Source organism: Bacteroides sp. MSK.18.37, assembly GCF_019129155.2.
GTDB classification, from domain to species: domain Bacteria; phylum Bacteroidota; class Bacteroidia; order Bacteroidales; family Bacteroidaceae; genus Bacteroides; species Bacteroides ovatus.
The window spans coordinates 5478793-5536463 of sequence record NZ_JAHOIB020000001.1 but is presented as its reverse complement, the minus strand read 5'-3'; the positions used below and the strand labels follow the sequence as shown (position 1 = coordinate 5536463).

Genomic DNA, 57671 nt, shown 5'->3' with positions numbered 1-57671 from the left:
AATCATCACGATTCCCATAATAATCTGCAACGGCAATCCTACTTTTACATAATCCATAAAAGTATATTGACCGGCAGGCATCACCAGGGCGTTAGGCGGTGTAGAGAATGGAGAAGCGAAACACATACTTGCACCTACCGTCACAGCAAACAAGAAGGGAACCGGACTTACTCCGATCTGTATGGCACTTTGCAGAGCAATCGGTGCGAGTAAGACAGCCGTAGCTGTATTGCTGATAAACATCGTCATCAACGAAGTCGTAAAGTAAATACCTGCCATCAACGCAACAGGTCCGTATGATCCCAAGCCGTTAACCAGCGTATTGGAAATGTATTCCGAAGCTCCCGTTTTCTCCAATGCCAGAGACATAGGAAGCATAGCTGCAATCAATACAATACTCTCCCAGTTGATCGTTTTATAAGCTGCTTCTACATTACGGAAACATCCGGTTAATACCATCAATATACCCGCTATCATAACGGCTGTAACCGGAGCAACCGGAATAAAATCGAATACCATCATTACTACCATTAATACCATAATAGCAGCCGCTACCGGAGCTTTATAATCTAATGTAACTTTAGCCGCTTCCGCCAAAGGTTGTCCCAAAACAACCCAATCAGAATCTTCCTTGCTAAGACGAGCTATATTATTCCACGTTCCCTGAACCAGAAGCACATCACCACTATGAATCCGCTCATTTCCCAAATCCTGCAACAAGTATTCCTTTTTACGACGGATTCCTAATACGTTCACATTAAACTTATCACGAAAACCGGCTTCCTTAATTGTTTGGTTTATCAAATTAGAAGCTGGCATCAACACTATTTCAGCAATACCGATGTCATAAAAATCCAGAGAGTTAGTTGCGCTTTGAGTTTCTTCCGTTGCATGGTCACCTAAAATCTCTAGCAGGAAATCTTCTGCAAAAAGCTGTACCTTATCAAATTCTCCTGTCACATACAAAATATCCTCGGCTTGCAACATCGTGTCCGGTGCAGCAAACTTCTGGGTAATCGTTTTCAGAAAACGATGTTGCGATGCATCACCACGACGCACTTCCATGATATTCAAACCATATTTGCGACGAATATCCAAGTCAATAATCGTCTTGCCCAAAAGCCGGGAATCTTTTATTACCTGCAAACGAAACAGATTGCTAGAAAGCCCATATTCATTTACCAACTGTTTCAGTGACTTACCCGAACGTTTATTATCATCTTTCTGGCCTTTTTTAGAAAGAAACCATTTGCTAAGTGGCATCAATACCAGCGTACCGACAATCACACAGACAATGCCGACAGGCAGGAAAGAGAAGAAGGAAAGCGGTTCAAGTCCGGCAGAAGTCAACGTATTTTGTATCACAAGGTTCGGCGGAGTACCGATTAAAGTCATCATACCTCCCATACTACTTGCAAAAGCCAACGGCATCAACAGCCTACTCGGATTCATACCGGCACTCATTGCCAGACTGACAACAATAGGAAGCATCAGTGCCACCGTTCCTGTGTTACTGACAAACGCACCAATGGCCGAAGTCACCAACATCACCAACAGAAATAACCGGATCTCACTGGTTCCCGCAAGTTTAAGAATACGGGAACTAATCATCTTTGCCAATCCCGTTTGAAAGATAGCCCCTCCCACTACAAACAATCCGATCATCATAATGACTACCGAATTAGAAAAACCGGAAAGTGCTTCATCAGGAGTTAATATCTGAAAAATAAGTAAGGCTATCAGTGCACACAGTGCCACAATATCCGAACGAACCTTGCCGTTCACGAAAAAGACAGCCGAAAGAACGAGAATAATAATGGTTATTAGCATACGTAATTAAATGATTGTTTTATTTTGACTCTATCAAAACTTATTTAGGTGAACAAAAATAGAAAATACTCCAGCGTTATTAAAACAAACTAGAAATGATTTTAGTTCATGAGACATCATTTAATATTTTAATACATTTTCTTTCTGAAAAAAGACTCGAAATCAAGCAAAATATGATACCATACAAGAACTACAAGACACCATACCTCCACTATTTCTTCATCGCATATAATTACAGTCTCACAATATAATGTTGAAAGACAATATATTTATGTATTATTTTTTGAAAGTTAAAGAACAATTCATATCTTTACACCTCATTTATATCAAACATTTTATGGCAAACAATTATTTGTTAAATTATTGGATTAACGAAGTTCATTGGGGTTATAATTATTTACTAGTAGTTATTTTGCTCCTTGTCATCAGCATCTTACTATATAGAATCCGTAAATTACAAAAAACGATTAAAAAGACCAATCATTCCTACCGTTTCTCCTTTGATATTCTCGATAACCTTCCTTTCCCCATCTTTGTAAAAGATATAACAAACGATTTCCGATACTATTACTGGAATAAAGAATCAGCCGCTCAATCCGGCATTAGCAGTGAAGAAGCCATCGGACATACTGATTATGAAATTTATGGAGAAGAAAGAGGTGAAAAATACCGGCATATCGACAAAGAACTCATACAAGCAGGCAAAGTATATCGCAAAGAAGAGAAATACACCACTCCCGATGGAATCACCCATGATACTATTGCCGTTAAATCTATTATTTCATGGGAAGGAGAAAAGAAATGGCTGTTGGCAACCCGGTGGGATATCACACAACTCAAGAATTATGAAAGAGAATTAGTTGCCGCCAAGGAAGAACTGGAAAAAGCATTGAAGAAGCAAAAACTAGCTCTAAAAAGTATCGACTTCGGTCTTATCTATATTGATAAAAATTACCGCGTACAATGGGAGGAAACAAGACAAATAGCCAGCCTGGTAAAAGGCAGACGATACATACCGGGAAAAATTTGCTATCAGACCAGTGCACTTCGTAATGAACCGTGTGGACAATGTGCTTTCAAGAAAGCTATCGAACAGGGCAAAATTATCCGGCATACCATCAGAGTAGACGATGTAGATTTTGAAGTGACCGCAACACCTGTATTCGGCGATGAAAAGGAAACTGAAATTATTGGAGGATTACTTCGTTTTGAAAACATCACTGAAAAATTAAAGATGGACAAAATGCTGCAGGAAGCAAAGGAAAAAGCCGAAGAATCCAATCGGCTCAAATCTGCCTTTCTCGCTAATATGAGCCATGAAATACGAACCCCGTTAAATGCGATTGTAGGATTCTCCGAAATGGTTTGCCAAACGGAGGAAGAGGAAGAGAGAAAAGAATTTGTAAAAATCATCTCCAGCAACAATATCTTATTATTGCAACTGATAGACGACATCCTCGATCTTTCTAAAATTGAAGCCGGTACTATGGAATTTACATTTGCACAGACTGATATCAATGAATTGATGGAAGGTATTTGCAGACAAATGCAAGAAAAGAATTCTTCCCCAGACGTTCAAATCTTATTCACAGAGAAAGCAGATCAATGCATGATGTATACCGACCGCATACGTCTATCACAGGTTATCATCAACTTTACAAATAATGCTTTGAAATTCACCCCCAAAGGTTCTATCGAAATGGGATACCGGATTGAAGAAGCCAAAGATGAAATATACTTTTATGTAAAAGATACAGGTATCGGAATTCCTGCTGACAAGATAGATAAAGTGTTTGAACGCTTCGTCAAACTGAACTCCTTTATTAAAGGGACAGGACTCGGACTAGCCATCTGCCGTGTCATAGTAGAAAGACTGGGCGGGGTTATCGGAGTGGAATCTAAAGAAGGAGAAGGCTCTCGCTTCTGGTTCAGAATTCCAAGGTCAGAGAAAATTGAGAAATAATAAAAAGAAAAGAGGATATTGTGAAAAGTATGTTCCAATATCCTCTTTATCCTATATTTTTAATGTAAGAGTATGCTTAAAGTGCAGTCTCTAATATCCTGCGGGCAACAGCACCCGTTACATTTCCATTCTCTCCATATTTAGCACCACGTTCATTGAATCGGCGTTCGATTTCCAGAATAGTATCCTGTCCGATGTTCTCTTCATGCAAACGTGTAGTCAGCCCAAGCGAACGAAAGAACTCTTCGGTATGACAAATCGCTTCATCAATCCGTTCTTCTCGCGTACCGGAAGTAATTCCCCAGACTCTTTCACCATACTGCAAAAGTTTATCTCCTTTTTCTTCATGAAGCACCTGTAAAGTGGCAGGAAGAACAATGGCTAACGTATGACCATGTGTCAATCCGTGCAAAGCAGTAATTTCATGGCCAATCATGTGAGTTGCCCAGTCTTGCGACACTCCCATAGCAATAAATCCATTCAATGCCATTGTAGCCGAAAGCATAAAATCAGCCATCAGTTGATAATCATGCTGGTTTTCACGGATTTTCGGAGCTATTTCTACCAAAGTTTGTAAAATGCCTTCCGCCCAACGATCCATAATGCGGCTCTGCCCGGGAGTAGTCATATATTGCTCCATCACATGAACAAAGGTATCAGCCAAACCACAGGCCACCTGATGAGGAGGCAAGGTAAAAGTTACTTCCGGGTCAAGAATAGAGAAGATTGGATAGTTAGCATAAAAAGGATATTTCTCTTTTGTTTCACGACGGGAAATAACTGCCCCGTTATTCATCTCCGAACCGGTAGCGGGCAAAGTCAATACAGTGGCAAGAGGTACAGTATGAGTGACTGGACGTCCGGCAAGTACTAAATCCCAGGCATCACCATCATACAGGATTCCTGCGGAAATCAATTTCGTACCGTCAATAACGGAACCACCACCAACAGCCAGCAGATAATCTACTTTCTCTTCTTTTCCCAAAGCAATAGCTTTACGGAGAGTTTCAATGGCAGGATTGGGTTCGATTCCCCAGAATTCTACTGTAAAATGATTCTTCAATGCTTCCTTTACCTGATCGTACACTCCGTTTTTCTTCACGCTTCCACCGCCAAAAGTAATCATAATACGCTTGTCGGACGGTATTTCTTTAGCCAACCGAGCAATCATCCCTTTTCCCATTATCAGTTTCACGGGATTTTGAAAAATAAAATTTTCCATATCTTAGTCTATTGTTATTATTTTGGTTATTAGTCACTATCCTTGCAAAGATATATGATTTATCCGAACCCTGTCAGAATCAAGCGAAGAATTGTTGTGCCACGGAAGGAACCATAGCCGACAACCAGGGTTTCATATCCTCTGCTACCAATAACCAATACAATAATAATATAATGAAAATGGCAATAGCGATACCTACTAAAACTTTTCTCTGTTTCATAATTGTTTTTGTTTAAATATTCAATATTTATAAGAACAGTTCAGGTTGAAAATTGTTCTATATCAGAAAAATGAAGGCAAAAGAGAAAAAAAGTCATTTTTTGTTTGCTGTTTCAAACAAAGTGTCTATATTTGCCCCCATAAAATTACAAAAGACAATGAGAACAATGTTAGTAAATACATATTGGTGGTGGCACCCGTTACAACTCCGACAGTCGTAAGGGAGCAGTGCTCGTATGTATATACCTCATTAAAGATATAACAGATTTGAAAGAGCCCTGTCGCAACTTGCGGCAGGGCTCTTTTTATTTGCCCATTTTCGAACAGATTTAGATAATAACATAAAAAATAGATAGGATTATGAAAAGTTTTTTAGTTGACCAGGATGGCTATTACGGAGAATTCGGTGGTGCTTATGTACCGGAAATCCTCCACAAATGTGTTGAGGAACTGACAAACAAGTACCTCGAAGTGATTGAAAGCGAAGAGTTTAAAAAGGAATTTGAGCAATTATTACGCGACTACGTAGGACGCCCTTCCCCACTCTATCTGGCAAAACGCCTTTCCGAAAAGTATGGTTGCAAGTTGTATCTGAAACGGGAAGACCTGAATCATACCGGTGCACACAAAATCAACAACACCATCGGACAAATCTTGCTGGCACGCCGCATGGGAAAGAAACGCATCATCGCCGAAACCGGAGCCGGACAACATGGAGTAGCAACAGCTACCGTATGTGCGTTGATGGATATGGAATGTATCGTTTATATGGGAAAGACGGATGTAGAACGCCAACATATCAATGTGGAGAAAATGAAAATGCTGGGAGCTACCGTTATTCCCGTTACTTCCGGAAACATGACCTTGAAAGACGCAACCAACGAAGCGATCCGCGACTGGTGTTGCCATCCTGCCGACACTTATTATATTATCGGCTCTACCGTAGGCCCTCATCCTTATCCTGATATGGTGGCACGCCTGCAATCTGTTATCAGCGAAGAAATAAAAAAACAACTGCAAGAAAAAGAAGGACGTGACTATCCGGATTATCTGATAGCCTGCGTTGGAGGAGGAAGTAATGCTGCCGGAACGATTTATCATTATATCAATGATGAACGGGTAGGCATCATTCTGGCGGAAGCCGGAGGTAAAGGAATAGAAACCGGAATGACCGCCGCCACCATCCAACTCGGTAAAATGGGAATTATCCACGGAGCGCGTACTTACGTCATCCAAAACGAAGACGGACAGATTGAAGAGCCTTACTCGATTTCCGCCGGACTGGATTATCCGGGCATTGGTCCGATACACGCCAATCTTGCCGCACAAAGACGTGCCAACGTTTTGGCAATCAATGACGACGAAGCAATAGAAGCCGCTTACGAACTGACTAAACTCGAAGGTATTATCCCTGCACTGGAATCCGCCCATGCATTAGGAGCTTTGAGAAAATTGAAGTTCAAACCGGAAGATATCGTTGTATTGACTGTTTCAGGACGAGGAGACAAAGATATTGAAACCTATTTATCGTTTAATGAACAGCAATAAGTAATTAGTAAACCATCATTCGTAATCAATAATCAAGCAATTATAGAAATGAAAACATTTAATTATACAACTCATAGCAAACAAGTGCTCGGAGATATGCATACTCCTGTCAGCATTTACCTGAAAGTGCGCGACATGTATCCGCAATCTGCATTAATGGAAAGTTCCGACTATCATGCCGGAGAAAATTCCTTGTCATTTATAGCCCTCTGTCCCCTGGCAAGTATCGGTATAAACGGCGGCATTGTCACTGCCAACTATCCCGATAACAGCCGCACGGAAGACCCCCTGACAAAAACCTTCCATGTAGAAAAAGCCATGAACCGGTTTATCAATCAATTCCAGGTGACCGGGGATAATAAGAATGTATGTGGACTTTACGGATACACGACGTTCAACGCTGTGAAATACTTCGAGCACATCCCGGTGAAAGAAAGTCACGATGAGCAAAATGACGCTCCGGATTTGCTATACATATTATATAAGTACGTCATTGTTTTCAATCATTTCAAAAATGAATTGACACTCGTTGAAATGTTGTCCGAAGGAGAAGAAAGCGGCTTACCGGAACTGGAAGCAGCCATCGAAAACCGGAATTATGCTTCTTACAACTTCTCTGTAACAGGTCCCGTTACCAGCCCTATCACCGACGAGGAGCATAAAGCCAATGTCCGCAAAGGAATCGCGCACTGTATGCGTGGAGATGTTTTCCAAATCGTACTTTCCAGAAGATTTATCCAACCTTATGCCGGAGATGATTTCAAAGTGTACCGCGCACTCCGCAGCATCAATCCTTCTCCTTATCTTTTCTACTTCGATTTCGGAGGATACCGCATCTTCGGTTCTTCACCGGAAACACATTGCAAAATCGAAGATGGTCGTGCTTACATCGATCCGATTGCCGGAACTACCCGCCGTACCGGAGATGTAGTAAAAGACCGGGAACTGACAGAAGCTTTATTGGCTGACCCTAAAGAAAATGCAGAGCATGTCATGCTGGTTGATCTTGCCAGAAACGACCTTTCCCGTAATTGTCATGATGTACGCGTACTATTCTATAAGGAACCACAATATTATAGTCATGTCATTCACCTGGTAAGCCGTGTCAGCGGTATGTTGAATGAGGGTGCAGATAAAATAAAAACGTTTATTGATACGTTTCCTGCCGGCACATTAAGCGGTGCTCCCAAAGTACGCGCTATGCAGTTAATCAGCGAAATCGAACCACATAATCGTGGAGCCTATGGTGGCTGTATCGGTTTTATCGGATTGAACGGCGAATTAAATCAGGCTATCACTATCCGTACTTTTGTAAGCCGCAACAATGAACTCTGGTTCCAAGCCGGAGGAGGTATTGTAGCACGCAGTCAGGATGAATATGAACTGCAAGAGGTGAACAACAAACTGGGAGCACTGAAAAAGGCGATTGATTTAGCTGTCAAATTAAAAAATTGAAAGCAGAGATAGTATTTGAACAACCATTTTACAATGACAATAAAAATGAAAATATTACTTTTAGATAACTACGACTCTTTCACTTATAACCTACTGCACGCAGTGAAAGAATTAGGGGCTACAGATGTAGAAGTAGTTCGCAACGACCAGATAGAGCTTGATGAAGTAGACCGATTTGATAAAATCATCCTGTCTCCCGGACCGGGCATACCCGAAGAGGCCGGACTGCTATTACCTATTATTAAAAGATATGCTCCGACCAAAAGCATTCTGGGTGTCTGCCTCGGTCATCAAGCCATCGGCGAAGCTTTCGGAGCACGTCTGGAAAATCTCAAAGAAGTATATCATGGGGTACAGACTCCGATTACCATCCTTCACCAGGATTTGCTTTTTGAAGGGTTGGGAAAAGAAATCCCTGTTGGAAGATACCATTCCTGGGTAGTCAGCCGGGAAGGTTTTCCCGATTGCCTGGAAATAACGGCAGAAAGTCAGGAAGGACAAATCATGGCAATCCGCCATAAGACCTACAATGTACATGGTATTCAGTTCCATCCCGAATCAGTATTAACTCCGCAAGGAAAAGAAATTATTAAAAACTTCTTAAACGATTAAACTTATGAAACAGATTCTATACAAACTTTTCGAACATCAATATTTGGGACGCGATGAGGCTCGCACCATTTTACAGAACATCGCACAAGGAAAATATAATGATGTACAGGTAGCCTCTTTAATTACCGTCTTTCTGATGCGTAATATCTCTGTGGAAGAATTATGCGGTTTCCGCGATGCATTGCTTGAAATGCGTATTCCGGTTGATTTAAGTGAATTTGCTCCGATAGATATCGTAGGAACCGGAGGTGATGGAAAAAATACATTTAATATTTCTACAGCTTCCTGTTTTACTGTTGCCGGAGCCGGTTTCCCGGTTGTGAAACATGGTAATTACGGAGCAACATCAGTCAGCGGTGCCAGTAATGTAATGGAGCAACACGGTGTAAAGTTCACCAGTAACGTCGATCAACTGCGCCGTAGCATGGAGAAATGTAATCTTGCCTATCTGCATGCTCCTTTATTCAATCCGGCATTAAAGGCAGTTGCTCCGGTTCGTAAAGGATTGGCAGTGCGCACTTTCTTTAATATGCTCGGTCCGTTGGTTAATCCGGTATTACCGGCCTATCAGCTTTTAGGAGTTTACAACCTCCCGTTACTTCGCCTCTATACCTATACTTATCAGGAAAGCAAGACGAAATTTGCCGTTGTTCATAGTCTCGACGGATATGACGAAATCTCTCTGACAAATGAGTTTAAAGTGGCGACCAGCGATCATGAAAAGATTTACGCTCCCGAGAGTCTCGGATTCTCCCGCTATAAGGAAACTGACCTGGATGGTGGACAAACACCGGAAGATGCAGCTAAGATTTTCGACCAGATCATGAATAACACGGCTACAGAAGCTCAAAAAAATGTAGTGGTAGTCAATTCAGCTTTCGCCATCCATGTGATTTGTCCGGAGAAGACTATTGAAGAATGTATTGCTCTCTCCAAAGAGTCATTGGAAAGTGGACGCGCATTAGCTACCCTAAAAAAATTCATTGAATTGAACAGTTAATGTTTTATTTTTGCAAATCCATCATTTACAATTAATAATCCCACATCAATGAAAGATATATTATCAGAGATTATAGCAAACAAACGATTTGAAGTTGACCTGCAAAAGCAGGCTATCTCCATCGAGCAATTACAGGAAGGTATCAGCGAAGTTCCGACCTCTCGTTCTATGAAGCAGGCATTAGCCTCATCTGCATCGGGTATTATCGCTGAATTCAAGCGTCGGTCTCCATCCAAAGGATGGATAAAGGAAGAAGCATGCCCGGAAGAAATTGTTCCCTCCTATGCAGCAGCAGGAGCTTCTGCCCTTTCCATCCTCACCGACGAGAAATTTTTCGGAGGAAGCCTGAAGGACATCCGCACTGCACGCCCTTTGGTAGAGATCCCCATTCTTAGGAAGGACTTCATCATTGACGAATACCAGCTTTATCAAGCCAAAATTGTCGGTGCCGATGCCGTACTTCTTATCGCAGCCGCATTAGAACCGGAGAAATGTAATGAACTTGCAGAAAAAGCTCATGAACTAGGTCTGGAAGTTCTTCTGGAGATTCATAGCTCCGAGGAATTAATATACATCGACAAGAAAATAGATATGGTAGGAATCAACAATCGTAATCTGGGTACTTTCTTCACTGATGTAGAAAACTCTTTCCGCTTGGCCGGACAGCTTCCCCAAGATGCTGTATTGGTATCCGAAAGCGGCATCTCCGATCCGGAAATAGTAAACCGACTTCGGGCAGCCGGATTCCGTGGATTCCTGATCGGTGAAACATTTATGAAAACACAGCAACCGGGAGAAACTTTACAGAATTTCCTGCAAGCAATCCAATAAACTAATTATTCAAAACGGACAGCCCTATGATTAACGGAAAAATTATCAAAGTATGCGGTATGCGTGAAGCTGAAAACATACAGGACGTAGAGTCTATCGAAGGCATAGATATGCTGGGATTCATCTTCTATCCTAAATCTCCCCGATATGTCTACGAGCTTCCGGCTTACTTGCCCATTCATGCCCGACGTGTCGGAGTTTTCGTCAACGAAGACAAGCAGATAATCAGCATGTATGCTGATCGTTTCGGACTGAATTATGTACAGCTCCACGGAAATGAATCGCCCGAATACTGCCGGTCCTTACATTCCACTGGATTGAAAATCATCAAGGCTTTTTCAGTAGACCGTCCCAAAGATTTGAGAAAGGTATATGACTACGAAAAAGTCTGTGATCTTTTTCTGTTCGATACCAAATGCGAACAATATGGTGGTTCGGGAAATCAATTCGACTGGAGTATCCTGGATATGTACAATGGACATGTACCCTTCCTATTGAGCGGAGGCATTAACTCATACAGTGCCAATGCCCTGAAAGAGTTTAAACATCCCCGGCTTGCCGGATACGATCTCAACAGCCGTTTTGAATTGAAACCGGGAGAAAAGGATCCGGAGCGTATCCGGACATTTTTAAACGAATTAAAATCATAATCTAAAAATTCCAACGTCATGAATAGAATTAATCAACTTTTCAATAGCAACAAGAAAGACATACTTTCTATTTATTTTTGTGCCGGTACTCCTACTTTGGATGGTACCGCTGATGTAATCCGCACGCTCGAAAAGCACGGAGTGAGTATGATTGAAGTCGGCATTCCTTTCAGTGATCCGATGGCAGATGGCATTGTTATTCAGAATGCCGCTACGCAGGCATTGCGCAATGGTATGTCTCTAAAACTTCTTTTTGAACAATTACGGGATATTCGCAAGGACGTAAAAATCCCACTTGTGCTTATGGGATATTTAAACCCAATCATGCAATTCGGATTTGAGAATTTCTGCCGTAAATGTGTGGAATGTGGTATCGACGGCGTCATTATCCCTGATCTCCCTTTCCGTGATTACCAAGAACATTATCGTATCATTGCCGAACGCTATAACATCAGAGTGATTATGCTCATCACACCGGAAACCAGCGAAGAACGGGTACGCGAGATAGATACACATACCGACGGATTTATTTATATGGTTTCATCAGCAGCAACCACCGGAGCGCAACAAGATTTCAACGAACAAAAACGGGCTTACTTCAAAAAGATTGAAGGTATGCATCTGAACAATCCGTTGATGGTGGGATTTGGTATCTCCAATAAAGCAACATTCCAAGCAGCTTGCGAACACGCTTCCGGAGCTATCATCGGCAGTAAGTTCGTCACTCTGCTCGAAGAAGAAAAAGACCCGGAAAAGGCGATTACCAGACTGAAAGAAGCCCTGAAGTAAGAGCCTCGGATGAAAATTTCCGCAGGCCGCAGGGCTATTTCCGCAAACCGTGGGGCTATTTCTGCAAGCCGTGGGGAGGCCGTACTTCACCCGTGGGACGAGCAGAGACAAGCCGTGAGCTGAACAAAAACAAGACGTGGACTGAACAGGATCGAGGCGTGGGCTGACAATCTCGTTGCCCCTGTCATTCACCGAATCCGAAGTCCGAACAACAACAGCAGCAGTCTTCCTTTCCTCGCCAATATTGCTGCTGTTGTTTACAACAGTAGTAATATTTCTCTTCTACTCTACTCTCTTGAGTTTCATTCGGTTTTTGCCCTTTATCCATCGGCGTTTCAGAGTTTTTTTCCACTGCACTTTTTTCCACTGGTTTTTGCATACTATTAACCACTGATTTGCTGTAGTCATTCTTTGCACACAGATACAGCAACAACACATAAATCCCTACAAGTTGCACTCCCCCTATCTGATACATCATGACGCTCAAATTGTCGCCTGCCCAAAAACAGATTTCTAACGGAAAATACCGGTCATTTTTCATTTTCTCTTTCGTTTTTTATTTAAAGCCGGACACTTCGTCCAACCTGCCCCAAAGATGGGGACATTTTTTCATACTACATATCGCAAAAATGCAACATAGATATTTTTTATAGTCTTGTCCTTCCAACTTTATATAATTCGTCGTTTAGCACTCATTATTCGCATTTAATCCGTATCTTTGCCAATGTTTTAACAGTAATTCAACAATTATGAGAGCAGAAACTCCTTCCGTTTTGTTAATTTACACGGGTGGGACTATCGGAATGATAGAGAATCCGGAAACAGGTGCCTTAGAAAATTTCAACTTCGATCATTTGCTTAAGCACGTCCCCGAACTGAAAAGATTCAACTACCGCATTTCCTCCTACCAATTCGATCCCCCTCTCGACTCTTCGGACATGGAACCTGCTTACTGGGCAAAACTGGTAAAGATCATCAATTACAATTATGATTATTTCGATGGTTTCGTCATCCTTCACGGAACAGACACAATGGCTTACACTGCCTCTGCACTAAGTTTCATGCTCGAAAATCTAAGCAAACCTGTCATCCTCACAGGTTCCCAGCTCCCGATCGGGACTTTGCGCACAGACGGAAAGGAAAACCTCATCACAGCCATCGAAATTGCAGCAGCTAAAAATCCGGATGGTACAGCCATTGTTCCGGAGGTTTGTATTTTCTTTGAGAATCATTTGATGCGTGGCAACCGTACCACCAAAATCAATGCGGAGAATTTCAATGCTTTCCGCTCTTTCAATTATCCGCCATTGGCACGGGTAGGTATCCACATTAAATATGAGCCTAATCTCATTCGAAAACCAGACCCGACAAAACCGTTAAAGCCGCATTACCTGTTTGACACCAATGTAGTTATTCTAACGCTTTTTCCGGGCATTCAAGAGAGTATCGTGACTTCTCTGCTTCATGTTCCGGGATTGAAAGCGGTTGTCATGAAAACCTTCGGTTCGGGAAATGCTCCGCAAAAAGAATGGTTCATCCGCCAACTAAAGGAAGCTACCGATCGTGGAATTATCATTGTCAACATTACACAATGTGCCTCCGGAGCAGTAGAAATGGGACGTTACGAAACAGGAATGCATCTTCTGGAAGCAGGTGTAATCAGTGGATATGACAGTACCCCCGAATGTGCCATAACAAAGCTCATGTTTTTATTGGGACATGGATTACCCAACAAGGATATCCGATATAAAATGAACTCCTGCTTAATAGGAGAAATCACCAAGTCTTAAGTTAAATCCATCTATTGTAACCCCCTGATTTTCATTTTAAACAGTTGTATAAAAGTGAAAATCAGGGGATTTCTCTTCATCATCATCAAGACCGAATCAAACCTAAAAGAGCCAAAGAAGAACCAAAACGGAAGTATAGTTGTTTTCACTCCATAAAATAACAGAAAAAACATTTCCAATAAAAGATATGCAGTTATTTTTGTGATGGATTTGGTTACAAACAATCAAGCAATAATACATTATGATGAAGAAAACAATTCAATTTGTACCCATCATTGCAATAGCGATGGCAGGTACTATGTCTAGTTGTGTTGACTCTGGAAAGGATCTCTATGATCCGTCTTACGAAACACCTAACCCGATGGGAGATGGCTTTGCTGCTCCCGATGATATCGATTGGAACATGATAACCACTAAAAATGTCTCGGTCGAAGTGAAAGATGAAGAAGGAGGACTATTTGCTTATTTAGTTGAAATATATGCAGAAGATCCTTTGACTAATGAAAGCGCTTCCGTGCTCGCTGCAAGGACAGCTAATAAAGAAAACAACTTTAAATTTACAACCGCTGTCAGTCTGCTGCCAACTCAAAAGGGTATTTATGTGAAGCAAACCGACCCTAGAGGACGTGAACAGGTATATCAGTTCGATGTGCCGGAAAACAGCGATAATATTACCTGTAAACTCTATTATGCAGGATCTACTGCACAAAATAGAGCGTTGATGAGTCGTGCCGCTGCTACAAGAGGCCTTTCATTTGAAAAGCCGGATTACTATTCCATACCTGCTAATGCAAAAGAAGTGACTGAAATGTCAGGAACCACTTTGCTGCGTGATGCTTCTTACAAAATCACCTCTGACTATGCCGGCACATTCAAGTTTGACGGTTATGACGGTGAAATTGCAACCAAAGTTTATGTAGATGCTAAATGGACGATTCCCGCAACATTCCAATTCCAAAACGGTATTGAAATCATTGTGATGAATAATGCTAAAATTGAAGCATCAGGAACCATGACGTTCATTAGAAACTCCATGTTGACCATTATGGAAAAGGGAGAAGTGAATGCAGAGGATATATCATTCACCAATGGAGCGCCTGCTGCATTAAGAAACTGGGGTGCACTGACTGTAGCGAACACAATGACACTACATTCCGGTGCAACACTCTACAACAAAGGAACCATAACCAGCAAGAATATCTCAATCAATTCCAATACGAAAATTGTAAATGACAATAAAATCAGTTTGGAAGGAGAATTAAATCTGCCGTCTAATTTCTCTTTGGAAAATAACGGAGAGATTTATGGAGAGAAATTAATTGCAAATTCCGACGCTGTTGCTACCAACAACAACATCATGAAGTTTACAACCATCAGTCTCACCAATACGACTGTCAACAACGCTTGTAGCATGGAAGCAACGACTTCTTTCTATGCCAACGGAGCGACGTTTAACTTTACTCAAGGATATTTGAAAGCTCCTAAAATGGAGTTTGTTAATGGAACAGTAAATTTAAGTGATGGTTCTATGCTGGATGCTACGACAAGTATCAGCATACCTCCCGGTTATGCCAAGTTTTATGGAAAAGGCGAAAATACTTCTATGATAAAATCACCGGTTATCACCGGACAAGGTTTCACATATGATGGAAATTTGGTTATTGAATGTGATAGCCACGTTGAAAAGAACCAATGGTGGGAAAACTTCCATGTACTGAATGGCCCATACTTCACCAAAATGGGAGACTCTAAAGTCATCATCGATGTTTGTACAGGAATTAAAAATGGTGGAAATGAAGGAGGAGATCCTGAAGATCCTAAGTTCCCGATCATCATGGATGATAATCGCAATTATGCTTATCTGTTTGAAGACCAATGGCCTTTATATGGGGATTACGATATGAACGACCTTGTTCTGATTATCAAGGAAAGAAAGATCTCCATCAATAAGAGCAATAAGGCAGAAGAGTTCACGTTAAGTCTTGATTTATCGGCTGCCGGAGCTACCAAGAGTATTGGAGCTGCTATCATGCTGGACGGTGTTCCTGCCAGTGCCATTACGCAGCCGGTGGAATTCAGTGACAACTCTCTTTTTAAAGGTTTCAATGTGAATAGTAATCTGATTGAGAACGGACAGGACTATGCGGTTATTCCATTATTTGACGATGCTCACAAAGCATTGGGAAGAGACCGTTACGAACAGATCAATACGATTGCAGGTCACTCTGCCAATACGAGTCCTAAAAATATCAGTTTCACTATAAAGTTCAGCAATCCTATCTCTGTGGATGAGCTTAATATCAATAAACTGAATGTTTTCATTTTCGTAGAAGGAAACAGAAACCAGCGTAAGGAGATTCATATTGTCGGTTATCAACCAACTAAGTTGGCAAATACCGACTTGTTCGGAGGCAACAACGACGATAGTTCTACTTCCCGCAAGAGATATTACATCAGCAAAGATAACCTGGCATGGGGAATCATGGTTCCGACAGACTTCAAATGGCCTTTGGAATATGTGAATATCAAATCAGCTTACTCGTTATTCGAAAGTTGGGTGACCAGTGGCGGTACTAAGAATGAAGAATGGTGGAAAACTTTTGATTCATCAAGAGTATATAAATAAGCCTAACAATTAATCTTTAACACGGATTCCAGTTTTTATGGAATCCGTGTTTTTTCATTAAGATGCTGTAAGTTGCAATTAATAGAAAAAAAAGATATATCACGAATTTTACTCTCCTGATTGGGGATTATTCTAAAATAATATCTATATTTGCAGTGTATCACAAATATTATGTGACAACAATCTTAATCTATAAATCAAATAACAAAGCAAGCGATAGAAAGGTCTATTCGTATGAAGAAAAAAATATTACTAGTCGACGATAAATCGACAATCGGAAAAGTGGCCGGTGTGTATCTAGGAAAAGAGTATGATTTTACCTATTTGGAAGATCCCATCAAAGCAATAGAATGGCTTAATGAAGGCAATGTACCTGACCTCATTATTTCAGACATTCGTATGCCTCTCATGATGGGGGATGAATTCTTAAGATACATGAAGAACAATGAATTATTCAAGTCAATTCCTATCGTTATGTTATCCAGTGAGGAAAGTACAACGGAAAGAATCAGACTATTGGAAGAAGGAGCAGAAGACTATATCCTGAAACCATTCAACCCTTTGGAACTCAAAATCCGAATCAAAAAGATTATTGACTAATACCGGGTCTTCTACACATGCAATATTTTGTTTATATAGGCAGAGATAGCAAAACAATAGAACTACTCTCCCGACTAAGTATTGGGGTATTCTATGCTGCACCCAATTGTAGCAAAGCTGTCAAAGTATTGGAGAAAATACGCGAAAAATATGACGCAGCTCTATTTTTCGAACAAGTGAACATATCCAAAGATATTGCAGATATCCAATACATGCGTAAAAAGTATCCGGGGCTTTATATGGTACTCGTTATCGACTCCTTATCTAAGGAAGAAGCATCCGAATATCTTAAAGCCGGTATCAACAATACGATAAAATATGAAACAAGCCAGGAGGCTTTAAAAGATTTATCAACTTTCCTTAAACGAAGAAAAGATCAGAAAATAAAGGCACTTCAACTTAAAGCACAAAATATAAATGCTTTCCGCCTGCCTTTATGGAAAAGAACTTTTGATATTTTCTTTTCAGGAATGGCGATATTATGTCTTTCTCCTCTCTTAATATTTACTGCACTAGCTATCCGGATAGAAAGTAAGGGTCCTATTATCTACAAATCCAAGCGCGTAGGGAGTAATTATCAGATATTCGACTTCCTCAAATTCCGTTCGATGTATACTGATGCCGACAAGCATTTAAAGGATTTCAATGCCCTTAACCAATATCAGCAGGAAGATGAGGATATTTGGGGAGAAGAACCGGAAGCGGAAGTGAATGAAGAAATCGATGAAGAAGAAATCCTCTTGATATCTGACGATTTTGTAATCTCCGAAGAAGACTACATTAACAAGAAGTCCAAGGAAAAAAGCAATGCTTTCGTTAAGCTGGAAAATGACCCTCGAATAACTAAGATTGGACGTATTATACGTAAATATAGTATTGACGAGTTACCCCAGCTTATTAATATTTTAAAAGGGGATATGTCAATAGTAGGCAACCGCCCTCTCCCACTCTATGAAGCCGAGTTGCTGACAAGCGATGAACACATCGACCGTTTCATGGGTCCGGCCGGATTGACCGGTTTATGGCAGGTAGAGAAAAGAGGCGAAGCCGGTAAACTTTCTGCTGAAGAACGCAAGCAATTGGATATCACCTATGCAAAGACATTCTCTTTCTGGTTGGATATAAAGATTATTCTGAAAACAGTTACTGCATTCATTCAAAAAGAGAACGTATAATCTCCTTCCAGATGATAGACTCTTATATCTACATAATAGATGATCTGGTATTCTTCTGTACAGGGCTTTTGCTCCTATACCTCTTTGTGATGGCCATAGCCTCACATTTCAAACATATCACCTACCCGAAGGCTCAAAAGGAATATGGTTGCGCCATTCTCGTTCCGGAGGGAAGTATTCTTCCGGATATGTATAAAGAAGAAGCGTACGAGTTTATCACATACAGCGATCTACATCAGACAATCAACAGTTTAGACCAGGAACGATACGACCTGGTTCTCTTCCTGTCCAATACAGCATGCGCTTTATCTCCGCAATTCCTGAATAAGATATATAATGCCTATGATGCCGGTGTACAAGCCATCCAACTACATACGATAGTAGAAAACCGCAAAGGCATCTGTAATCGCTTCCGGGCTATACGTGAGGAAATAAAAAACAGCCTCTGTAGAGCCGGCAATACACAATTCGGACTGTCATCCAATTTATTGGGGACTAATATGGCAATCGACCTAAAATGGCTACAAAAGAACATGAAAAGTTCTAAGACTAATATCGAACGAAAATTATTCCGACAGAATATATACATTGACTACTTGCCGGATGTGATTGTTTATTGCCAGTCCGCACCCGCCTGTCCTTACCGGAAACGTATCCGGAAAACAACTTCCTACTTACTCCCTTCCATATTTGAAGGAAACTGGAGTTTCTGCAACCGGATCGTACAACAATTAACGCCTTCTCCACTTAAATTATGTATCTTCGTAAGTATTTGGACTTCGTTGATTACCGTATATAATTGGACCTTATCATTCGGATGGTGGATTGCACTTTTCGGTCTATTAATCACTTATAGCCTGGCAATTCCTGATTATCTGGTAGAGGACAAAAAGAAGAAAAAACATTCAATATGGAGAAGAAAACACTTAAACAGCGAATTAAAGAAAACCCCGGCTTAAAACAGGCTGTACATCGTTTTATCATGCATCCCGTTAAAACTCGTCCTAATTGGTGGATACGGCTCTTCGATTTCATATACCTGAAACGCGGAAAGGGTTCTGTCATCTATCGGAGTGTACGCAAAGACCTCCCTCCTTTCAACCGATTCTCTTTGGGCAAATATTCTGTTGTCGAAGACTTCTCCTGTCTGAATAATGCAGTTGGCGACTTGACAATCGGAGATTATACACGCATCGGATTGAGAAACACAATCATAGGTCCGGTTAATATTGGCAATCATGTCAACCTGGCACAGAATGTAACGGTCACAGGACTCAACCATAATTATCAGGATGCAGAAAAGATGATTGACGAACAAGGTGTCAGCACACTGCCTGTTGTCATCGAAGATGATGTATGGGTAGGTGCCAATTCGGTCATTCTACCGGGAGTAACTTTAGGGAAACATTGCGTAGTGGCTGCCGGAAGTGTAGTCAGTCATTCCGTCCCACCCTATTCAATATGTGCCGGATGCCCTGCTAGAATCATAAAAACATACGATTTCGAGACTAAAGAGTGGAAAAAAGTAGAGAAAACACCTGCTACTAACCATAAATAGTGAGAATAGCTACAGAATATACCTCATAAAGGTGATTGTGACACATTCTGAAACGCATTATCTTTGCAGTATCAGAATTGAATTAATTAGTCATAATTTTATTACGTAGCCACATTTAAGTAAAAAATGAAATAGAGTCCCGCCGAAGCGATTTCGTCGGGATTTTGTTTTTTATTACCTTAATCCAATCCACAGACTTAAATCCCATATAAATAAAAAACGAGCTAATTCTTTTTATAGAACCACTCGCCACTGCATCAGAAAAGCCTAAAGGCTTTTCCATAGTACCTCAAATTTCCTGAAAACTAATCTTCTTTTTACCTAAAAACGTCTTACCTATTGTTATCCTTTTACCTTCTACTAAAAACTTATCCTATTGAACTAAACTAAAAAACTTTTAATACCTTAAACTGTCTAATCTAATACCTTATTTAATATTTTCTTTTACCTTATAAACTAACAGCAATTTCTCAACTGCTTTGCAAAGGTACGAATATTTTTCGTGTACGCAAACGGTTTTATATTTTATAACACTTCCGCAGGCTATAAATCTTTCACATCGCTCAATGCAACCAGCTTATTTACAATAGCATAGATAGTCAAACCGGCAGCACTATGTATTTGCAATTTTTTGCTAATATTTCTTCGGTGTGTAATCACTGTATGAATCGACAAAAAAAGCTTTTCCGCTATTTCCTTATTTGTCATTCCCTTCACCACACAGATGACGATTTCCTTTTCCCGCTGGCTAAGCGTATCCTGATTATCCATCTCTTCTTCTTCGGAAACCACATTCAATAAACCTGCAATTTTCTTAGAAAGAGTTTCCAAATCATCGAATATCGAAATAGACTCATCATACTTACCCAATAATGAAGCATCTACAAAAGAAGTAACCAACGCTATTAAACGTATTCTTTTACCGGATATTTCTTCTCGAAACTTAGCTACATCAAAGTAATCACCAAAAGTAGGATTGACAATCAACATCTCGGGACATTGCGTTCGGACGCAATCGTGCAAAGCTTCAACAGACAGTAATTCTATTGGTTGTACTTTTACGTTAGAAAGACGCTTCAATGCAGCAGTCAACCCACCACGAATAATTACAGAGGCCTCTGCAATAGCTATTCGAACTACTTCGTTATTTTTCATTTTCCCTAATCCTCCTTTCCAAATTCAGAATAGCAGGAACAAAAATATAGTCCTCAACCTTGCAATGAGATTCCAGTCCGGCTTCGCAAGCATATATGTCGAAAAGAGCCGCGTTCAAAAGATTTTCATTTGTTTTGGCAGGGCAATATTTAATAATGATATTTTTCAGTTCTGTCAATTTCTCCCCTACCTGATCGTGATGCTTGGAAAATGTACTGATCTGATAGTTTTTGGGAGCAACTCCTTTAATCAATGAATCGACATACTTAAATACGGTTTTCTCTTCATAATCCATGTGCTTACGCACCTCTCGTGTATATTCATCGAAAAACTTAAGGATGAGAAAAGCAACATCGTCTTGCGAACAGTCGATTGCCTCGATCAATTTACGACGAATAGCGGGAAGAGAAAAATCCAGAAAATAAATATGTGCCTGCCGCAGATAATCAATCAATGCAGGTATGGAAATATCATCTTTATCTCCATCGAGCCGGGAAAAGCCTTCAGCCATAAAGTTGACTACAATCAGAAAGGTCCGGCAGTCTACTCCATTCAGTTCACACACCTCCTTGACTGTCTTGTCACCGAACCCCAACGAAAGCCCAAAACGACTCATCACTTGCAACAAAGAATAATTATCGCTGATGAGATCAATCATCTTATCAGTTGGCTTATATTTTTGTAAATTATCCATCATACCTATTTATATTAGAGACTGCAAAGGAACGGAATATTTTGCTGAAATGCAATCATCATTTATAGGTATTTTAATTCGCCGGAAATAGCCAAATACTAATTATATGCTACTATTTTGTAGCGTAACTTTAGGCAAGCTAGTCTTTTTTTAGTAATTTTGTCGCTATCAATTTGTAATTAGTAACTCGTAATTTGTAATTAATAAAATGGCAAACGAACTCGAACTGAAATACGGCTGCAACCCTAATCAAAAGCCTGCTCGTATCTTCATGAAAGAAGGCGAACTCCCCATCGAAGTATTGAATGGACGTCCCGGTTATATCAATCTATTGGATGCATTCAACAGTTGGCAACTAGTGAAAGAACTGAAAGAAGCTACCGGACTGCCGGCTGCCGCGTCTTTCAAACATGTCAGCCCTGCAGGTGCTGCTGTTGCGGTAGAAATGAGCGACACACTGAAGAAGATTTATTTTGTTGATGACATGAAACTATCTCCATTGGCTACAGCATACGCCCGTGCACGTGGAGCAGACCGTATGTCGTCTTACGGAGACTTTATCGCATTATCCGACACTTGTGACGAAGAAACAGCACGCATCATCAACCGTGAAGTATCCGACGGCGTCATTGCTCCTGACTATACTCCCGAAGCACTGGAGATTCTAAAGAATAAAAGAAAAGGAACCTATAATGTAATAAAGATAGATCCTGCATACCGCCCGGCTCCTATCGAACATAAAGATGTATTCGGAGTAACTTTCGAACAAGGAAGAAACGAATTGAAGATCGATGAAAGTCTTTTGAAAGAGATGCCTACGCAGAACAAGGAAATCCCGGCTGATGCAAAACGCGACTTAATCATTGCCTTAATCACTTTAAAATATACACAATCCAATTCTGTATGTTATGCCAAAGACGGACAGGCAATCGGTATTGGCGCAGGCCAACAGTCACGTATTCACTGTACGCGCCTGGCAGGAAATAAAGCAGATATCTGGTATTTACGCCAACACCCGAAAGTGATGAACTTGCCATGGATTGAAAAAATCCGTCGTGCAGACCGTGACAATACGATTGACGTTTACATTTCGGAAGATTATGACGACGTACTGGCAGACGGTATCTGGCAACAGTTCTTCACTGAAAAGCCTGAAATACTGACACGCGAAGAAAAACGGGCATGGTTGGATACGATGACAGGCGTAGCTTTAGGATCAGATGCATTCTTCCCATTCGGAGATAATATAGAACGCGCACACAAGAGTGGCGTCAGCTATATTGCACAACCGGGCGGATCAGTACGTGACGATCATGTGATTGGAACTTGCGACAAATACAATATGGCAATGGCATTTACAGGCATCCGCTTGTTCCACCATTAAAAAGATCGACCATTTTTTATTCCATATATCCCCATTTATAATGAGAAGGAGACAAATCTTCCATTATAAATGGGGATTTCCTATTTCTTTAAGACCCTCTATCTTTGCAGCGTCACATTTAAAAACGAATCAAAGATGAATAAAATTGGTGTATTTTATGGTTCCACAACAGGAACAACAGAAGACCTTGCCCGTCGAATTGCAGAGAAATTAGATGTACCATCGGCAGATGTATTTGATGTATCCAAGCTAACAGAGACATTAGTCAATGAATATGATGTATTGGTGCTCGGCTCTTCCACATGGGGAGCAGGCGAACTTCAAGATGACTGGTACGATGGAGTAAAAGTTTTAAAGAAGTGTGATTTATCCCACAAATCTGTAGCCCTGTTCGGTTGCGGCGACTCTGACTCGTATAGCGACACATTCTGTGACGCAATAGGTATTCTTTATGAAGATCTGAAAGATACCCACTGCAAATTCTGTGGAGCAACAGATACTGCAGGCTATACCTTCGATTCTTCCATTGCCGTCGTAGACGGTAAGTTTGTAGGTCTTCCACTTGACGAAGTCAACGAAGATAGCAAAACAGACGAACGTATCAGCGCATGGGCCGAACAAGTGAAACAAGAAATTAGCTAATTTTACCTTAACATAAAAAGAATACTTTGCATCATGGCAACTGAAAGAATCATCCCCGGCGAAATCCGAATTTTTCTTAATCATATTTATGAGTTTAAGAAAGGCGTACGCAACATGGTACTTTACACAATGAGTAAAGAGCACGAAGAATTTGCCATCCGCCGATTGAAAAATCAAAAGATCAGTTATATGATACAGGAAGTAGGTACCAATAAAATCAACCTGTTTTTTGGAAAGGCAGAATGTATGGAAGCCATGCGGCACATCATCATCCGTCCTTTAAACCAACTGACTGCTGAAGAAGATTTTATTTTAGGAGCCATGCTGGGATATGACCTTTGCCAGCAATGCAAACGATATTGCAGTAAAAAAGAAGGTATAAAGATGGCAGTTTAAGCGATAACCTTAGCATAAGTTTAGCTTTGTTTGTATGTAGTTTGTCTGAGTTGAATCGTTTCTGAAAAGGTAGTTTCCTGATGGTAGATATACTCAAGGAAACTGGTTGTAGAAGAAACGATTCGCTCAATTACAAACAAAATCGGTGACACTATGAAATAATAAAGACAACTCTACACACTAACAACAGACAAAGGTGTATATCAGTAAAAATTATCATACTGAAATACACCTTTGTCTGTTTTATTTTATCTACTACTATATTTTTTTTACTCTTTAGATTAAAATTACCTACATATACTGAATTTAAGAAACAACTATGCCTAATATTAGGTATTGCCACATTTCTTAACCTCATCTAACTTTGCAGCCGATAAAATTATTAAAAAGATGAGAAAAATAACAGCAATCGTTATTCTTAGTCTCCTACCTTCTCTTACAATTCCAGCACAGGAGACAAAAGAAATTTCCAAAAGTAGTAATTCTTCTTCTACAGAAGAATATACAAAATTCCGTTTTGGAGGATACGGTGAAATGGTCGCTAATTTTAAAGATTATGGCATCAACCGTTTCTATGGAGGAAACGATGGTAATCCAAAGAAAAACAGGAATACCATTTCAATTCCCCGTTTCGTTTTAGCTTTTGATTATAAGTTCAATTCCAAATGGATACTCGGTGCAGAGATTGAGTTCGAATCTGGTGGAACAGGTACAGCTTTCGAATTAGAAAACACCGAAAACGGTGAATACGAAACAGAAGTTGAAAAAGGAGGTGAAGTAGCTATCGAACAATTTCACATCACACGTTTAATTCACCGCTCCCTCAATGTACGTGCCGGACATATTATTGTTCCGGTAGGATTGACTAACGCACACCATGAACCGATCAATTTCTTCGGAACTTCACGCCCGGAAGGTGAAACAAGCCTTTTGCCTTCTACCTGGCATGAAAATGGTCTGGAAATCTTTGGTTCTTTCGGAAAAGGGTATGCAAGCTTCGATTACCAAGCTATGGTGGTAGCAGGCCTGAACCCTAATGGATTCGATCGTAACACATGGGTAGGTAGTGGCAAACAGGGAATCTTTGAGGAAGACAACTTCACTTCTCCCGCGTATGTATTTCGTTTAGATTATAAAGGAGTTCCCGGTTTACGTGTAGGTGCATCATTTTATTATTGTGCAGATGCAGGAGCCAACTCTGATAAAGAACAGACTTATGCAAACTATGGAAAAATTCCGATAAGAATCTTCACCGCAGATGCACAGTATCGCAATAAATATGTAACGGCACGCGGTAATATCTTATATGGAAATTTAGGAAATTCATTAGGAGTAAGTCAGGCAAATGTCAAATTATCCAATAAATCGCCTTACAGCCGTCTGGCTCCGGTAGCGAAGAATGCCGTAAGTTATGCAGCAGAAGCCGGCATTAATATCCGCTCGGTCTTCGGAGGCAATAAAAAGATTCCGGTAATCTATCCATTTGCCCGCTATGAATACTACAACCCACAAGAGAAAGGGGAAAAAGGGCAAACGATGGAAAAACGTTGCCAAGTAAGTATGTGGACAGCGGGATTAAATTGGTACGCTTTGCCAAACTTAGTGATAAAAGCAGACTATGCAACCCGCCAGATTGGTACAAATAAAGTTTTTGGCGTATCAAAGTCATACAACAGTGAAAACGAATTTTCTATTGGAATTGCCTATATAGGATGGTTTATTAAGAAATAACAAATAATCAATTATTTAATTTTTATATGATGAAAACAAAATTCTTTTATGTCGCAGCCCTAATATTGGGATTAGCATTCACAACAACTTCTTGCAGCAGTGATGATGACAACCCAACAGTAGATCCTGCCAATATTGATTACACTCCTGAAAACGCATCAAGCTGGCATAACTACATGAGAAATGTAGCAGCACTTCTAAAAACAGATGCAACCAATCTCTACAACGCATGGAATTCAAGCTATAAAGGAGGTGAAAGCTATGCTTCCCTGTTCAAGGCTCATAGTGGCTCTCCTTACGCAAGCGCCTTGAGCTGTGTGGAAGAAATCGTGGATAAATGCGCGGAAATTGCCAATGAAGTCGGTACTGCCAAAATTGGTGACCCATACAACTTGTATAAAGCCGGAAATACTGAAGAAGCATTATATGCTGTGGAATCCTGGTACAGCTGGCATTCTCGTGATGACTATACCAATAACATTTATTCCATCCGGAATGCATATTACGGTTCTTTAGACGGTAATATAAATGCTAATTCTTTATCTACTGTTATCGCCGGTGCTAATTCATCATTAGATACCAAGATAAAGAATGCTATCCAAAAAGCGGCAAAAGCCATTCAGGATATTCCGCAACCTTTCCGTAATCATATTCCCAGTAACGAAACGGTAGCAGCTATGGATGCTTGTGCAGAGCTGGAAAGTATACTGAAGAATGACTTAAAATCCTATATTGCAAATAATAGCAACAATATCAATACGGACGCAGTACTTAATCCTGTAGTAACACAATATGTAGATGCAGTAGTAGTGCCTACCTACAAAAGTTTGAAAGAAAAAAATGACGCTCTCTACAATGCAGTAATAGTCCTTGCAGACAATCCGTCAAATAGTGCTTTTGAAACAGCTTGTGATGCTTGGATCACTGCCCGTGAACCATGGGAAAAGAGCGAAGCTTTCTTATTCGGTCCGGTAGACGAAATGGGACTTGATCCTAACATGGACAGCTGGCCTTTGGATCAGAATGCTATTGTACAAATACTGAATTCTCAAAGTTGGAGTGATCTCGAATGGAGTGAAGGTGATGATGAAGCTGCTGTCGAATCGGCACAAAATGTACGCGGTTTCCACACATTGGAATTCCTTCTCTACAAAAACGGTGAACCACGTAAAGTACAATAAAGCTTTATCTTAGCTAAGATATTATTGAGAAGTAAAGGTTGGAATTCAATGATCCACCTTTACTTCTTTGGTATGTTTAAAACATATTATTGAAACAAAGTCAATAAACAATGAATCACTTTCTAAAATATTCATTCTCTTTCTTTTGCCTGTTGGCATGCTCTGCCTGTGATGATGACGGAATTGACATATTGGATATCGAGATTCCGGAGGGCTATGCTCTATCAGCCGGAACATCAACTATTTTCTTGAATTCGTCTGTTGCTTATGACACGCCTGCAGATTGGATAACAGGAGCATACGATGTACGTTTCACCCGAGGTGACAGACTATATGACGATGTACGTACAAGTAACAACGGTCATGGCGGCGGACTTGGTCCCGTTTATGCCGGTTATTCGTGCGGCAGTTGCCACCGGAATGCGGGACGTACCAAACCCTCTTTATGGACAGAGGGTGGATCGGGCAGCTATGGATTCTCTTCCATGCTAGTCTACATATCCCGTAAAAACGGAGCTTTCTTTCAAGATTATGGACGTGTGCTTCATGACCAGGCAATCTATGGAGTGCAACCGGAAGGCAAACTGTCTGTGGAATACACTTACGAGACATTTTCTTTCCCTGATGGAGAAGCCTACACACTTTGCAAACCCAATTATACTATATCTGAATGGTATGCCGAAGAAATCAAACCGGAAGATTTGTTTTGTACCGTACGTATTCCATTACGCCATGTAGGCATGGGGCAAATGATGGCACTAGATCCTGTTGAAATTGAAGCACTTGCAGCAAAAAGTAATTATCCCGAATATGGAATCAGCGGACGATGTAATTACATCACCGAACGCGGAGTGAGAAGTCTGGGATTGTCCGGCAACAAAGCTCAACATGCCGATTTAACTGTAGAATTGGGATTCTCCAGTGATATGGGCGTTACCAACAGCCGCTATCCGGAAGAAATCTGTGAAGGACAAATACAAGTAAACCAAGGTAGCATGATGGGGCTTTCTTACGACCAACTGGATGTCAGCACAGAAGAGATGGAAAACGTAGATCTCTATATGCAAAGTCTTGGTGTTCCCGCCCGGCGTAATGTAAACGATCCGCAAGTAATCAAAGGGGAACAGAACTTCTATAAAGCCAAATGTCATCTCTGTCATGTGACCACTTTACACACTAAGACACGTGGTAGTGTTTTATTAAATAATACTCAACTCCCGTGGTTAGGCGGTCAAACGATTCACCCTTATTCTGATTATCTATTACATGATATGGGTTCTGAAATTATGGGAGTCGGACTGAACGACAACTATATAAGCGGGCTGGCACGTGGAAACGAATGGCGTACTACCCCTCTTTGGGGAATCGGCTTACAAGAAAAGGTCAACGGACATACTTATTTCTTGCATGACGGACGTGCCCGCAATCTGACAGAAGCCATCATGTGGCATGGCGGAGAAGGAGAAGCATCAAAGAACTTATTTAAGAATATGAGTAAGGAAGACCGGGATGCGCTGATTGCATTTTTAAATTCACTTTAAACTAAAAGTAGTATATATAAAGTAATTATGAAGAGATTTATAATCATTGCCATGCTGACTGCCATAATGCCTTTGGCCGCTATGGCACAACATGAAGAAGATACAGAAAATGGTGTAGTATCATTAGCTGGAAGAGAAGGATTCACTATCGAAACCAAGAAAGGAGATTTTGTATTCAAACCCTATTTGCTCGTACAGACCAGTGCAAACTTCAATTGGTACGACGATGAAGGACTGGATAAAGCATACAATCAAGATAACATAGCCAACTCCGGATTTTCAGTTCCTTACGCCGTACTCGGATTCACCGGAAAGGCTTTCGATAAAGTATCTTTCAACCTTTCCATAAATGCGGCAGCCAGTGGAGGCGCATTACTTCAACAAGCCTGGTTTGATGTTCAACTGAAAAAGCAGTTTGCCATCCGGGTCGGTAAATTCAAAACTCCGTTTTCACATGCCTACCTGACAACACTGGGAGAAACATTGTTACCTAGTTTGCCAGTATCACTGACTGCTCCCGTTATCCTCCCCTATTCTTTGAATGCGGTAACACCCAATATTGGCACCGGATTCGATTTAGGTGTAGAGATTCACGGTTTGGTAGCTGATAAATTCGGGTATGAAATCGGTTTATTCAACGGTACGGGTGCAGCGGTAAATACAGCAACAAAAACATTTAGTGATGACTGGCACATTCCGTCTTTACTGTACGCCGGACGTTTCACCTATATGCCTAAAGGAGTGATGCCCGCTACACAGGGAAATCCGAACAGGCTGAATGAAGACAAAATCATGTTTGGTATTTCTACCTCTATCAATGTAGAAAGTGAAAATGAAAGTACCAATGATTATCGTGCCGGATTGGAGTTTGCAATGCTAAAGAACAAACTTTACCTGGGTGCTGAAGTCTATTATATGAATGTTGGCTTCACAAAAAGACAAAAGATTTCCGAGTCATATAATTACCTGGGCGGCTATGTACAAGGTGGTTACTTCGTTGCCCCCCGTCTGCAAGCAGCTGCACGCTATGATTTCTTCAACCGTAACGGAATGGACACCAATGGTTTTCTAAATATGCCAGCCGTGGGTATGAACTATTTTTTCAAGAACTGTAATCTGAAGTTACAAGCGATGTACCAGTATATTGCCCGTAAAGGTCATGATACCCAACTTGATCGGGATAACGACGATTTAGGTTTGGCAGTACATTCGGCCAGTATTCTACTCCAGTATACATTCTAAATAGCACAAGAAAGGATTTGTTTATGAAAAAATATATTCTTTTCGGAGGTTATCTACTGTTATTGGCATACATCACATCATGCGATGACGGACGTATTTACGAAAAGACAGAGACCCTATCAGAAGAAGGACGCACGCTGAAGATGAGCGGTAAGATCAATGGTATCAGTAAATGGCCCGATGGTTATAGTGTTGTAGTGGCAGGCTTCAGTGATGAGAGCGAGTATGCCGTTGTCACCAAAACAATTCCGGCGGTCGAAGATGATGAGATCCAGGTTACGATGACAGGAGTCAGTGATAAAGTAACCACTATTGAATTGTGCGTTATTAATAAATTGAGAAAACGAGTTATCAGTTTTCAGTCAATGGACGACCTTACAGCAGTTGACGACACCATCCTTATGGATGTGGGAACTGTAAATGTAGGTATGTACCATGGTATTCAAGAAAAAGTATTTAATACGACATGCGCACACTGTCATGGTGGAGGTAGTTCGGCAGCAGCCAACCTGTATCTGACAGAAGGCAAAAGTTACGAGGCACTGGTCAACCGCCCGTCGAAGAAAGTAGATGGCATGTTACTCGTCAAGCCGGGCAGTGCGCAAGAAAGCGTATTGCACACATTATTGAATACCACTATTAGTTCAACCTGGGGATACGATCACTCAAAAGAAATAGTATCATCTCCGATTTTGACCCTTATTGACGACTGGATCAATAACGGTGCGCAAGAATAAATAGTTATTTACCCAACTGATATGAACAACAAAAAACAACAGAATATTCAGTCTGAAAAGACGCTAACAGAGATTTTTAAATATAATGCAGGAGGAGAAGCTTCAGAGTATCATATTATCATTCATTCTACTAAACCGGAAGATACATACGAAGAACAGCTGAATGCAGTATTAAACACCTACGATTATTTACTTACCCAAGAATTGAAAGGAGCAGTTGCCATCCTCAAACGTTATTTCCTTAGTGACGCTGCCAATCAGGCAGATACACTACTGGCATTGACAACCGAAGGTTCGGACTGCGCACTTTCCATTGTGGAACAGCCCCCGCTGGACGGAACAAAAATAGCCTTATGGATTTACCTGTTGACAGATGTACAGACACAAGTCTTACATAACGGGCTTTTTGAGGTGAAACACAGTGCCTATCGCCACTTCTGGGGCGGTAGTGCATTCAATCGTGCCGCCAATTCGGAATACCAGACCCGTCTATTATTGAACGACTATGTGATGCAACTCCTGGAACAAGGTTGTAAACTGGCAGACAATTGTATCCGTACATGGTTTTTCGTGCAAAATGTAGATGTGAATTATGCCGGAGTAGTGAAAGCACGTAATGAAGTTTTCGTCACCCAAAACCTGACAGAAAAAACACATTATATTTCCAGCACAGGCATCGACGGCCGGCATGCCGACCCGAAAGTACTGGTACAAATGGATACTTACGCTGTAGCAGGAATGCAACCGGAACAGATTCATTTCCTCTATGCTCCTACCCATCTGAACCCAACTTATGAATATGGAGTAAGCTTTGAACGTGGCACGTATGTAGATTATGGAGACCGCCGACAGGTATTTATTTCAGGAACGGCAAGTATCAACAACAAAGGCGATGTGGTATATCCCGGCAACATCCGCAAACAGACAGAACGAATGTGGGAGAATGTGGAAACCCTGTTGAAAGAAGCGGACTGCACATTTGAAGATTTGGGACAAATGATTGTATATCTGCGTGACATAGCCGACTATACAGTTGTTAAAGCAATGTATGACAAACGTTTCCCACATACTCCTAAAGTATTTGTTCATGCTCCGGTATGCCGTCCCGGATGGTTGATTGAGATGGAATGTATGGGAGTGAAAGAATGTAAGAACAAGGAATACGCTCCATTTTAATATCATAAAAGATTATACAGTTGAAAAGGTTACTTATTATCTTATATATCTGTCTGGTGGGACTACTCGCTGTGACTACTTTCGTAGAACAAGCGTATGGGACAGATTTTGTAGAAAGAAATATATATCATACATGTTGGTTTTGTTGTTTGTGGGGAACAATTGCCACCATTGCACTTGTTGCTCTCATCCGACGCGCTTTATGGCGACGGTTCCCCATATTGTTGTTTCATGGCTCTCTCCTCGTTATCTTGGTGGGGGCCATGATTACGTTTATCGGAAGCAAAAAAGGATACGTACACTTGCTTCCGGGGGCAACGATAGACAGTTTCCTGGAATCGGAAAGCGGCAGAAAAGCTGATCTGCCATTCACAATACAACTAGATAGTTTCCGTATAGCATACTATCCCGGAACAGAAGCACCGGCAGACTACATCAGCTATATCACCTACTCTCTTCCCGGACAGAAAAATGTTCTATTACACGAACAGATTTCAATGAATCGTATATTTACATCACAAGGTTTCCGTTTCTATCAGTCATCTTTCGATGATGACGGAAAAGGGAGCTGGCTGACTGTCAATTATGATCCATGGGGAACAGGAGTGACTTATGCAGGATATATCCTGCTCGGTCTCTCCATGATTTGGCTACTATTTTCCCGCAGTAGTGATTTCCGACGCCTGCTAAACCACCCGCTACTTAAAAAAGGAGGTGTATTTATACTGTTTATTTTCTGCCTTGCAGGTAACATGCAAGCACAAAAAAAACTCCTTCCTGCATTGAAACAAACACAAGCGGACAGTTTAGCACAGGAACAGGTTATTTATCACGACCGGGTAGTACCTTTCAACACATTAGCCCGTGATTTCATTCAGAAACTGACAGGAGAAGCTTCATATAAAGGATTGACACCTGAACAAGTGATAGGTGGCTGGTTACTTTATCCGGAAGTGTGGAGAAATGAGCCATTGATATACATCAAAAATACAGAATTACAGCATTTATTAAACTTACAAACACCTTATGCTCGATTAACTGATTTATTTGACGGTTCTGTTTACCGTCTCCGTGAACATTGGCAACGTGAACAAGGACAACAAAACAAACTCGCCAAAGCAATCCAGGAAACAGATGAAAAAGTAGGCCTGATCCTGATGTTGGAAAAAGGAACATTCATCCATCCATTACCCACTGATGGCAGCGTGCAACCTCTCTCCGAACTGGAAGTGAAAGCAGAATTACTCTACAACCGGATTCCGTTCAGCAAGATTCTTTTTATGATAAATCTGTCATTGGGAGTGTTGTCTTTCCTGCTTCTACTTCATAACAGCCTGCAAAGAAATATCCTCTCGCCCAAAGCCAAAACGATTTCCCGCACAGCAGGAACTTTCTTTTCTGTTGCACTCTATCTTGCTTTCATATTCCATTTAGCAGGATATTGCCTGCGCTGGTACATCGGCGGTCGTATTCCACTTAGCAACGGTTACGAAACCATGCAGTTTATGGCTCTTTGTATTCTTTTGATAGCCTGTCTGCTCCATCGAAGATTTTCATTTATACTTCCATTCGGATTCCTCCTCTCCGGCTTTGCTTTGTTGGTTTCCTATCTGGGACAAATGAATCCCCAGATAACCCCATTAATGCCGGTGCTCGTCTCTCCATGGCTAAGTATTCATGTTTCATTGATTATGATGTCTTATGCCCTATTGGCATTCATCATGCTAAACGGAATACTGGCATTATGCCTCCGGAAAAAAGAATCGGAAAACAATGTCTCCGGAAACGACGCTATACAAGACAACCGGATAGAACAGTTGACGCTAGTCAGCCGCTTGCTGCTCTACCCTGCCACCTTCTTTTTAGGAGCAGGCATCTTTCTGGGAGCAGTTTGGGCAAACGTTTCCTGGGGACGATACTGGGCGTGGGACCCGAAAGAAGTATGGGCACTGATTACTTTTCTGGTATATGGAGTAGCCTTCCATTCACAAAGTCTGCGCATTTTCCGCAAGCCTCTATTCTTCCATATCTATATGATTCTTGCTTTCCTGACCGTCTTAATGACCTATTTCGGGGTAAATTATGTTCTTGGAGGGATGCATAGTTATGCAAACGCCTGAACCACTATATATAGCTAGTAATTGATAGAAGAATACCCATTTTAGGGGATTGCGGGAAAAGCGGAAAGCCCCTATCTTTGCAGTATCAGAATTAAATTAATTAGTCATAATTATATTACGTAGCCACATTAAAAATACATAGAAATCGGCCGAAGTGATTCACCCGCATTTCTTTTATTTGGTTGTTAAGTTGAAAAACCATATAATGTATTCATTTTGGAATATGAATAGATGACATATTCTAAAAGAGGCAAGGACGTCCGGCTTGTGAAAGCCGGACGTTTTTTTATATCAGTAAGAGAATAAAGTGAGAGAGCTCATGCATTCATGAGCTCTTTCCAACCAGCCGTTTCAAAAGCGATATACTCCGCTATAAACTTCTCCATCTCTTCTTTCTTCACAGGATGCAACACCAGCTCTTCGAGTAGGGCAAACAACCATACCGTATTCAGGTGAATAAAGAAGTTAGTTATTGCTATATTGATATGCGGATATTTCTGCTTCATTCCTTGAAAAAAAACAGAAATCGTACGCGTCATCAAATCTGTATATTCAGAACGGAAGTTCTCCAAAACAGAACCTTGTGCCTGAAAAAGCAGCAACCGCAAACGGTCACGATGTTCAGAGACCAATCTGATATATTCCCGTACAGACATTTTCTGATAATCCGAATCCATAAAGACGTCTATCGTCATCTGATCTGCATCGTGATTATAAATCATAGCATACAGATCATTCAATACCGGTTTCAGAATCGTACGGAATATCTCATCCTTATTGGTGAAATAATGATAGATATTACTCACCGTCACCCCTGCCCTCGAAGCTATTTCACGCATAGAGGCATCCTTGTATCCCTTTTCCAGAAACACTTCTTCGGCTGCCTTCAAGATTCCCTCTTGTATATCTCCTTTCAAAAATTGCATAGTATCGTTGCTATTTATCAATTCATATTTGTAACCAGTCTGTTCACCATCCGGGCAAATATACCATTTTTCTTTTTCAATTCCTCCGGTGTTCCCATTTCAGCAACACTTCCATTCTCCAATACTACAATTTTGTCGGCATTGGCAACGGTTCGCATACGGTGCGCAATAATCAGCACCGTTTTGTTACGTACCAATTCAGATATACCCGCCTGTATCTTGGTTTCATTCTCAACATCAAGCGAAGCCGTAGCCTCATCCAACAGAACAATCGGAGCATCCTTCAACAAAGCGCGGGCAATGGAAATACGCTGACGCTCACCGCCGGATAATGTTTCTCCATTCTCACCGATAATCGTCTGGTATCCCTGCGGCATTTTAGTGACAAACTCATCACATTGTGCCAAGCGGGCAACTCTCCGGACTTCCTCATCCGTAGCATCCCGTTTGCCAATACGGATATTATCCATAATGGAAGCATTGAAAAGAACTACATCCTGAAAGACAACGGAATAGTTTTTCAACAAAGTTTCAGGATCAATCCGACTGATATCCTGCCCGCCGAGGGTAATCTTTCCCGACTGGATATCCCAGAAACGTGCCGCCAACCTGGCCGCCGTACTCTTGCCACTACCCGAAGGACCAACCAAAGCCGTTTTTTCACCTTGTCGGGCAATAAAAGACAAGTTATTCAGAATTTGTTTTCCCTGCTCATAAGCAAAGTCTACCTGTCTGAATTCGATATCATAACCTTGAGGAGTGAATTCGGTAGTCCCGTTTTGTACCGGCAATGCTTCCATCTCATTCATTCTATTGATACGCACATCCAAATAGAACAAAGCGGCAATATTATTCATCACCTCACTGACCGGAGCATACACACGCGACCCGATAACCATAAATATAAGATAGGTAAACAAATCAACCGTACCCGAAGCCAAGAGATTGGCACCAACGATAATAACGCTTGCCAGTCCGAGTTTCAATACACTCTGGGAACCGTTTACCAACATGCCGAGCACCAGTTCATTACGAGTCAATACCTTTTCATAGGTATCAATGCTCGCATCCAGTTTTTCCAGATAGTCTCTCTCCTGATTGTAGGATTTTATCTCCTGAATGGTATCGAGTCCTTCCTGGATATGCTCGGTCACCATCCGCTTGTTCAGATAATTACTTTCATTGCTTTTCTGTATTTCCTTCTTCGAGAAAAGAAGGATTGCGGCAGCAAGCGGCACTACCCAGAACAAAGCAATCGTCAACTGCCAGTTATAAAATGCCATGCCGACGGTAATAAGCAGAATACTGATAATGGAAGCAAACAACTGAGGAACCGCATGCGAGAAAGTATGCTCGAGATCAGTGCAGTCATCCATAATCGTGGCGGTGAGGTCGGAAAGATTCTTTTCGCCAAAGAAAGCCAGAGGCAACTTGCGAAGTTTTTCCGCCAATGAGATACGCCGGTTTGCACTCTCATCATAAACGGTGGTATAGGTACTACGATATTGCAATACCGCAAATATATACATGACTATCATAAAGACAATACCGAGTATGCTATAATAGAGAATACCATGCGTCACCGAAGCCGAAGGCTGAAACACAGGACGAAGATATTCCTCAAGAAAGAGAAAAACAAATACCGCCGGCAACATCAATACAATATCGAGCAGTGTAGTGAAAAACACACCTTTACAGAAATCTTTCGCTCCTTTAGTTGAAAGGGCAAAACGTCTTTTTATTACTTCAATCATTAGAAACCTCCTTTCCTATTGTCCAGCGAACAGATTGCTGGTATTCATTCCACATATGATAATAGATGCCTTGTTTTCCAAGCAGGTTGGCATGTGTACCTTGTTCCGCAATCTTCCCCTTGTCAATGACGAGGATATTGTCGGCATCAGTGATGCTTGAAAGACGATGAGCAATCATCAATACGGTTTTTCCTTTTGTCAGTTCTTTCAAGGCTTGCTGGATGAGATGCTCATTTTCGGGGTCGGCAAAAGCAGTCGCCTCATCCAGTACAATGATGGGAGCATTTTTCAGGATTGCACGTGCCAGTACGATCCGTTGCTGTTCCCCGCCGGAGAGATATGTTCCCTCCGTACCAATCTTCGTATTCAGTCCGAGCGGAAGTTTATTGATAATTTCCCGGCATTGTGCCATATCTACTGCCCGTTCCACTTCCTCCATTGTCGCGTCGGGATTACCATATTTGATATTTTCGAGCAGAGAAGTCTTGAACAGCTTTGTATTCTGGAACACGAAAGAAATATATTTCATCAGTTCTTCGGGAGCGATTTCTCTTACATTGATGCCACCTATTAAAACTTTCCCTTCCGTTGCCTCCCAGAAACGGGGAACTAGACGGGCAATCGTTGTTTTCCCTCCGCCCGAAGCTCCGACAAGAGCTACTGTGTTTCCTTGCGGAATAGTGAAACTAACATCATCCACCGCCTTTTGATTAGCTCCCGGATAGCTGAAGGAAACTTTTTCGAACTGAATACTGAATTCCTTTACCGGTTGTGGATGCTCTACAACAGTCAGGTACTCATAAGCAACCAGATTCTCAAGACGTCCGATAGCTTCACTCGCCTGCCCCAAAGCCTGATTGAGATACATACTCTTCATGATACTTTGGGAGAATACAGGAGTAATGAGAACAAACAGGAAGAAATTAAGTAATACCGATGCATAATTACCTGAATAACCAATCAGCAAAATAGCCAACGGAGCAAGGAAAAACACAAAACCATTGATTATTACGGTATAGAGCGACATCGGCTTCTCCCACATTCGTGTATAGCCGAATACCATTTTATTATAATTCATGATACAGCGGTGAAAGTTTTTGAAAGAGTAAATAGTCTGCTGGAAAACCTTCACTACGGGAATTCCTCTCACATACTCTACAGCTTCGGTATTCATTTCCTCCAGAGAGGTCATGTAGCTTTTCATAAACTGCCGTCCCTCCGCATTCATCATAAAACCCATAACCAGCATGGCAATAATTACAGGGACGATACATGCCAGACCGAGTATCCAATCGAACACAAAAATCAGTATGGCAGCTACCAACGGCACTAGAAAAGTAGCCGCAAGGTCGGGCAACTGATGTGCCAGAAAACTATGGGTAACCCCTGCATTGTCATCTATAATCTTGCGAATACGTCCGCTCGTATTAATGTCAAAGAAGCCGAGAGGCATACGCACTATCTGGCGCATGGCTTCTTTACGCAAATTCGATTCAACCCGAAAAGCTGCAAGATGCGAAGACATCAATGCGGCAAAATAAAGGACGATGCTCGCCACGGCCATGCCTGCCGCCCACCAGGCATACGTCACCACATTACCGGAAGAGGTTATCTCTCCGTGTTCAAGCAGTTCTCTCACAATCAGCCAAATAAGGATATAAGGCAACATGCCCGCCAGGGCACTTAGGGCAGACAGCAGCATTGCCGCAGGCAAAAGCACTTTCCGTTTACCCATGTAGTTCTGAAGTTTTTTCAATGTACTCATAACGTACGTTCAATCTATATTAAGTTCGACAATCATTTAACTTATCGCTTGTTTTCAAAAAAGAACAATATTCGAAATCGTTCAAAAAAAGAGAGCTTATATTTCTATAAGCTCTCTTCATCCCATTCAATCCGGTGCATGTGCACCTTTGATATATGATTAATCTCGACTCGTCTCTCACTGATTCGCATAAGTTTTCAAATATTTTCTGCAAAGGTACAGCTCGCCGGCAAGACGGACAATACCTAAAAATAATGAAATTTGCTATTCATGTTTCAGCCATGCACTTGGCAATACTTCTTTTTCACCTTTTTCATTCACCAGTTCCATCTGCAATACGCCTCCGTTACAATCGAAGTAACGTACCTCTATCGGATGAAGCCCGGCTTTCAAAGCCTTCTGCACAATAATCTCTACCGGCGAATGTGCTCCATCATTATCTCCCAACAATTCACCGTCAAGCATTAATGTGCTACCGTCGTCCGAGAGAAGGGCAAATGTATAGATACCATCGGCAGGAACTTCCAGATAGCCGGTCAATACCAGACCGATATTTCCTTTCACCTCTTCGGGAATGGATACCGATTCCACCACATACTCCCCTTTGACAGGAGCTGCATCAATATCCGCACAAAGATTACCACGGAAATCGTGCCATACTGCTTTCAAGCCGGGCTGCAAAGCAGCCGGAGCAGTCACCGCCTCCGCATAAGGAGCCTTTACATACTTGGTACGCACCACATCCGAAGGAGAACCATCCGGACGAAAAGTGCGGAAAGCGAAATCCGTAGTCTTCCCAACTTCCAAAGCACCGTTATAAAGAGCTGATTCTTTGGTAGGCATACTGCCGTCTGTCGTATAACGTATTTCAGTACCGGGTAACGGGCAGGTCAATTCCACAGTTGTTTCATCAATAAATGCATTCACTTTATAGAATCCCTGCAAATCAGGCACCCTATAATTTACCCTCATCACATCCATCCGCTTAAATTGCGGAACAAGCTGACGATAAAATTCTTCGAGACCCGGTTTAGCTGTCGGCTCCGCCCAAGCTATTTCACTCAACGCTATCATACGGGGAACAATCAAATATTCAATGCGCTTCATTGTCGGAATCCATTCAGCCCAGAGATTCGCCTGCACACCCCAGATATATTTCTTCTGTTCCGGCGATAACCGCTCGTCTGCACACGGATCATACGCAAGTATTTTCTTTACTGAATTCTGATCCTGCGCATAATCGAAATAGAAATATTCATTCGGACAAGCAATCACTTTCTGCTTTTGTGCAGTTGCCGTAGGCAATGCATCTTTCGCCCAACTTCTCCACCAGGTAATGGCAGCATCGGAAGATAATCCGTCGGATACCACTTCATCCCAGCCTATGAGTTTCTTTCCGTTGGCAAGGAAGAATTTCTCCATGTCACGTACAAACCATGCCTGAAGTTCTTCTACCGAACCCAGTTTCTCCGTACGAATCCGTTTCTGACAAAGAGGACATTTCTTCCAGTTGGCTTTTTCCACTTCATCACCACCCATGTGCACATATTCATAAGGGAAAAGTTCAAAAACTTCTTTGAACACATTCTGGCAGAACTCCAGCGTTGTATCTTTGCCCGGACAGATAGGAGAAGAGAAAGTTTCCCCCCACCCGATTAATCCGTCGCACGCCAATTCCGGATATTGACCGATAGCTGCCAGGAAATGTCCCGGCATATCGATCTCGGGAATGACATCGATACCTCTTTGCGTAGCATAGGCTACTATTTCTTTTATATCATCATGAGTGTAATAACCTCCATACAGCGTATCTCCTTCCACAATGCGTATCTTATCTTCCGGAATCAGAAAATCGGTATTATCTTCTTCTTTCGCACGTGCCATACAGGTACGATCCTGCGTATTGAATTTACGCCAGGCCCCTTTTTCTGTAAGCAACGGGTATTTCTCGATCTCTATACGCCAACCCTGATCGTCGGACAGATGCCAGTGGAACTTATTAAGTTTATACAAAGACATCAGATCTAATACATGCTTCACTTCTTTTTTATTCCAGAAATGGCGGGAAGCATCCAACATAAATCCACGCCATTCAAACCGTGGCGCATCTTCTATTTGCACGACAGGGATAGAATAATTCTGTTTCTCTCCCTGCACTTCTATCGTTGCAGGAAGCAACTGGCGAATAGTAGTAATAGCAGAAATAATACCCGAATAGTCAGTTGCCTCTACCCGAATATACTCCGGTGTAGACTCAAGTTTATAAGAGCCGGGCTTTCCAACAGTATCCTTCAACTGAAAATACATATCTACCTGACTCTTATCGGTAGTGACTTCAACAGAAGACGATATGACATTCCGAAGAATCTCCTGCAGATACCCGGCAACCGGAAACAAGGACTGATCGGAAACCCCAATCTTCATTCCATCTTTTAAAACAAACGAGCCAGACTGCTCGGTCAGACTAACGGGGGTAGGTAAGATTGCAATCTCTTGCTTGACGGTAGGCGTGCAAGAAGAAAAAATACAAGCTGACACAATGAGAAAAGAGCTACTTAGTTTTTTGAACATGCGGTTAACTATTTAATAAATTAATTGTCCTGTTTTTAATTGACCATCTATATATAATACAACTAAAACGTATAAACTACTAAAAAGGCAGAAAAAGTTTTTTGCGACTTCATATCACAGACTCCTATTAATGTTTATCTTTGCTCCCCAATCCCATTACAAACAATTATAAAGAGTCACTTCAATGTCAAGAGAGAAAATACTAATCACAACCTCGTGGATCAGCACAATTGGCAATGCAATCTTGTCCGTATCCAAAATCATAATCGGTTTATTTGCCGGTAGTTTAGCCGTAGTCGGCGACGGTATCGACTCGGCAACCGACGTCGTTATCTCTATCGTTATGATTTTTACGGCACGCCTCATCAACCGCCCTCCTTCAAAGAAATATGTATTCGGATATGAGAAAGCGGAAGGGATCGCAACAAAGATTCTATCACTCGTGATATTTTATGCCGGTGTACAAATGTTGCTATCATCCACTAAAAACATCTTTTCAGATGAAGTGAAAGAGATACCATCGGCTATCGCCATCTATGTCACTATATTTTCTATTATCGGTAAACTCTTACTGGCTTCATACCAGTACAAACAGGGAAAGAAGATCAACAGTTCCATGCTCACGGCAAACGCTATCAATATGCGTAATGATGTTGTCATTTCAACCAGTGTTTTGTTAGGATTGATATTTACTTTTATCTTCAAATTGCCGATACTCGATTCGATAACAGGATTGATAATCAGTCTCTTTATCATCAAATCTTCCATCAGCATCTTCATTGATTCCAATGTGGAGCTAATGGACGGGGTGAAAGATGTCAATGTATATAATAAGATATTCGAGGCTGTAGAGAAAGTGCCCGGTGCCAGTAATCCGCATCGCGTCCGGTCACGAATGATAGGGAATCTCTATATGATTACCCTTGATATAGAAGTGAATCCACAAATCACGATCACGCAAGCCCATGAGATTGCCGATGCAGTGGAGAAGAGCATCATTAATTCGGTAGATAATGTATATGACATTCTGGTACATGTGGAACCTGCCGGTAAATGTCAGACAGGAGAAAAATTCGGGGTCGATAAAGATATGGTTTGATCCATCTCTACACAGAGTTTCTTTCACTTTCCTCTATCACCTATCACCGACACTTCCAAAAGCTCTTATTCATGGGGATTTCAGGGGTGGTGACAGGTTGTTTGCAACCTATCACCGCATCTATCACCTATCACCGCCCGATCAATCAATGATTAACAAGGAGAAAAGAACAGGTCTCTATACGACATATTAGTTTCAGCCGCTTGAAACTTTTAGTTTCAAGGCTTGGAACAAAGTGTTTCCCGGTGTGAAACAAATCGTTTCACCGTTTGAAACAAAGTGTTTCAACGCAGGAAACAAAAAGTACCGTGCCGGGAAACTATTTTTATGACCGATTAATAGCTGATCTTTACTCCGGCAAAGAAACTTCTCGGCAAAGAAGGACCGTAAATATAACCGGAATCCCGGTTAGCTCCTCTGTCAAAGTCCTTCTGATAAGACTCAAAAATATTCTGAACTCCGCCGTTTAATTGCAAATCAATCGTTTTGTATAACTTGAAGTCATAAGCCAGTTTCACTCCCAAATCTAAGAAACGAGGTGTTCTGATTGCTTCCGCTTTTCTTTCAGGCATTTCACCCAGTTCGGCATTCTCGGCGGTGATATCCATACGTTGCACCAACATCCTGCCGGTATAGGTTCCTGACAAAGCAATAGATAAAGGTTTGATGGGGGTACAAGTAGCAGTGAAATAACCGTATGTATCGGGAGTACGGAAAATCTTCTTTTCTGCCGGTGCATCGTCATGCCACTTATGCGGTTCATCGTACCGGCTACGTTGTAAAGTTAATCCCGCTTGTATTTGCAGGATAGAAAGATAAGCCACTTTACCTTCCAGTGTCAATCCCATCACTTTAGCACCGGGGCCATTGCTACGTGTTTTCACTAATATACCATCACCACGGTCGTAAGGTTCGCCCAATACAAAAACATCGGTCAGTCTTGTATAAAAACCCTCAATCAACAAATTCGTCTGGAATGCTCCGAAACGATGATACATATCTGCAGAAGCACTGAAACTTTGGGATTTCTCTTCTTTCAAATCCTTTGCACGCTCGATCATAGCCACCGTTCCGCCCACATTTTCAATATGCATATCCTCATCAAAAGCCTGCGGAGCACGAAATCCGGAAGAATAGCTTAAACGCAGGTTAATATTCTGGGTAGGATTAAAACGCAAGTTGGCACGGGGACTAAAGATCACATTATCCACCATATTATGCTTATCCAGACGACCACCAATCAGAATCCCCCAACGGTCGTTCTTCCATTCGTTCTGCAGAAAAGCACTGTAAATATTCACCGTCTGATCCGTGTGACGGTTATATCCCCACATGTTATCTTTTAGGCGGTCACGGTTATATTCAAGCCCTGCCGTGAGATCAGAAGGCATAAAAAAGCACTTGTCAAACGTATGTACGTATTGTGCACCACCCATAGCGGTTAAATCTGTCGTCTTTCCATAGGCTTTCAGAGGATCGTTACCCGGTCCGTAATAACTGTCCCGGTCTGTATTGGCAGCCGATGCAAAAACACTTAGACGGTTCTTTTCATCCGGAGAGAAATAATCGAATTTCAAACTTCCACCATCAATAGAATGTTGCAACTGCTCCGCAATATGCGCTTCGTGAGGAGGACGGTTCAACATATCCCCTCCACGACGAAATTCCTGCATGTGGTGATATTCAAAGGTCAGTTTGGAATAAGTACTTGTTTTGAGATAAGAGCGGAAACCCACTGTCTGATTCTTCAATTTGGGCAGTTCGGTAAATCCGTCTCCGTCATAATCATATCCCGACCGATAACGGTTCTGACCAAAGATATACAATCCGGCACGATGATCGTCCGTCACCAATGAAACATTCAGCGAGGTGTTGTTATCGAATGAGGAGCTTCCTCCTAAAGAAGTTATGGTGTGCGACAGCTGACCGGAATTGCGCAAAGGTTCTTTGGTGATTATATTAATGGTTCCTGCAATAGCCGAAGAGCCGAACAAGGCGGAGCCTCCCCCACGCATCACTTCTACACGTTCAATCATGCTGGCAGGAATCTGTTCCAGTCCATACACTCCGGAAAGGGCACTGAATACGGGACGCGAATCTATCAGAATTTGCGTATATGGTCCGTCCAGACCATTGATACGGACTTGCTGGAAGCCACAATTCTGGCAATTTGTCTCCACACGCACTCCGGGCTGGAAGTTCAATCCTTGTGATAAAGTGGAAGAGTTAGTGGTTTCAAAGAGTTTCAGGTCGACGACATTCACCAAAGTAGGAGCCATACGACGTGTCGTTTCACTCCGATTGGCGGAAACTACTACTCCGTCGAGAGCAATCGCATCCTCTTCTATTTCAAAATCTTCTTCCAGTGTCTTTCCTTTTTTCAGAGTTACGTTGCGGGTCACTGTCTTGTAACCTACCGAACTAACTTCCAGTATAAAATTTCCTTCCGGCAAATTCTTCAAAAAATAATGTCCGGTAGCATCAGTCACGGTTCCTATGGTCGTTCCTTTCAGTGCAATGGTGATGTATGGAAGATGTTCTTTCGTTTTTTTATCCAGTACATGACCTATTATATTCGCATCGGATTTCTTCAGTTCAGGGTAGTCCGGACGTTCAGCCAATGCGTATGACAAGACACAGCACAGGCCGACCAGGACTAAAAGATATTTCTTCATTGTCGTTAGTGTTTTAATGTTTTAATTCGAAAAATAATAATAAAGGGAAAGGGAAGCAGCGATCGTTAATCGTTGATCCTAATACATAAATACTGTTCCCCCCAAAAGATAAACTAAGCGACAGGAGGTGCTCTAAGAGATATTACGCCCGGACAAGAACGGTGAAAATGCTCTATTTGCGGGCGGACAAACAGGATGCATAATAGAGATAAAGCAGCAACAGAGAATGTTGGTATCAAACCGCTGTCGGTCACCAACACATGACTCAAGAGATGAATTAGTTGGAATTCAACCGTTGTATGGCTATGTTCGCTGCCTTTTTTAAATGGATGTAAATGGACAATTGTAACCCCGTTGACCACATGGGAGTGAGTAAACAAAGTGATTCCTGCCATGTACGAGATAAACAGTACAGGCAGAAACCACTTCATTATATGTAGGTACAATTGTTTCATTCGGTCATCTTGCACATTTATTCTGTGCACCTAAGTCAAGGTTTAGTTTGTTTTTTGCAAAGATAAGGATTGTCTCCATGCAAAACAATCCCTATTTATGACGATTTTAAATCTTAATCGAATTTTAATAACTTATCTTCACTCCGGCAAAGAAACTTCTCGGCAATGACGGACCATAGATATAACCGGAGTCACGGTCAGCCCCTTTGTCGAAGTCGTTCTGGTAGGCATTGAAAATATTCTGTACGCCGGCATTCACCTGCAAGTTCATCGACTTGTAAAGTTTGAAATCATAGGCAGCCTTCAAACCGATATCGAAGAAGTCCTTCGTATTCACCGTTATCGGTTTTTCAAGGAATCCCGGAACTGGTTCGTGGGGAACCAGCATCGAACCGGTATATGTACCGGAAAGAGCGATAGATAATGGTTTTATCGGGGTATAGGTTGCTGTAAAATAGCCGTAAGTATTCGGTGTACGCATCATTTTCTTTACAGCCGGAGCGTCTGGGTTCCATACGTGCGGTTCGCTGTAATGGCTCTGCTGCAAAGTGATTCCTGCCTGAAGCTGGAATTTAGTCAGGTATGCCATCTTTCCTTCCAAAGTCAGTCCCATCACACGGGCTCCCGGTGCATTGTAACGTGTACGTGTTAGGATTCCATCCACTATCTCTCCGTCGGTAAGGGCAAATACATCTGATAATTTTGTATAAAATCCTTCTACCAGGAAGTTAACCTGAAACGCACCAAAACGATGATAAATATCTGCCGAGGCACTCAAGCTCTGTGATCTTTCTTCTTTCAGATTATCGGCCAGTTCAACCATCGCCACATTACCGCCCACATTCTCCACATGCAAATCTTCGTCGAAAGCCTGCGGAGCACGGAAACCGGATGAGTAACTGAAACGAAGATTGATGTTTTCTGTCGGGTTATACCGCAGATTGGCACGCGGACTGAATATCACATGGTCAATCAGGTTATGTTTATCCAAACGACCGCCAATCAGAAATCCCCAATGCTCATTCTTCCATTCATTCTGAAAGAAAGCACTACCGATATTCACTTTCTGGTCTACTGTACGGTGGTATCCCCACATATTGTCTTCCAGTTTATCCTGATTGAATTCTATTCCGGCAGTCAGGTCAGCAGGCATGAAGATACATTTTCCGAAACTATAGACATATTGCGATCCTGCCATCCAGTTCAAGTCGGTGGTGTTTCCGTAGGCATTCGGATCTTGGCCGCCACCATAATAGCTGTCACGATTGATATGCTGCGCTGATGCAAACACATTGAAACGATGTTTCTCGTTAGGTGAGAAATAGTCAAATTTCAGTCCTCCACCATTGATCGAGTGTTCGGTCTGTTCCGCCACATTCGCTTCGTGAGGCGGACGGTTCAACAAGTCTCCTCCCCTACGGAATTCTTCCATGTGGTGATATTCAAAAGTTAGTTTCGAATATGTCGTTGTTTTCAGGAATGAACGGAAACCGATGGTCTGGCCGTGTATCTTGGGGATTTCAGAATATCCGTCACCATCATGGTCATACGCAGAACGATGGCGATTCTGACCGAAGATATACAAACCGGCACGCTGGTCGTCCGTCACAAGTGATGCATTCAGCGCCGTACTGTTATCAAAAGCATCGCCATCACCAATACCTGTAATGGTATGCGATAACATACCGGAATTGCGCATCGGTTCTTTGGTAATGATATTGATTGTTCCGGCAATAGCAGACGAACCGAACAAAGCCGATCCGCCTCCACGCATCACTTCCACACGTTCTATCATGCTGGCAGGAATCTGCTCGATGCCATACACACCGGAAAGTGCACTAAAAATGGGACGGGAATCGAGCAGGATTTGCGTATAAGGACCATCCAGTCCATTAATACGTACTTGCTGGAAGCCGCAATTCTGACAATTAGACTCTACACGGACACCCGGCTGAAAGCTCAATCCTTGTGCCAAAGTCGTAGAATTGGTATTCTCAAAGATTTTCAGATCCACCACATTCACCAGTGTCGGAGCCAGGCGACGGGTAGTCTCGTTACGATTGGCAGATACTACTACGCCATCCAAGGCAACCGCATCTTCTTCTATCTCGAAATCTTCTTCCAATGTGCGCCCTTTCTTCAGCGTCACATTCCGTCTGACGGTTTTATACCCCACCGAACTAACTTCGAGCACAAAATTGCCTTCGGGAAGATTCTTCAAGAAATAATGCCCGGTAGCATCAGTTACCGTTCCAATGGTAGTACCTTTCAAGGCGACTGTTATATAGGGCAAGTGTTCTTTGGTGTTTTTATCAAGAATATGGCCAACGATATTGGCATCTGACTTACGTAATTCAGGATGATTAGGATATTCATGAGCTTGTCCTTCAAGGGCAGGCAACAATGCGCAGCACAGGCAGACAAGCGAAAAGATGTATTTCTTCATTTTTCGTTTGTTATTAGTTTTCGATAAGTATTCACATGGATAGACAGATAATGCCCTACCTCATGCAAGGTACGGTATCATCATTCAAAGAATGGAGAAACGAATAACCGGAGGTGCTCTAAGTCACACTACCCCATGATACGGACAGTGATAGTGAGCATACGGCGAACGGCCGAGCAACAAATACAATAAGAAAGGAATAAAAAGGGAAAGAGCAAAAACTATGGCTGCACCGTCTGCCGTTAAATGAGACAGAAAATGAATCAGTAGCAGTTCGACTGTAGAGTGTTTATGTGCCGCCCCTTTCTTAAATGGGTGTGAATGGACGATTGTCACGCCATTGACCACATGCACGTGGGCAAAGAATGTGAAGCTTACCAGATACGACACAAACAGTATCGGTAAGAAGTAGCGTGTAATATTCAATAACAATCGTTTCACCTCATTTTTTCTTTGAGGCGGCAAAGATACGAACTATTTATTTAACAATCAATGAATCTACAAAATTCTGTTAATATACTGCCGAAGCTATGATTTGAATAAACAGAATCAGAAATACCATGGCAATCGGATAAACAGTTGCGTAAGCTACGCTCGGTATGTTACTGTCCACCATTGAATCGGCAGCTGCAAGTCCCGGAGTACTCGTCATACCTCCCGTTATCGTTCCCAGCAAATCGAGCAGACTGATTTTAAATACCAGACGTCCGACAATAGCTGCTACAAGCATCGGTATCAATGTGATGGCAGCTCCTACTCCGAACATCAGCAATCCGCTTTCCTGGAAAGTGGCTACCAGATTCTTACCGGCAGAAGTTCCTACTTCGGCTAGAAAAAGAAGCAGACCTAACTGGCGCAACAACTGATTGGCAGGTCCGGACATAGACCAGATGATGGGGCCTGTCTTACCAATCGCACTCAACACAAGGGCTACCATCAGCACTCCGCCGGTCAGTCCCGGAGAGAATGACAGACTATCAGAGAAAGATATATTTATTTTGCCGAACAGCACTCCCAGTACAATACCCATCGCAATGGGGAAAAAATCCGTATCAGACAGTTTCTTCGCATTGTTACCCAGCAGGCGGGCTACTCCTTTAAGTCCTTCTTTCTCACCGACAACCATCAATTTATCACCAAACTTCAAAGCGAGATCTGGAGATGGAGACAAATCAATACCGCTTCGACGGACACGAGTCACTGTACAACCAAAATTTTTCTGTAAGTTCAAATCACCCAGTTGTTTATTTATCATGTCCTTTTTGGTCAACAGTAAAGATTCTATTTCCTGCGTTTTATCCAAAGGCAGTTCGCCTTCTTCTCTCTTACCGATTAACACAGCAAGCTGATTCAATGATTCTTCGCTACCTACGGCTTGTATGTAGTCTCCTTCACGCAGCACTGTATGGGCTGTAGGAATAGATATTTCATCATTGTGCTTCAGACGGGAAATAACAGCGCCCGTCATACCGCGTGCATTAATTTGCATCAGGTTACGGTTGAACACATGCGAATTGGTGACACGGTAGATACAAGTAGTCAGTTCTGGAAATTGTCCGCGACGTTCTATCTCCAGGCGACGGGCTTCTTTATCCAAATCTACCCGCATAATTTTAGGTAACAGTTTGACAAACAGAATCACGCCGATTACTCCAAACGGATATGCGATACCGTAAGCAATGGATGCCAAAGGAGAATTGGTACTGTCAATAGCAACCGCCAGACCCGGCGTACTGGTCAACGCACCGGCAATCAGACCGACAATACTCGGTGTATCAATATCAAATGCGTACTTCAACCCGACTGCGGTCAGGCAGGCGGAACAAATTATAAGCATAGTAATGAGAATAAGCGTCTTTCCTTTACTGCGGAAAGAATCGAAGAATCCGGGCCCTGCCTGAATACCGATGGTAAAAATGAAGAGCACCAAACCGAAGTTTCCTAATTCTTTAGGAATGATAACACCAAAATGCCCGAAAAGAAGGGCAATGAAAATAACTGCCGACACATCGAGAGATAATCCTCTGATTTTTATTCTTCCCAGCATAAACCCTAATGCGACAATCAGGAAAAGGGAAAAATAAGAGGAATGCAATAAGTCAGTAAACATAAAAATAAAGGTTAGTTAGTTTAAGGGCGCGAAGGTACGGATTTTATTTAATCCTCACAACATTCGTTGCTGCAAGTAGCTCTTTCGTCTTCAAACTCCAAAGTGGCATGATGAATGCCTGCCTCTTCGAGTGCTTCCTTTATATGATGTTTCACTTCCTCCAACTGTGTGATATTATCAATGACAACGTGGGCAGTCAGAGCGGTTTCCGTTGTGCTTAACGCCCAAATATGCAAGTGATGGCAATTCTCCACACCGGGTTGTTCCACGATAAGTTGCTGTATCTTTTGAGCGTCTATCCCCACTGGTACTCCATCCAAAGACAACCGGAGACTGTCATGAAGCAATCCCCAGGTAGAGACTATAATAATAACAGCAATGCCAAGTCCGATAATCGGGTCAATGATGCTCCATCCTGTATACGTAATAATAATACCGGAAGCAACTACACCGACAGATACCAGTGTATCTGCTGCCATGTGCAAGTAGGCTCCCTTCACATTCAGATCCTTATCTTTATCTTTCATGAAAAGCCATGCAGTAAGCGCATTGATGACCACTCCCACCCCAGCTGTCCATGCGATAGCAGAACCATCAACCGAAACCGGATGAAATAATTTGTCTATGCTCTCGGCAATAATAATGCCAACAGCAACCAACAGTATAACTGCATTTAATAAAGAAACAAGTATCGTGCTCTTCTTATATCCATACGTGTAACGACTATTAGGGTGAACTTTCTCCAACCGGAAGGCCAACATGGCAAGTACCAGACTGGCTACATCACCCAAATTATGCCCGGCATCGGAAAGTAACCCCAAAGAATTATAATAAAATCCTACTCCGAATTCTACTATGACAAAAGTTATATTCAGAGCGATGCCTATGATAAAAGCTTTATTGAGCGATGTCAACCGATGACTATGTTCGTGGTGATGATGAGGTTCCATATTATATATTGTTATTATATCTAATATACAAAAAACATCTTACCCGGAGATTAGTTCATCCTTTTCCACTTTTGGCAGTATTAACGACTGGTTAGTTTTTCCATAAACTTATTCCGGTCTACCACATAACGTATATGTGTTCCTTCACCAATTTTACCCTGTGAATCAGAGGCTACTACGGAAAATGTTAACTTTCGTCCCTCTACCTCAAGAAGTGTGGCTGTTACAAGAACCGTGTCTCCCAATGCAGTGGGTTTAAGATGTGTAGTCTGAATCATTGCTCCTACCGTTGTATTGCCTTCCGGCAGTTGATCTTCAACAGCAGACAAAGCTGCATTTTCCATGAATGCTACCATAGCGGGAGTAGCAAGAACAGGGAGATCACCCGATCCCATTGCCACTGCCAGATTTTCCGGTTTGACCACTACTTCCTTTATAAATTGCAATCCTTTTTCTAACATAATTTCTGATTCTATATTTTAGTTATGACTATTCTTCTTTTTAGCAGACTGGTAGAACAGAAATGCCAACAGAGCTAAAAAAGCCAAAAGTATCGTAATCATCTCTGTTGTATATGCCATTGGTTCTACCCATATTTCATGAAAGATATTCCAGCGTCCCAATACTTCTACAAAAGTCCAGAACACTACTACCGTAGCAATAGAAAAGCGCATGGCATATCCCCATTGAGCGATTTTCAACAGGCGTTTAAACATAAAAAATGAACCTGCCAGACAGCCGAAAGCAACTATAGCAGTAACAGGGCTATGCTCGCCGACAAAATTCTCATCATAACAGAAGAGCAGCACGAGATAGCTCGTCCACATGATGAGATTTAACTCCATAAAAGTAACAATCGAGGTATGACGTGTCATCGGCCGTACTACAATCGTGGTGGTACTCTTACGGAAAAAGACTTTTTGAAGATAGGTAAAGAAGTCGCATCCGCTTTTTATACTGAAAATGTAAATCAGCATAAACATCACCCAAAAGCCGAAGGAGGAAGGCATGATTAAATATTCCGGTTTTGTCACGACTTCACCGGCAGCGTTCAGCAATGGTTGCACTTCATAACGATGTGCATAATATACGTAGATAAACTCTACCCATCCGGTCCAGAAAAGTAGTCCTCCGAATAACCCCCATAATGTCTGTCGTGTATCTCCTTTTGCAAACACTCCAATAATCACCATCACCAGACCTACTGCTCCCATCGTGAAAGCCGCATAGTGAAGAGCTGTGGATGAGAGCACATACTCCATAAAAATCATTAATGCATGCCCCAACGGCATAGTAAACAATACAATCAGGAAAGAAGTAATCCCTGTCAATACACTTTTTCTACTGTAGCCGCCTTTCATTTTCTTCTCATTTTAATTTTTTAATCATCAATTTAGTAAAAGACTGCAAAAATAACGAGTTAATCCACTCCTCCCAATACCTACATATAATTAAAGCCTCTCATTTTTTCATTTCTTTTAGGTATTTCCCCCGTATATATATCCCCGTAACTTTGCAGCTGGAAATTTAATTAATCATTATCTATCAAAATTAAGTATGAAAATCTTAAACTTTTGGATGGTTGCCCTTATGGCACTATCTCTTTCTTCTACTTTCGTTTCTTGTAGCGACAACGACGACGATGAACCTAACTTTGCCAAAGAAATAGCAGGAGCTTATAAAGGTTATTCAGTCGGCGCATGCAATATGTTCTCTGATTATTTGTTGGGTGATGAATCCACAGCAACAATCACTGCCAACGAAGATGGTACCATCAATTTGGTATATAAATCCGGATCTGGAGATTTCACTCTGAATAATTTAAAACTTTCTTCTAATAAGTCTTTCAGCGGTTCCGGTGAAGTTGCCATGTCTATGGGCGGCAGCACAGGCGGTAGCTACGACTACACATTAGAAGGTAGTGTAGATGGTTCTAAAGTGTTAAGTTTGAAAGCCAATGTTGATATTCCTGTACCTATGGGAAAAATGGAGATTGATTTCATACAAGGAGAAACTCCTGTTGGTTATTATATAAAAGATACTTATAAATACCAAACTAATTTATCTCTTTCAGTCACTACTCCAGGAGGAAATACCACTGAATCTACTGAGGATTGCAAAGTTATCATCGAAAACCCAACAGGCAGTACAGTAGATGTTACCATTAGCGGCTTCAATAACACAAGCGGTTCTATGAATTATTTTGAAAAGTTCACTGTAAAGGGAGTAAATGTTACTAAAGCAAACGACGGTAGTTACTCACTCAATATCGGTAGCTTTGAAGCAGACACCCAAAAGACTACAGGAGAAATTCTGGCAATCACCGGTACGAGTTTAAGTGGTACAGTTAAGTCAGACGGAACAACTACTATTACTGTAGTTTTTAAACCAGGAAGTATGCCATGGGACATTACAGCAGATTTTACTGGAAGCAATACTAACAGCGCACAATAAACGATTAAATAAGCAATGAAAAGAAGCAGGAACGCTATTTTCAAATATACTATAGTACTGGGAGCGGCAATGTCGCTCTCTGCTTGTAATGGAATATTTGAAAATATTTATGATGCCCCCATCGAAACGGAGATGGAAATCAAGGAGAATAGCTTTTCACAAGTCAAGACTGTTGAATATACAGAATGGGCCTACATTAACCTTTCGGAACGTACGGTTACCACCGTTAAAATCGGAGAGGAATATGAGAGTCAAATTCCTGATAAGTGGGATTTCGCTATTCATCGTTATGATATAAAAACCAACGAGGGTGCTACCTACAAAACAACTTACACAAGTATCGACGAGTTTAAAGCAACAGGTAAACTGCCTAAAGCGGAAGATTTTGTAGAAGATGAATGGACAACCGATAAAATAGCCATTGACATGTCGGGCATGATGGACGGAAACATTATCTACACAGAGTCTTACCGTAATGCTGTTCTTTCCAGCTGGCTGGACGTTAATACCGCAACGATGCCTCCGGTATACACCATGTCAAACCAAGTTTTTTTGATACGTTTGAAAGACAATACATACGCCGCGATCCGTTTTACCAACTACATGAATGCCAGAGGTATAAAAGGATATATTGACTTCGATTTCCAGTATCCGCTTGAGTTCGAGGACAACAACAATGAAACCAATCAACAAGAATGAAACCTACATTTATAATATCATTATTGCTTTTTTCATTTATAGCAACTTGCACCACATTAGCACAACACTCAACTTATCACATCAGCGGACGTGTAACTGATACAGAAGGGGAACCTCTCCCCGGTGCAACGATTTCCATCAAAGGTAAAGGAACCGGAGCCGTCACATCCGTCGACGGCACATATACATTACAACTCCCCGGAACCGGTACATACCTCATCACCGCCTCGTATGTAGGCTATCAGCCACAAGAAAAAAGACTGACTGTAGGGAAAGAGAAAAGACTAAGTTTCCGCTTATCGGAAGATCAGTTTGACCTGGGAACAGTGGTTGTCACAGGTACACGTACTCCCAAATTACTGAAAGATGCTCCTATCATCACTCGTGTAATCACAGCAGACGATATAAAGAAGGTAGATGCAACCAACGTAGGACAATTATTACAATCGGAACTGCCGGGCATTGAATTTTCCTATTCAATGGATCAGCAGGTTTCTATCAATATGCAGGGATTCGGAGGAAACTCTGTACTCTTCCTGGTAGATGGCGAACGTCTGGCAGGGGAAACTTTAAACAACGTCGACTACAACCGATTGAACCTCGATAACGTGGAACGGGTAGAAATTGTAAAAGGGGCTGCCTCTACTCTCTATGGTTCCAGTGCAGTAGGTGGCGTAATCAACATCATCACCCGTGATTCCGAGGACCCATGGAATTTAAATGTAAACAGCCGCTTCGGTGAACATAACGACCAACGATATGGCGGAACTTTCAGTTTCAAAGCCGGTAAATTCAACAGCCAGACGAATGTGCAACATACAATGTCCGATTCTTACGACGTACCGGAAGGAGATGTGACAACCATCTTCGGAAACCGCACATGGAATGTGAAAGAACGTCTTGTTTACAGACCGATTGAACAGTTGAAACTGACTGCACGCGGAGGTTATTATTTCCGCGAACGGGATAAGACCGGAGACAGCAAAGACCGTTATCGTGATTTCAGCGGAGGTCTGAAAGCCAACTATGATTTCAACATCATGAGTAATCTGGAAGTTGCCTATACATTCGACCAATATGATAAAAGTGATTATCTGACCCCATACAAATACGATGTCCGTGATTACAGCAATGTGCAACATAGCGTACGCGCACTCTACAATTACACCTTCAACGATAAAAACATTCTGACCGTAGGAGGAGATTATATGCGTGACTATCTATTGTCTTATCAATTTACCAACAATGGAAGTTATACCATGCACTCGGCAGATGCATTCGGACAGTTCGACTGGAACCCGACCGAACATTTCAACGTAATCAGCGGGGTACGTTTCGACTATTTCTCACAATCTAACGTACGTCATATATCTCCGCACATCGGACTGATGTACAAAATAGCCAACTGCTCCCTCCGTGGCTCATACTCACAGGGATTCCGCTCTCCTACCCTCAAAGAAATGTATATGAACTTCGACATGGCAAATGCCATGATGATTTATGGTAATCCCGACCTGAAATCGGAGACGAGCCACAACTTCTCGCTCTCGGCGGAATATACCAAGAACCGTTACAATTTTACCGTTTCAGGATATTACAACCTTGTCAATGACCGGATCGACCTGACTTCATTCCGCGACACTGACGGAAGATGGGCACAGCTATATATCAATACAGAGAAAGTAGACATCGCCGGTGTGGATATCAACGCCTCCGCCAAATATCCTTGTGGTCTGGGAATACGTGTTTCTTACGGATACCTCCACGAGTTTATGCGCGACGGACAAATGAAATTCTCCAGTACCCGCCCACATTCAGCGACCGCACGTATCGAATACGGCAAATCATGGGATAATTATCAATTCAATCTTTCCCTGAACGGACGTGCGTTATCCAAAGTAGAAACCAATAAATATGTGGGCAATAATCCGGATGAAGGGACTACCGGAGTGACTTATCCGGGATATACGATGTGGAACCTGACGTTGACACAAGGGATCTGGAAAGGAGTCAGCCTGAATATGGCCGTCAACAACATATTTAATTATGTTCCGAGCTATTATGACGCAAACTCTCCTTATACCCGGGGAAGCAACTTCTCCATCGGACTTGCATTAGACGTAGACAGGTTCTTCAGAAAATAGAAAAGATAAAACTACATACAAAGCTAAAAATAAGAGAAATGAAAAAGAAAAGTAAAATCATCTTAGGTGTATGCATCGTTGCTGCAGCTCTGATAGGGATGTCCGTATGGAATACCTGGTTCAGTCCTACAAAGATTGCTTTCATCAACTTCCAGACCATACAGCAGGGAAGTATATCGAAAGCCAACGACAATTCATCCATCAAACTCAGTGAAGTATCGCTCGACAACCTCGACCGTCTGACCGGTTACGACATGGTATTCATCAACGGAATGGGTCTGCATATCGTCGAGGAACAACGTCAACAGATACAACAGGCTGCCGACAAAGGTATTCCTGTATATACTTCCATGGCTACCAACCCGGCCAACAACATTTGTAATCTGGACAGCGTACAACAGAATCTGATACGAGGTTATCTGACTAATGGAGGAAAGACCAACTACCGGAATATGCTGAATTATATCCGTAAAGCTATTGACGGTAAAATCTCTTCCATACCGGAAGTGGAAGACCCGGCAGAAAGACCCAGCGACATGCTCTATCACGCCGGACTCACCAACCCGGATGATGAACTGGAGTTCCTCACCGTGGCAGATTATGAGAAATTCATGAAGGACAACCGTCTTTATAAAGAAGGAGCACGTAAAATCATGATAACCGGACAAATGGCTGATGCCACCGGACTTATTGAGGCTCTTGAAAAAGAAGGTTACAATGTTTATCCGGTTCAGTCAATGACGAAATTCATGTCATTTATTGACGAAGTGCAGCCAAACGCAATCATCAACATGGCACACGGACGCATGGGAGACAAAATGGTGGATTATCTGAAAGCTAAGAATATCCTCTTGTTTGCTCCGCTCACCATCAACAGCCTGGTAGACGAATGGGAGAAAGATCCGATGGGAATGGCAGGAGGATTTATGTCACAAAGTATCGTGACTCCAGAAATTGACGGTGCCATCCGTCCTTTCGCTCTCTTTGCACAATATGAGGATGAAGAAGGATTGCGCCATTCGTATGCAGTACCTGAACGCTTGAAGACTTTCGTATCCACAATCAATAATTATTTGAATCTGAATACTAAGCCGAACAGCGAGAAGAAGGTAGCTATCTACTATTATAAAGGTCCGGGGCAAAATGCATTGACCGCTGCCGGTATGGAGGTGGTTCCTTCCCTATACAATCTTCTGGTCCGCATGAAACAGGAAGGATACAACATATCCGGTCTGCCTGCAAATGCTGAAGAACTGGGTAAAATGATACAGGCTCAAGGCGCTGTGTTCAACTCTTACGCAGAGGGAGCCTTTAATGACTTTATGCAAAAAGGACATCCCGAACTTATCACCAAAGATCAATATGAAAGTTGGGTGAAAGAGTCACTCCGCCCTGAAAAATATCAGGAAGTGGTGGATGCTTTCGGCGAATTCCCCGGCAACTATATGGCGACTAACGACGGTAAATTGGGTATTGCCCGTCTGCAATTCGGGAATGTAGTCTTAATGCCACAAAATGCAGCCGGAAGTGGTGACAACTCCTTCCAAGTGATTCATGGCACTAATATGGCACCTCCTCATACCTATATTGCTTCCTATCTATGGATGCAACATGGTTTCAAGGCTGACGCACTGATCCATTTCGGTACACATGGAAGTCTTGAATTTACTCCCAGAAAACAAGTGGCATTGTGCAGCAACGACTGGCCGGATCGCCTGGTTGGAGCAGTTCCGCACTTCTATATCTACTCTATTGG

General features: G+C 41.9%; 47 protein-coding genes (2 of these 47 only partly in view). 29 read left to right on the top strand and 18 right to left on the bottom strand.

Annotation, left to right across the window (positions count from 1 at the left end; translation table 11 throughout):
• Positions 1–1830, bottom strand: the 5' portion of a protein-coding gene (locus KSX81_RS21375; RefSeq protein WP_004300098.1) for an SLC13 family permease. It extends 30 nt beyond the left edge of the window; 1830 of the gene's 1860 nt are visible here — the first part of the coding sequence; its start codon is at positions 1828–1830; its stop codon lies beyond the left edge, outside the window.
• Between the two features lie 337 nt (positions 1831–2167).
• On the opposite strand from KSX81_RS21375, the gene KSX81_RS21370 reads away from it, so the two are divergent.
• A complete protein-coding gene (locus tag KSX81_RS21370) occupies positions 2168–3793 on the top strand; it encodes an ATP-binding protein (protein ID WP_032853665.1) in 1626 nt (541 codons plus the stop codon).
• A 76-nt stretch (positions 3794–3869) separates the two neighbouring features.
• Here the strand turns inward: KSX81_RS21370 and KSX81_RS21365 are convergent, their stop codons facing one another.
• The gene (locus KSX81_RS21365; RefSeq protein WP_004300100.1) at positions 3870–5015 is read right to left on the bottom strand and encodes an iron-containing alcohol dehydrogenase; all 1146 of its coding nucleotides are present in this window, start codon (positions 5013–5015) and stop codon (positions 3870–3872) included.
• Positions 5016–5094: 79 nt separating this feature from the next.
• A complete protein-coding gene (locus KSX81_RS21360) occupies positions 5095–5235 on the bottom strand; it encodes a hypothetical protein (RefSeq protein WP_004300101.1) in 141 nt (46 codons plus the stop codon).
• A gap of 359 nt (positions 5236–5594) precedes the next feature.
• Between KSX81_RS21360 and trpB the strand changes: the two genes are divergently transcribed.
• The 7 genes from trpB to trpA are packed head-to-tail and all read left to right on the top strand — an operon-like array spanning position 5595 to position 12119.
• The gene (trpB, locus tag KSX81_RS21355; protein ID WP_004303719.1) at positions 5595–6782 is read left to right on the top strand and encodes a tryptophan synthase subunit beta; all 1188 of its coding nucleotides are present in this window, start codon (positions 5595–5597) and stop codon (positions 6780–6782) included.
• Between the two features lie 48 nt (positions 6783–6830).
• Positions 6831–8237 carry an anthranilate synthase component I family protein gene (locus tag KSX81_RS21350; protein ID WP_032846146.1) on the top strand — a complete coding sequence of 469 codons (1407 nt, stop codon included), beginning with the start codon at positions 6831–6833 and terminating at the stop codon, positions 8235–8237.
• Between the two features lie 45 nt (positions 8238–8282).
• Positions 8283–8849 carry an anthranilate synthase component II gene (locus KSX81_RS21345; protein ID WP_008651733.1) on the top strand — a complete coding sequence of 189 codons (567 nt, stop codon included), beginning with the start codon at positions 8283–8285 and terminating at the stop codon, positions 8847–8849.
• 4 nt (positions 8850–8853) lie between these two features.
• Complete coding sequence (gene trpD, locus KSX81_RS21340; protein ID WP_004317865.1) at positions 8854–9849, top strand: anthranilate phosphoribosyltransferase; 996 nt, start codon at positions 8854–8856, stop codon at positions 9847–9849.
• A gap of 48 nt (positions 9850–9897) precedes the next feature.
• Entirely contained in the window at positions 9898–10680 is a 783-nt protein-coding gene (trpC, locus tag KSX81_RS21335) for an indole-3-glycerol phosphate synthase TrpC (RefSeq protein ID WP_004303722.1), read from the top strand.
• Positions 10681–10706: 26 nt separating this feature from the next.
• Positions 10707–11330 (top strand): phosphoribosylanthranilate isomerase, encoded by a 624-nt coding sequence (locus tag KSX81_RS21330; protein WP_004317863.1) that lies wholly within the window; start codon positions 10707–10709, stop codon positions 11328–11330.
• 18 nt (positions 11331–11348) lie between these two features.
• Entirely contained in the window at positions 11349–12119 is a 771-nt protein-coding gene (trpA, locus tag KSX81_RS21325) for a tryptophan synthase subunit alpha (protein ID WP_004303723.1), read from the top strand.
• A 184-nt stretch (positions 12120–12303) separates the two neighbouring features.
• Here trpA and KSX81_RS21320 read toward each other — a convergent pair whose 3' ends face one another.
• Complete coding sequence (locus tag KSX81_RS21320; RefSeq protein ID WP_004317860.1) at positions 12304–12660, bottom strand: hypothetical protein; 357 nt, start codon at positions 12658–12660, stop codon at positions 12304–12306.
• A 208-nt stretch (positions 12661–12868) separates the two neighbouring features.
• On the opposite strand from KSX81_RS21320, the gene KSX81_RS21315 reads away from it, so the two are divergent.
• From KSX81_RS21315 to KSX81_RS21290, 6 genes are all read left to right on the top strand, one after another.
• Positions 12869–13909 carry an asparaginase gene (locus KSX81_RS21315; RefSeq protein WP_004300111.1) on the top strand — a complete coding sequence of 347 codons (1041 nt, stop codon included), beginning with the start codon at positions 12869–12871 and terminating at the stop codon, positions 13907–13909.
• A gap of 241 nt (positions 13910–14150) precedes the next feature.
• Positions 14151–16535, top strand: a complete 2385-nt coding sequence (locus tag KSX81_RS21310) for an LruC domain-containing protein (protein ID WP_004317858.1) — start codon at positions 14151–14153, stop codon at positions 16533–16535.
• Positions 16536–16769: 234 nt separating this feature from the next.
• Positions 16770–17135 (top strand): PleD family two-component system response regulator, encoded by a 366-nt coding sequence (locus tag KSX81_RS21305; RefSeq protein ID WP_004300114.1) that lies wholly within the window; start codon positions 16770–16772, stop codon positions 17133–17135.
• A 17-nt stretch (positions 17136–17152) separates the two neighbouring features.
• Positions 17153–18310: a sugar transferase gene (locus tag KSX81_RS21300; RefSeq protein WP_004300115.1), complete on the top strand. Its 1158-nt coding sequence runs from the start codon at positions 17153–17155 to the stop codon at positions 18308–18310.
• A gap of 11 nt (positions 18311–18321) precedes the next feature.
• Positions 18322–19269: a glycosyltransferase family 2 protein gene (locus KSX81_RS21295; protein WP_008776583.1), complete on the top strand. Its 948-nt coding sequence runs from the start codon at positions 18322–18324 to the stop codon at positions 19267–19269.
• Entirely contained in the window at positions 19221–19868 is a 648-nt protein-coding gene (locus KSX81_RS21290; RefSeq protein ID WP_004303727.1) for an acyltransferase, read from the top strand. The genes KSX81_RS21295 and KSX81_RS21290 overlap by 49 nt, the downstream gene beginning before the upstream one ends.
• A gap of 543 nt (positions 19869–20411) precedes the next feature.
• Here KSX81_RS21290 and KSX81_RS21285 read toward each other — a convergent pair.
• A complete protein-coding gene (locus KSX81_RS21285; protein WP_217725762.1) occupies positions 20412–21023 on the bottom strand; it encodes a helix-turn-helix transcriptional regulator in 612 nt (203 codons plus the stop codon).
• Entirely contained in the window at positions 21013–21717 is a 705-nt protein-coding gene (locus tag KSX81_RS21280) for a hemerythrin domain-containing protein (protein ID WP_004311871.1), read from the bottom strand. The genes KSX81_RS21285 and KSX81_RS21280 overlap by 11 nt, the downstream gene beginning before the upstream one ends.
• Before the next feature lie 208 nt (positions 21718–21925).
• Between KSX81_RS21280 and KSX81_RS21275 the strand changes: the two genes are divergently transcribed.
• The 10 genes from KSX81_RS21275 (at position 21926) to ccsA (ending at position 33867) form a co-directional block, all read left to right on the top strand.
• Complete coding sequence (locus tag KSX81_RS21275) at positions 21926–23101, top strand: phosphoribosylaminoimidazolecarboxamide formyltransferase (protein WP_004303728.1); 1176 nt, start codon at positions 21926–21928, stop codon at positions 23099–23101.
• Between the two features lie 135 nt (positions 23102–23236).
• Positions 23237–23743: a flavodoxin FldA gene (gene fldA, locus KSX81_RS21270; RefSeq protein ID WP_217725763.1), complete on the top strand. Its 507-nt coding sequence runs from the start codon at positions 23237–23239 to the stop codon at positions 23741–23743.
• A 33-nt stretch (positions 23744–23776) separates the two neighbouring features.
• Positions 23777–24139, top strand: a complete 363-nt coding sequence (locus KSX81_RS21265) for a DUF2023 family protein (protein ID WP_004300123.1) — start codon at positions 23777–23779, stop codon at positions 24137–24139.
• A gap of 390 nt (positions 24140–24529) precedes the next feature.
• Positions 24530–25870 (top strand): hypothetical protein, encoded by a 1341-nt coding sequence (locus KSX81_RS21260; protein ID WP_004300124.1) that lies wholly within the window; start codon positions 24530–24532, stop codon positions 25868–25870.
• 26 nt (positions 25871–25896) lie between these two features.
• Positions 25897–27051: an imelysin family protein gene (locus tag KSX81_RS21255; protein ID WP_004300125.1), complete on the top strand. Its 1155-nt coding sequence runs from the start codon at positions 25897–25899 to the stop codon at positions 27049–27051.
• A gap of 110 nt (positions 27052–27161) precedes the next feature.
• Positions 27162–28592 carry a di-heme oxidoredictase family protein gene (locus tag KSX81_RS21250; RefSeq protein WP_004311875.1) on the top strand — a complete coding sequence of 477 codons (1431 nt, stop codon included), beginning with the start codon at positions 27162–27164 and terminating at the stop codon, positions 28590–28592.
• Between the two features lie 27 nt (positions 28593–28619).
• Positions 28620–29834 (top strand): porin, encoded by a 1215-nt coding sequence (locus KSX81_RS21245; RefSeq protein ID WP_004303732.1) that lies wholly within the window; start codon positions 28620–28622, stop codon positions 29832–29834.
• Between the two features lie 23 nt (positions 29835–29857).
• A complete protein-coding gene (locus KSX81_RS21240) occupies positions 29858–30571 on the top strand; it encodes a hypothetical protein (RefSeq protein WP_008999702.1) in 714 nt (237 codons plus the stop codon).
• A 21-nt stretch (positions 30572–30592) separates the two neighbouring features.
• Complete coding sequence (locus tag KSX81_RS21235; protein WP_032846671.1) at positions 30593–31747, top strand: Rid family hydrolase; 1155 nt, start codon at positions 30593–30595, stop codon at positions 31745–31747.
• Between the two features lie 20 nt (positions 31748–31767).
• Complete coding sequence (ccsA, locus tag KSX81_RS21230; protein WP_032854222.1) at positions 31768–33867, top strand: cytochrome c biogenesis protein CcsA; 2100 nt, start codon at positions 31768–31770, stop codon at positions 33865–33867.
• A 317-nt stretch (positions 33868–34184) separates the two neighbouring features.
• On the opposite strand, the gene KSX81_RS21225 is transcribed toward ccsA, so the two are convergent.
• From KSX81_RS21225 to KSX81_RS21210, 4 genes are all read right to left on the bottom strand, one after another.
• On the bottom strand, positions 34185–34793 hold the full coding sequence (locus tag KSX81_RS21225) for a TetR/AcrR family transcriptional regulator (RefSeq protein WP_004300131.1): 609 nt from the start codon (positions 34791–34793) through the stop codon (positions 34185–34187).
• Positions 34794–34810: 17 nt separating this feature from the next.
• Positions 34811–36547 carry an ABC transporter ATP-binding protein gene (locus KSX81_RS21220; protein ID WP_217725764.1) on the bottom strand — a complete coding sequence of 579 codons (1737 nt, stop codon included), beginning with the start codon at positions 36545–36547 and terminating at the stop codon, positions 34811–34813.
• Positions 36540–38312: an ABC transporter ATP-binding protein gene (locus KSX81_RS21215; RefSeq protein ID WP_032846673.1), complete on the bottom strand. Its 1773-nt coding sequence runs from the start codon at positions 38310–38312 to the stop codon at positions 36540–36542. Before KSX81_RS21215 ends, KSX81_RS21220 begins: the two co-directional genes overlap by 8 nt.
• 264 nt (positions 38313–38576) lie before the next feature.
• Positions 38577–40883 carry a family 20 glycosylhydrolase gene (locus KSX81_RS21210; RefSeq protein ID WP_217725765.1) on the bottom strand — a complete coding sequence of 769 codons (2307 nt, stop codon included), beginning with the start codon at positions 40881–40883 and terminating at the stop codon, positions 38577–38579.
• A 184-nt stretch (positions 40884–41067) separates the two neighbouring features.
• On the opposite strand from KSX81_RS21210, the gene KSX81_RS21205 reads away from it, so the two are divergent.
• On the top strand, positions 41068–41982 hold the full coding sequence (locus KSX81_RS21205; RefSeq protein ID WP_004300135.1) for a cation diffusion facilitator family transporter: 915 nt from the start codon (positions 41068–41070) through the stop codon (positions 41980–41982).
• A 335-nt stretch (positions 41983–42317) separates the two neighbouring features.
• Here KSX81_RS21205 and KSX81_RS21200 read toward each other — a convergent pair whose 3' ends face one another.
• The 8 genes from KSX81_RS21200 to KSX81_RS21165 form a co-directional block, all read right to left on the bottom strand.
• Complete coding sequence (locus tag KSX81_RS21200; protein WP_128131530.1) at positions 42318–44657, bottom strand: TonB-dependent receptor; 2340 nt, start codon at positions 44655–44657, stop codon at positions 42318–42320.
• A gap of 113 nt (positions 44658–44770) precedes the next feature.
• A complete protein-coding gene (locus tag KSX81_RS21195) occupies positions 44771–45112 on the bottom strand; it encodes a hypothetical protein (protein WP_217725766.1) in 342 nt (113 codons plus the stop codon).
• Positions 45113–45236: 124 nt separating this feature from the next.
• Positions 45237–47558, bottom strand: a complete 2322-nt coding sequence (locus tag KSX81_RS21190; protein ID WP_195355428.1) for a TonB-dependent receptor — start codon at positions 47556–47558, stop codon at positions 45237–45239.
• 123 nt (positions 47559–47681) lie between these two features.
• Positions 47682–48023 carry a hypothetical protein gene (locus tag KSX81_RS21185; RefSeq protein ID WP_217725767.1) on the bottom strand — a complete coding sequence of 114 codons (342 nt, stop codon included), beginning with the start codon at positions 48021–48023 and terminating at the stop codon, positions 47682–47684.
• A 46-nt stretch (positions 48024–48069) separates the two neighbouring features.
• Positions 48070–49668: an aspartate:alanine exchanger family transporter gene (locus tag KSX81_RS21180; protein WP_004300141.1), complete on the bottom strand. Its 1599-nt coding sequence runs from the start codon at positions 49666–49668 to the stop codon at positions 48070–48072.
• 47 nt (positions 49669–49715) lie between these two features.
• Positions 49716–50618: a cation diffusion facilitator family transporter gene (locus tag KSX81_RS21175; protein WP_032846678.1), complete on the bottom strand. Its 903-nt coding sequence runs from the start codon at positions 50616–50618 to the stop codon at positions 49716–49718.
• 80 nt (positions 50619–50698) lie between these two features.
• On the bottom strand, positions 50699–51079 hold the full coding sequence (locus KSX81_RS21170) for a thioesterase family protein (RefSeq protein WP_004303823.1): 381 nt from the start codon (positions 51077–51079) through the stop codon (positions 50699–50701).
• Between the two features lie 18 nt (positions 51080–51097).
• Positions 51098–51979, bottom strand: coding sequence for a hypothetical protein (locus tag KSX81_RS21165; protein ID WP_217725768.1), 882 nt, complete (start codon positions 51977–51979; stop codon positions 51098–51100).
• Positions 51980–52175: 196 nt separating this feature from the next.
• Here KSX81_RS21165 and KSX81_RS21160 point away from each other — a divergent pair, with 196 nt between their 5' ends.
• The 4 genes in view from KSX81_RS21160 to KSX81_RS21145 are tightly spaced (at most 38 nt apart) and all read left to right on the top strand, a layout consistent with a single transcriptional unit that may run on beyond the window.
• Positions 52176–53072: a calycin-like domain-containing protein gene (locus KSX81_RS21160; RefSeq protein ID WP_032845350.1), complete on the top strand. Its 897-nt coding sequence runs from the start codon at positions 52176–52178 to the stop codon at positions 53070–53072.
• Between the two features lie 15 nt (positions 53073–53087).
• Positions 53088–53771 carry an HmuY family protein gene (locus KSX81_RS21155; protein ID WP_004303826.1) on the top strand — a complete coding sequence of 228 codons (684 nt, stop codon included), beginning with the start codon at positions 53088–53090 and terminating at the stop codon, positions 53769–53771.
• Complete coding sequence (locus tag KSX81_RS21150) at positions 53768–55915, top strand: TonB-dependent receptor (protein WP_004300147.1); 2148 nt, start codon at positions 53768–53770, stop codon at positions 55913–55915. The genes KSX81_RS21155 and KSX81_RS21150 overlap by 4 nt, the downstream gene beginning before the upstream one ends.
• Before the next feature lie 38 nt (positions 55916–55953).
• Positions 55954–57671, top strand: the beginning of a protein-coding gene (locus KSX81_RS21145; protein ID WP_217725769.1) for a cobaltochelatase subunit CobN. The gene runs 2701 nt beyond the window's last position; the window shows 1718 of its 4419 coding nt (coding positions 1–1718); its start codon is at positions 55954–55956; its stop codon lies off the right edge, out of view.

What these genes read in the sequence shown, in the direction of transcription:
- KSX81_RS21370 (WP_032853665.1), top strand. Translation starts at nt 2,168, where the DNA reads ATGGCAAACAATTATTTGTTAAATTATTGGATTAACGAAGTTCATTGG.
- KSX81_RS21365 (WP_004300100.1), bottom strand. Translation starts at nt 5,015, where the DNA reads ATGGAAAATTTTATTTTTCAAAATCCCGTGAAACTGATAATGGGAAAA.
- KSX81_RS21360 (WP_004300101.1), bottom strand. Translation starts at nt 5,235, where the DNA reads ATGAAACAGAGAAAAGTTTTAGTAGGTATCGCTATTGCCATTTTCATT.
- trpB (WP_004303719.1), top strand. Translation starts at nt 5,595, where the DNA reads ATGAAAAGTTTTTTAGTTGACCAGGATGGCTATTACGGAGAATTCGGT.
- KSX81_RS21350 (WP_032846146.1), top strand. Translation starts at nt 6,831, where the DNA reads ATGAAAACATTTAATTATACAACTCATAGCAAACAAGTGCTCGGAGAT.
- KSX81_RS21345 (WP_008651733.1), top strand. Translation starts at nt 8,283, where the DNA reads ATGAAAATATTACTTTTAGATAACTACGACTCTTTCACTTATAACCTA.
- trpD (WP_004317865.1), top strand. Translation starts at nt 8,854, where the DNA reads ATGAAACAGATTCTATACAAACTTTTCGAACATCAATATTTGGGACGC.
- trpC (WP_004303722.1), top strand. Translation starts at nt 9,898, where the DNA reads ATGAAAGATATATTATCAGAGATTATAGCAAACAAACGATTTGAAGTT.
- KSX81_RS21330 (WP_004317863.1), top strand. Translation starts at nt 10,707, where the DNA reads ATGATTAACGGAAAAATTATCAAAGTATGCGGTATGCGTGAAGCTGAA.
- trpA (WP_004303723.1), top strand. Translation starts at nt 11,349, where the DNA reads ATGAATAGAATTAATCAACTTTTCAATAGCAACAAGAAAGACATACTT.
- KSX81_RS21320 (WP_004317860.1), bottom strand. Translation starts at nt 12,660, where the DNA reads ATGAAAAATGACCGGTATTTTCCGTTAGAAATCTGTTTTTGGGCAGGC.
- KSX81_RS21315 (WP_004300111.1), top strand. Translation starts at nt 12,869, where the DNA reads ATGAGAGCAGAAACTCCTTCCGTTTTGTTAATTTACACGGGTGGGACT.
- KSX81_RS21310 (WP_004317858.1), top strand. Translation starts at nt 14,151, where the DNA reads ATGATGAAGAAAACAATTCAATTTGTACCCATCATTGCAATAGCGATG.
- KSX81_RS21305 (WP_004300114.1), top strand. Translation starts at nt 16,770, where the DNA reads ATGAAGAAAAAAATATTACTAGTCGACGATAAATCGACAATCGGAAAA.
- KSX81_RS21300 (WP_004300115.1), top strand. Translation starts at nt 17,153, where the DNA reads ATGCAATATTTTGTTTATATAGGCAGAGATAGCAAAACAATAGAACTA.
- KSX81_RS21295 (WP_008776583.1), top strand. Translation starts at nt 18,322, where the DNA reads ATGATAGACTCTTATATCTACATAATAGATGATCTGGTATTCTTCTGT.
- KSX81_RS21290 (WP_004303727.1), top strand. Translation starts at nt 19,221, where the DNA reads ATGGAGAAGAAAACACTTAAACAGCGAATTAAAGAAAACCCCGGCTTA.
- KSX81_RS21285 (WP_217725762.1), bottom strand. Translation starts at nt 21,023, where the DNA reads ATGAAAAATAACGAAGTAGTTCGAATAGCTATTGCAGAGGCCTCTGTA.
- KSX81_RS21280 (WP_004311871.1), bottom strand. Translation starts at nt 21,717, where the DNA reads ATGGATAATTTACAAAAATATAAGCCAACTGATAAGATGATTGATCTC.
- KSX81_RS21275 (WP_004303728.1), top strand. Translation starts at nt 21,926, where the DNA reads ATGGCAAACGAACTCGAACTGAAATACGGCTGCAACCCTAATCAAAAG.
- fldA (WP_217725763.1), top strand. Translation starts at nt 23,237, where the DNA reads ATGAATAAAATTGGTGTATTTTATGGTTCCACAACAGGAACAACAGAA.
- KSX81_RS21265 (WP_004300123.1), top strand. Translation starts at nt 23,777, where the DNA reads ATGGCAACTGAAAGAATCATCCCCGGCGAAATCCGAATTTTTCTTAAT.
- KSX81_RS21260 (WP_004300124.1), top strand. Translation starts at nt 24,530, where the DNA reads ATGAGAAAAATAACAGCAATCGTTATTCTTAGTCTCCTACCTTCTCTT.
- KSX81_RS21255 (WP_004300125.1), top strand. Translation starts at nt 25,897, where the DNA reads ATGATGAAAACAAAATTCTTTTATGTCGCAGCCCTAATATTGGGATTA.
- KSX81_RS21250 (WP_004311875.1), top strand. Translation starts at nt 27,162, where the DNA reads ATGAATCACTTTCTAAAATATTCATTCTCTTTCTTTTGCCTGTTGGCA.
- KSX81_RS21245 (WP_004303732.1), top strand. Translation starts at nt 28,620, where the DNA reads ATGAAGAGATTTATAATCATTGCCATGCTGACTGCCATAATGCCTTTG.
- KSX81_RS21240 (WP_008999702.1), top strand. Translation starts at nt 29,858, where the DNA reads ATGAAAAAATATATTCTTTTCGGAGGTTATCTACTGTTATTGGCATAC.
- KSX81_RS21235 (WP_032846671.1), top strand. Translation starts at nt 30,593, where the DNA reads ATGAACAACAAAAAACAACAGAATATTCAGTCTGAAAAGACGCTAACA.
- KSX81_RS21225 (WP_004300131.1), bottom strand. Translation starts at nt 34,793, where the DNA reads ATGCAATTTTTGAAAGGAGATATACAAGAGGGAATCTTGAAGGCAGCC.
- KSX81_RS21220 (WP_217725764.1), bottom strand. Translation starts at nt 36,547, where the DNA reads ATGATTGAAGTAATAAAAAGACGTTTTGCCCTTTCAACTAAAGGAGCG.
- KSX81_RS21215 (WP_032846673.1), bottom strand. Translation starts at nt 38,312, where the DNA reads ATGAGTACATTGAAAAAACTTCAGAACTACATGGGTAAACGGAAAGTG.
- KSX81_RS21210 (WP_217725765.1), bottom strand. Translation starts at nt 40,883, where the DNA reads ATGTTCAAAAAACTAAGTAGCTCTTTTCTCATTGTGTCAGCTTGTATT.
- KSX81_RS21205 (WP_004300135.1), top strand. Translation starts at nt 41,068, where the DNA reads ATGTCAAGAGAGAAAATACTAATCACAACCTCGTGGATCAGCACAATT.
- KSX81_RS21200 (WP_128131530.1), bottom strand. Translation starts at nt 44,657, where the DNA reads ATGAAGAAATATCTTTTAGTCCTGGTCGGCCTGTGCTGTGTCTTGTCA.
- KSX81_RS21195 (WP_217725766.1), bottom strand. Translation starts at nt 45,112, where the DNA reads ATGAAACAATTGTACCTACATATAATGAAGTGGTTTCTGCCTGTACTG.
- KSX81_RS21190 (WP_195355428.1), bottom strand. Translation starts at nt 47,558, where the DNA reads ATGAAGAAATACATCTTTTCGCTTGTCTGCCTGTGCTGCGCATTGTTG.
- KSX81_RS21180 (WP_004300141.1), bottom strand. Translation starts at nt 49,668, where the DNA reads ATGTTTACTGACTTATTGCATTCCTCTTATTTTTCCCTTTTCCTGATT.
- KSX81_RS21175 (WP_032846678.1), bottom strand. Translation starts at nt 50,618, where the DNA reads ATGGAACCTCATCATCACCACGAACATAGTCATCGGTTGACATCGCTC.
- KSX81_RS21170 (WP_004303823.1), bottom strand. Translation starts at nt 51,079, where the DNA reads ATGTTAGAAAAAGGATTGCAATTTATAAAGGAAGTAGTGGTCAAACCG.
- KSX81_RS21165 (WP_217725768.1), bottom strand. Translation starts at nt 51,979, where the DNA reads ATGAAAGGCGGCTACAGTAGAAAAAGTGTATTGACAGGGATTACTTCT.
- KSX81_RS21160 (WP_032845350.1), top strand. Translation starts at nt 52,176, where the DNA reads ATGAAAATCTTAAACTTTTGGATGGTTGCCCTTATGGCACTATCTCTT.
- KSX81_RS21155 (WP_004303826.1), top strand. Translation starts at nt 53,088, where the DNA reads ATGAAAAGAAGCAGGAACGCTATTTTCAAATATACTATAGTACTGGGA.
- KSX81_RS21150 (WP_004300147.1), top strand. Translation starts at nt 53,768, where the DNA reads ATGAAACCTACATTTATAATATCATTATTGCTTTTTTCATTTATAGCA.